At 68.6% G+C, this 56,988-nt stretch carries 49 protein-coding genes and 7 pseudogenes (1 of these 56 only partly in view); 34 read left to right on the top strand and 22 right to left on the bottom strand.

The window, feature by feature from the left end; genetic code table 11:
- From ACFVXJ_RS29275 to istB, 4 genes and pseudogenes are all read left to right on the top strand, one after another.
- On the top strand, window positions 1-241 hold the 3' portion of the coding sequence (locus tag ACFVXJ_RS29275) for an ATP-binding protein (protein WP_389666239.1). The gene continues 155 nt to the left of window position 1, outside the view; 241 of the gene's 396 nt are visible here — the last part of the coding sequence; the start codon falls outside the window, past its left edge; it ends in the stop codon at window positions 239-241.
- Between the two features lie 24 nt (window positions 242-265).
- Complete coding sequence (locus ACFVXJ_RS29270) at window positions 266-595, top strand: CPCC family cysteine-rich protein (protein ID WP_389666237.1); 330 nt, start codon at window positions 266-268, stop codon at window positions 593-595.
- 131 nt (window positions 596-726) lie between these two features.
- Window positions 727-2,131 (top strand): annotated as a pseudogene (gene istA / locus ACFVXJ_RS29265) (IS21 family transposase).
- Window positions 2,128-2,901 carry an IS21-like element helper ATPase IstB gene (istB, locus tag ACFVXJ_RS29260; RefSeq protein ID WP_389666235.1) on the top strand — a complete coding sequence of 258 codons (774 nt, stop codon included), beginning with the start codon at window positions 2,128-2,130 and terminating at the stop codon, window positions 2,899-2,901. Before istA ends, istB begins: the two are co-directional and overlap by 4 nt.
- 21 nt (window positions 2,902-2,922) lie before the next feature.
- Here istB and ACFVXJ_RS29255 read toward each other — a convergent pair whose 3' ends face one another.
- The gene (locus ACFVXJ_RS29255) at window positions 2,923-3,561 is read right to left on the bottom strand and encodes an SMI1/KNR4 family protein (protein ID WP_389666234.1); all 639 of its coding nucleotides are present in this window, start codon (window positions 3,559-3,561) and stop codon (window positions 2,923-2,925) included.
- Window positions 3,562-3,812: 251 nt separating this feature from the next.
- Window positions 3,813-4,151: a MerR family transcriptional regulator gene (locus tag ACFVXJ_RS29250; protein ID WP_361319734.1), complete on the bottom strand. Its 339-nt coding sequence runs from the start codon at window positions 4,149-4,151 to the stop codon at window positions 3,813-3,815.
- Between the two features lie 942 nt (window positions 4,152-5,093).
- On the opposite strand from ACFVXJ_RS29250, the pseudogene ACFVXJ_RS29245 reads away from it, so the two are divergent.
- From ACFVXJ_RS29245 to ACFVXJ_RS29230, 4 genes and pseudogenes are all read left to right on the top strand, one after another.
- Window positions 5,094-5,482 (top strand): annotated as a pseudogene (locus ACFVXJ_RS29245) (ATP-binding protein).
- Between the two features lie 276 nt (window positions 5,483-5,758).
- Window positions 5,759-6,367 carry a transposase family protein gene (locus ACFVXJ_RS29240; protein WP_389666232.1) on the top strand — a complete coding sequence of 203 codons (609 nt, stop codon included), beginning with the start codon at window positions 5,759-5,761 and terminating at the stop codon, window positions 6,365-6,367.
- Window positions 6,345-6,440 (top strand): annotated as a pseudogene (locus tag ACFVXJ_RS29235) (transposase); the annotation flags it as partial. The gene ACFVXJ_RS29240 and the pseudogene ACFVXJ_RS29235, both read left to right, overlap by 23 nt.
- A gap of 117 nt (window positions 6,441-6,557) precedes the next feature.
- Window positions 6,558-7,376, top strand: a complete 819-nt coding sequence (locus ACFVXJ_RS29230) for a transposase (RefSeq protein ID WP_389666230.1) — start codon at window positions 6,558-6,560, stop codon at window positions 7,374-7,376.
- Window positions 7,377-8,457: 1,081 nt separating this feature from the next.
- On the opposite strand, the gene ACFVXJ_RS29225 is transcribed toward ACFVXJ_RS29230, so the two are convergent.
- A complete protein-coding gene (locus ACFVXJ_RS29225) occupies window positions 8,458-8,661 on the bottom strand; it encodes a cold-shock protein (protein WP_389666228.1) in 204 nt (67 codons plus the stop codon).
- Between the two features lie 649 nt (window positions 8,662-9,310).
- Here ACFVXJ_RS29225 and ACFVXJ_RS29220 point away from each other — a divergent pair.
- Complete coding sequence (locus ACFVXJ_RS29220; protein ID WP_389666226.1) at window positions 9,311-9,730, top strand: hypothetical protein; 420 nt, start codon at window positions 9,311-9,313, stop codon at window positions 9,728-9,730.
- 744 nt (window positions 9,731-10,474) lie between these two features.
- Complete coding sequence (locus ACFVXJ_RS29215; RefSeq protein WP_389666224.1) at window positions 10,475-11,119, top strand: CBS domain-containing protein; 645 nt, start codon at window positions 10,475-10,477, stop codon at window positions 11,117-11,119.
- A 637-nt stretch (window positions 11,120-11,756) separates the two neighbouring features.
- Here the strand turns inward: ACFVXJ_RS29215 and ACFVXJ_RS29210 are convergent.
- Complete coding sequence (locus ACFVXJ_RS29210) at window positions 11,757-12,938, bottom strand: hypothetical protein (protein WP_389666223.1); 1,182 nt, start codon at window positions 12,936-12,938, stop codon at window positions 11,757-11,759.
- 8 nt (window positions 12,939-12,946) lie between these two features.
- Entirely contained in the window at window positions 12,947-13,075 is a 129-nt protein-coding gene (locus ACFVXJ_RS29205) for a hypothetical protein (protein ID WP_389666222.1), read from the bottom strand.
- A 395-nt stretch (window positions 13,076-13,470) separates the two neighbouring features.
- On the opposite strand from ACFVXJ_RS29205, the gene ACFVXJ_RS29200 reads away from it, so the two are divergent.
- From ACFVXJ_RS29200 to ACFVXJ_RS29190, 3 genes are all read left to right on the top strand, one after another.
- Window positions 13,471-13,794 carry an STAS domain-containing protein gene (locus tag ACFVXJ_RS29200; RefSeq protein ID WP_389666220.1) on the top strand — a complete coding sequence of 108 codons (324 nt, stop codon included), beginning with the start codon at window positions 13,471-13,473 and terminating at the stop codon, window positions 13,792-13,794.
- Between the two features lie 1,107 nt (window positions 13,795-14,901).
- A complete protein-coding gene (locus ACFVXJ_RS29195; protein ID WP_389666218.1) occupies window positions 14,902-15,282 on the top strand; it encodes a tyrosinase cofactor in 381 nt (126 codons plus the stop codon).
- On the top strand, window positions 15,282-16,127 hold the full coding sequence (locus ACFVXJ_RS29190; RefSeq protein WP_389666217.1) for a tyrosinase family protein: 846 nt from the start codon (window positions 15,282-15,284) through the stop codon (window positions 16,125-16,127). Before ACFVXJ_RS29195 ends, ACFVXJ_RS29190 begins: the two co-directional genes overlap by 1 nt.
- A gap of 1,592 nt (window positions 16,128-17,719) precedes the next feature.
- On the opposite strand, the gene ACFVXJ_RS29185 is transcribed toward ACFVXJ_RS29190, so the two are convergent.
- The 3 genes from ACFVXJ_RS29185 to ACFVXJ_RS29175 all read right to left on the bottom strand — a co-directional run bounded on the left by ACFVXJ_RS29185 (window position 17,720) and on the right by ACFVXJ_RS29175 (window position 20,253).
- Window positions 17,720-18,079 (bottom strand): subtilase-type protease inhibitor, encoded by a 360-nt coding sequence (locus tag ACFVXJ_RS29185; RefSeq protein ID WP_389666215.1) that lies wholly within the window; start codon window positions 18,077-18,079, stop codon window positions 17,720-17,722.
- A gap of 705 nt (window positions 18,080-18,784) precedes the next feature.
- Entirely contained in the window at window positions 18,785-19,534 is a 750-nt protein-coding gene (locus ACFVXJ_RS29180) for a GAF and ANTAR domain-containing protein (RefSeq protein ID WP_389666213.1), read from the bottom strand.
- Window positions 19,531-20,253 carry an ANTAR domain-containing protein gene (locus tag ACFVXJ_RS29175; protein WP_389666211.1) on the bottom strand — a complete coding sequence of 241 codons (723 nt, stop codon included), beginning with the start codon at window positions 20,251-20,253 and terminating at the stop codon, window positions 19,531-19,533. The genes ACFVXJ_RS29180 and ACFVXJ_RS29175 overlap by 4 nt, the downstream gene beginning before the upstream one ends.
- A 1,047-nt stretch (window positions 20,254-21,300) precedes the next feature.
- On the opposite strand from ACFVXJ_RS29175, the gene ACFVXJ_RS29170 reads away from it, so the two are divergent.
- Together ACFVXJ_RS29170 and ACFVXJ_RS29165 are read left to right on the top strand one after the other, a co-directional pair.
- Window positions 21,301-21,657, top strand: coding sequence for a PRC-barrel domain-containing protein (locus ACFVXJ_RS29170; RefSeq protein WP_389666210.1), 357 nt, complete (start codon window positions 21,301-21,303; stop codon window positions 21,655-21,657).
- A gap of 27 nt (window positions 21,658-21,684) precedes the next feature.
- A complete protein-coding gene (locus ACFVXJ_RS29165; RefSeq protein ID WP_361319607.1) occupies window positions 21,685-21,858 on the top strand; it encodes a hypothetical protein in 174 nt (57 codons plus the stop codon).
- A gap of 564 nt (window positions 21,859-22,422) precedes the next feature.
- Here ACFVXJ_RS29165 and ACFVXJ_RS29160 read toward each other — a convergent pair.
- From ACFVXJ_RS29160 to ACFVXJ_RS29150, 3 genes and pseudogenes are all read right to left on the bottom strand, one after another.
- A pseudogene (locus tag ACFVXJ_RS29160) lies at window positions 22,423-22,572 on the bottom strand (helix-turn-helix domain-containing protein); the annotation flags it as partial.
- Between the two features lie 613 nt (window positions 22,573-23,185).
- Window positions 23,186-24,340 carry a N(5)-(carboxyethyl)ornithine synthase gene (locus ACFVXJ_RS29155; protein WP_389666208.1) on the bottom strand — a complete coding sequence of 385 codons (1,155 nt, stop codon included), beginning with the start codon at window positions 24,338-24,340 and terminating at the stop codon, window positions 23,186-23,188.
- A gap of 174 nt (window positions 24,341-24,514) precedes the next feature.
- Window positions 24,515-24,640 carry a hypothetical protein gene (locus tag ACFVXJ_RS29150; RefSeq protein WP_389666207.1) on the bottom strand — a complete coding sequence of 42 codons (126 nt, stop codon included), beginning with the start codon at window positions 24,638-24,640 and terminating at the stop codon, window positions 24,515-24,517.
- 856 nt (window positions 24,641-25,496) lie between these two features.
- Here ACFVXJ_RS29150 and ACFVXJ_RS29145 point away from each other — a divergent pair.
- Together ACFVXJ_RS29145 and ACFVXJ_RS29140 are read left to right on the top strand one after the other, a co-directional pair.
- A complete protein-coding gene (locus ACFVXJ_RS29145) occupies window positions 25,497-25,742 on the top strand; it encodes a hypothetical protein (protein WP_389666206.1) in 246 nt (81 codons plus the stop codon).
- Between the two features lie 98 nt (window positions 25,743-25,840).
- Window positions 25,841-26,716, top strand: a complete 876-nt coding sequence (locus ACFVXJ_RS29140; RefSeq protein WP_389666204.1) for a universal stress protein — start codon at window positions 25,841-25,843, stop codon at window positions 26,714-26,716.
- A gap of 55 nt (window positions 26,717-26,771) precedes the next feature.
- On the opposite strand, the gene ACFVXJ_RS29135 is transcribed toward ACFVXJ_RS29140, so the two are convergent.
- From ACFVXJ_RS29135 to ACFVXJ_RS29125, 3 genes are all read right to left on the bottom strand, one after another.
- Window positions 26,772-29,420: a cation-translocating P-type ATPase gene (locus ACFVXJ_RS29135; RefSeq protein WP_389666202.1), complete on the bottom strand. Its 2,649-nt coding sequence runs from the start codon at window positions 29,418-29,420 to the stop codon at window positions 26,772-26,774.
- A gap of 693 nt (window positions 29,421-30,113) precedes the next feature.
- On the bottom strand, window positions 30,114-30,794 hold the full coding sequence (locus tag ACFVXJ_RS29130) for a helix-turn-helix domain-containing protein (RefSeq protein ID WP_389666201.1): 681 nt from the start codon (window positions 30,792-30,794) through the stop codon (window positions 30,114-30,116).
- Between the two features lie 163 nt (window positions 30,795-30,957).
- Entirely contained in the window at window positions 30,958-31,374 is a 417-nt protein-coding gene (locus ACFVXJ_RS29125; RefSeq protein WP_389666199.1) for a DUF1003 domain-containing protein, read from the bottom strand.
- A gap of 310 nt (window positions 31,375-31,684) precedes the next feature.
- Between ACFVXJ_RS29125 and ACFVXJ_RS29120 the strand changes: the two genes are divergently transcribed.
- The 3 genes from ACFVXJ_RS29120 to ACFVXJ_RS29110 all read left to right on the top strand — a co-directional run bounded on the left by ACFVXJ_RS29120 (window position 31,685) and on the right by ACFVXJ_RS29110 (window position 35,380).
- Window positions 31,685-34,045, top strand: a complete 2,361-nt coding sequence (locus ACFVXJ_RS29120) for a phosphoketolase (RefSeq protein ID WP_389666197.1) — start codon at window positions 31,685-31,687, stop codon at window positions 34,043-34,045.
- Between the two features lie 116 nt (window positions 34,046-34,161).
- Window positions 34,162-34,647, top strand: coding sequence for a cyclic nucleotide-binding domain-containing protein (locus ACFVXJ_RS29115; RefSeq protein ID WP_361319587.1), 486 nt, complete (start codon window positions 34,162-34,164; stop codon window positions 34,645-34,647).
- A gap of 43 nt (window positions 34,648-34,690) precedes the next feature.
- Entirely contained in the window at window positions 34,691-35,380 is a 690-nt protein-coding gene (locus tag ACFVXJ_RS29110) for a response regulator transcription factor (RefSeq protein WP_361319585.1), read from the top strand.
- A 9-nt stretch (window positions 35,381-35,389) separates the two neighbouring features.
- On the opposite strand, the gene ACFVXJ_RS29105 is transcribed toward ACFVXJ_RS29110, so the two are convergent.
- Window positions 35,390-37,111, bottom strand: a complete 1,722-nt coding sequence (locus ACFVXJ_RS29105; protein ID WP_389666195.1) for a GAF domain-containing protein — start codon at window positions 37,109-37,111, stop codon at window positions 35,390-35,392.
- A 918-nt stretch (window positions 37,112-38,029) separates the two neighbouring features.
- Between ACFVXJ_RS29105 and ACFVXJ_RS29100 the strand changes: the two genes are divergently transcribed.
- Together ACFVXJ_RS29100 and ACFVXJ_RS29095 are read left to right on the top strand one after the other, a co-directional pair.
- The gene (locus ACFVXJ_RS29100; RefSeq protein WP_389666194.1) at window positions 38,030-38,653 is read left to right on the top strand and encodes a CBS domain-containing protein; all 624 of its coding nucleotides are present in this window, start codon (window positions 38,030-38,032) and stop codon (window positions 38,651-38,653) included.
- Window positions 38,654-38,866: 213 nt separating this feature from the next.
- A complete protein-coding gene (locus tag ACFVXJ_RS29095; protein WP_389666192.1) occupies window positions 38,867-39,742 on the top strand; it encodes a slipin family protein in 876 nt (291 codons plus the stop codon).
- A 141-nt stretch (window positions 39,743-39,883) separates the two neighbouring features.
- On the opposite strand, the gene ACFVXJ_RS29090 is transcribed toward ACFVXJ_RS29095, so the two are convergent.
- Window positions 39,884-40,972, bottom strand: coding sequence for an alcohol dehydrogenase catalytic domain-containing protein (locus ACFVXJ_RS29090; protein WP_389666191.1), 1,089 nt, complete (start codon window positions 40,970-40,972; stop codon window positions 39,884-39,886).
- A 655-nt stretch (window positions 40,973-41,627) separates the two neighbouring features.
- Between ACFVXJ_RS29090 and ACFVXJ_RS29085 the strand changes: the two genes are divergently transcribed.
- The 4 genes and pseudogenes from ACFVXJ_RS29085 (at window position 41,628) to ACFVXJ_RS29070 (ending at window position 45,597) form a co-directional block, all read left to right on the top strand.
- Entirely contained in the window at window positions 41,628-42,812 is a 1,185-nt protein-coding gene (locus tag ACFVXJ_RS29085) for an IS701 family transposase (protein ID WP_389666189.1), read from the top strand.
- Between the two features lie 206 nt (window positions 42,813-43,018).
- Window positions 43,019-43,423, top strand: coding sequence for an IS5 family transposase (locus ACFVXJ_RS29080; RefSeq protein WP_389666187.1), 405 nt, complete (start codon window positions 43,019-43,021; stop codon window positions 43,421-43,423).
- Window positions 43,420-43,575: pseudogene (locus tag ACFVXJ_RS29075) on the top strand (transposase); the annotation flags it as partial. The gene ACFVXJ_RS29080 and the pseudogene ACFVXJ_RS29075, both read left to right, overlap by 4 nt.
- Before the next feature lie 165 nt (window positions 43,576-43,740).
- On the top strand, window positions 43,741-45,597 hold the full coding sequence (locus ACFVXJ_RS29070) for an esterase/lipase family protein (RefSeq protein WP_389666186.1): 1,857 nt from the start codon (window positions 43,741-43,743) through the stop codon (window positions 45,595-45,597).
- Between the two features lie 997 nt (window positions 45,598-46,594).
- Here ACFVXJ_RS29070 and ACFVXJ_RS29065 read toward each other — a convergent pair.
- Entirely contained in the window at window positions 46,595-46,993 is a 399-nt protein-coding gene (locus ACFVXJ_RS29065; RefSeq protein ID WP_389666184.1) for a lipocalin family protein, read from the bottom strand.
- Window positions 46,994-47,820: 827 nt separating this feature from the next.
- On the opposite strand from ACFVXJ_RS29065, the gene ACFVXJ_RS29060 reads away from it, so the two are divergent.
- From ACFVXJ_RS29060 to ACFVXJ_RS29045, 4 genes are all read left to right on the top strand, one after another.
- On the top strand, window positions 47,821-48,900 hold the full coding sequence (locus tag ACFVXJ_RS29060) for an MFS transporter (RefSeq protein ID WP_389666182.1): 1,080 nt from the start codon (window positions 47,821-47,823) through the stop codon (window positions 48,898-48,900).
- A gap of 353 nt (window positions 48,901-49,253) precedes the next feature.
- A complete protein-coding gene (locus tag ACFVXJ_RS29055; RefSeq protein ID WP_389666180.1) occupies window positions 49,254-49,655 on the top strand; it encodes a VOC family protein in 402 nt (133 codons plus the stop codon).
- A gap of 130 nt (window positions 49,656-49,785) precedes the next feature.
- Window positions 49,786-50,133 (top strand): VOC family protein, encoded by a 348-nt coding sequence (locus ACFVXJ_RS29050; RefSeq protein ID WP_389666178.1) that lies wholly within the window; start codon window positions 49,786-49,788, stop codon window positions 50,131-50,133.
- A gap of 1,259 nt (window positions 50,134-51,392) precedes the next feature.
- On the top strand, window positions 51,393-51,680 hold the full coding sequence (locus ACFVXJ_RS29045; protein WP_389666177.1) for a chaplin: 288 nt from the start codon (window positions 51,393-51,395) through the stop codon (window positions 51,678-51,680).
- A gap of 418 nt (window positions 51,681-52,098) precedes the next feature.
- On the opposite strand, the gene ACFVXJ_RS29040 is transcribed toward ACFVXJ_RS29045, so the two are convergent.
- Window positions 52,099-52,443: a hypothetical protein gene (locus tag ACFVXJ_RS29040; RefSeq protein ID WP_389666175.1), complete on the bottom strand. Its 345-nt coding sequence runs from the start codon at window positions 52,441-52,443 to the stop codon at window positions 52,099-52,101.
- A 5-nt stretch (window positions 52,444-52,448) separates the two neighbouring features.
- Between ACFVXJ_RS29040 and ACFVXJ_RS29035 the strand changes: the two are divergent.
- Window positions 52,449-52,676: pseudogene (locus ACFVXJ_RS29035) on the top strand (transposase); the annotation flags it as partial.
- A gap of 207 nt (window positions 52,677-52,883) precedes the next feature.
- Here ACFVXJ_RS29035 and ACFVXJ_RS29030 read toward each other — a convergent pair.
- Window positions 52,884-53,144: a hypothetical protein gene (locus ACFVXJ_RS29030; protein ID WP_389666173.1), complete on the bottom strand. Its 261-nt coding sequence runs from the start codon at window positions 53,142-53,144 to the stop codon at window positions 52,884-52,886.
- A gap of 156 nt (window positions 53,145-53,300) precedes the next feature.
- On the opposite strand from ACFVXJ_RS29030, the gene ACFVXJ_RS29025 reads away from it, so the two are divergent.
- The 3 genes and pseudogenes from ACFVXJ_RS29025 to ACFVXJ_RS29015 all read left to right on the top strand — a co-directional run.
- On the top strand, window positions 53,301-54,671 hold the full coding sequence (locus ACFVXJ_RS29025) for a PP2C family protein-serine/threonine phosphatase (RefSeq protein ID WP_389666172.1): 1,371 nt from the start codon (window positions 53,301-53,303) through the stop codon (window positions 54,669-54,671).
- On the top strand, window positions 54,668-55,039 hold the full coding sequence (locus tag ACFVXJ_RS29020; RefSeq protein ID WP_389666170.1) for an STAS domain-containing protein: 372 nt from the start codon (window positions 54,668-54,670) through the stop codon (window positions 55,037-55,039). Before ACFVXJ_RS29025 ends, ACFVXJ_RS29020 begins: the two co-directional genes overlap by 4 nt.
- A 124-nt stretch (window positions 55,040-55,163) precedes the next feature.
- A pseudogene (locus ACFVXJ_RS29015) lies at window positions 55,164-55,503 on the top strand (transposase); the annotation flags it as partial.
- Window positions 55,504-55,521: 18 nt separating this feature from the next.
- Here the strand turns inward: ACFVXJ_RS29015 and ACFVXJ_RS29010 are convergent.
- The 3 genes from ACFVXJ_RS29010 to ACFVXJ_RS29000 all read right to left on the bottom strand — a co-directional run bounded on the left by ACFVXJ_RS29010 (window position 55,522) and on the right by ACFVXJ_RS29000 (window position 56,535).
- Window positions 55,522-55,878, bottom strand: coding sequence for a transposase (locus ACFVXJ_RS29010; protein ID WP_389666168.1), 357 nt, complete (start codon window positions 55,876-55,878; stop codon window positions 55,522-55,524).
- 124 nt (window positions 55,879-56,002) lie between these two features.
- Complete coding sequence (locus ACFVXJ_RS29005) at window positions 56,003-56,281, bottom strand: winged helix-turn-helix domain-containing protein (RefSeq protein ID WP_389666166.1); 279 nt, start codon at window positions 56,279-56,281, stop codon at window positions 56,003-56,005.
- Window positions 56,269-56,535 carry a helix-turn-helix domain-containing protein gene (locus ACFVXJ_RS29000; RefSeq protein ID WP_389666164.1) on the bottom strand — a complete coding sequence of 89 codons (267 nt, stop codon included), beginning with the start codon at window positions 56,533-56,535 and terminating at the stop codon, window positions 56,269-56,271. Before ACFVXJ_RS29000 ends, ACFVXJ_RS29005 begins: the two co-directional genes overlap by 13 nt.
- Between the last annotated feature and the right edge of the window lie 453 nt (window positions 56,536-56,988).

Genomic DNA, 56,988 nt, shown 5'->3' with positions numbered 1-56,988 from the left:
ACTCGTCTCCAACGCGATCCGACACACCGTCGGCCCCTGCGCTCTGCACCTGGAACTGCTGGACCACTCCATCGACGTCTGCGTCGCCGACCGCAGCCCCCAGCCTCCCCAGCCCCGCACCCCCGGTACCGGTGGAACCGGCGGGTGGGGGTGGTTCCTGGTCAGGCGACTCGCTACCCACATCCGCATTAAGCCGGTGCCGGAAGGCGGCAAGACCATCTGCGCGGAGCTCCCCTGGTAGCAGCTTCGCCACCTGCTCATTCACGTGCCGATCCTGAAGTATCCCTGCGTGTGCTGCGGCCACCTGACGATGAACGACGGGCCCGGCTCTTATCAGATCTGCCCGGTCTGTTTCTGGGAGGACGACGACATCCAGCTGCGCTGGCCGGACTACTCAGGTGGCGCCAACAGGCCTTCCCTGATCGAGGCCCAACAGAACTTCCAGGACTACGGAGCATGCGACGAACGGTCCATGGAACACGTCAGGTATCCCGAGGACGACGAGCCGCTGGACCCGAGCTGGCGCCCCATCGACACCGACCGCGACCGCTTCGAGCCCAAGGCCGTGCAGCTCCGCCTGTCGGCGTACACGTGAACGTGCCCAGTCACGTACGGATGAACGTGCCCACTTGCTGACGTACCGAGGGTTGATCGTGGGCAGTCTGCTGCCGGCCTGTGAAGGGTAGCGGAGGGCGGCTGACCGTGGTCTTGGACCCGCAACGATGGATGGAGCTTCGACGCTTCCGCGGGCTGTTCGAGTCCGGGGCGATGAGCCTGTCGGAGATCGCGAAGGAGACGGCACTCAACCGCCGCACGGTCCGCAAGTACCTTTCCTCCCAAGGCCCGGTTGCCCCGCCTCGTCGGGCTGCGCCCGGACATGGCCGTCGACGGAAGGTGGACGAGGTCGCGCCCCTGATCGACGCGATGCTGCGGTCCGAGATTCTGATCAAAGGTGCCGTGGTTCACGAGCGGCTGGTGGCCGAGTACGGCTTCACCGGCACCTACCAGCGGGTCAAGCTCTACATGCAGGAGGCCCGGCCGCGGATCGCAGAGGAACTGGGCATCAGCCCGGGCGAGCTGGCCGGCCTGCACCGCAGGTTCGAGGTCGTGCCTGGAGCGCAGGCCCAAGTCGACTGGGGCGACGAAGGGCAGATCCTCGCCCACGTCGGGATCCCGAAGGTCTACTCGTTCCACATGACCTTGTCCTACTCGCGAGATCCGTTCTGCTGCTTCACCACCAGCCAGGACCTGGCCACCTTCTTCGACTGCCACCGACAAGCGTTCGCCCACTTCGGCGGGGTGCCGATGTCGATCGCCTACGACCGGACCAAGACCGTCGTCCGACGCCACGTCGCACCAGGTGAGGCCGTTCCACTGCACCCGGAAGCGGTCGGGTTTGCCGGGCACTACGACTTCGACATCGACGTGCTGGCGGCCTACCGGCCCACCGGGAAAGGCCGGGTCGAGCGGCAGGTCCTGATCGTCCGCGACCACGTGCTGGCCGGACGGTCCTTCTCTTCCATCGAGGAGCTGGACTCCGCCTTCAACGCCTGGGTGCCGTTGCGTCGGGCGAAGTCCCACGGCACCCACGGCGAAGTCATCGGGCACCGCGCGATCCGCGACCACACGGCCCTCAGGCCCCTGCTGGCGACACCCTACGTGGTCACCCAGCGACACCTTCGCTACGTCGGCAAGGACTGCCTGGTCGCCTTCGATGCGAACCTCTACTCGGTGCCGGCCCGCAAGGTCCGCCCGCGTCAGCTGGTGGAAGTCAGGGCAACAAAGTCCCAGATCACTCTGTATTCCACATTCCACCGTTCCCGACGCCAACGGCGAGACGCTGCTGGCCATTCACCGCAGGGCTGTCGGCCGCGGAGCCTGCGTCGTCGACGAGAAGCACTGGGACGGTCTTCCCGACGGCCGGAATCGGCGGACCACTACTGGTGAAGTTCCTCCGCGGCCCAGTCATCAGGACGCACCCGGCGCGGAGACGGCCGGCTCGCTGATGGCTCTCCTGAACCGGGCCGCGGCCGTCCGCGTCGAGGTCGGCCGCAGACCTCTGTCGGTCTATGACGAACTGACCGGGACCCGTCCCTTCACCACCCACCCCAAGCCGGAGGAGCCCAGTTGAGCGAGCTGGTCAGCACCCGAATCCGCACCGCGGCCGCCAAGCTCGGCCTGCCCCACTTGGCCGAGAGCCTGAACCAGTACGCCGGCCGGGCGGACGAGGCCAAGATGGGCTACCTCGACTTCCTCGACCTGGTCCTGGCCGAGGAACTCGCCATTCGTGACGACCGGCGCTTCCGCCAGGGCCTGCGGTTGTCCAAGCTGCCGCACCACAAAGCGCTCGACGAGTACGACTTTTCCTTTCAGCCCGAGCTCGATCCCCGCAAGATCAAGGACCTGGCGACCCTCGCCTTCGTCGAGGCCAAGGGCAACGCGGCCCTGCTGGGACCGCCGGGGGTGGGCAAGACACACATCGCGGTCGCTCTCTCGGTCGCCGCCTGCCGGGCCGGGTTCTCCGTCTACTTCACGACTCTCGACGACATGGTCCGCCAGCTCAAGGTCGCAGAGGCCGCCGGACGCCTCAACAGCAAGCTCCGCACCTACCTGCGTCCAGGCGGCGTCCTGGTCGTCGATGAAGTGGGCTACCAGCCGCTGGAACGGGCTGAGGCGAACCTGGTGTTCCAGGTGATCTCCAAGCGCTACGAAAAGGGCTCGATCATCCTGACCTCGAACAAGACCTTCAGCGAATGGGGGCAGGTGTTCGGTGATGAAGTCCTCGCCACCGCCATCCTCGACCGGCTCCTGCACCACTGCGACGTCGTGTCTATCAACGGTCCGAGCTACCGGCTGAAGAACCGGCTCGCTGCCATCGAGCGCGACACCAACGTCGCTTGATCGATTGCCCAGCCCGGGCGCTCAGGCCGCTGCCCACGGCTCAGCACGCCAGCCCGGCAGTTCCTTGTCCAGCCATTCCTCGACGGTCCGCCGCCAAGGGTCGGTGGGGTCACTGTCGACGACATCGGCCCAGGTGTCTTCAGCGACGTCCGGATCGACGACGAGGCTGTCGAGGTAGGTGTCGAAGTCGTGAGCGACTTGGGTGAAGACTCCCTTCGACAGGTATCCCGGGTGAGGGATGCCATGCACGAAGGCATGGAGCTGGCCGTGAGTGGCCGGGTCCAGATCCAGGAACAGGGTGTCGCTCCCGCCGTTGCGGGCGATCGGGAGAAGGCCGGACAGTGGGAACTCATGGGCGAGCCACCCCTCACGGCTGCGGCGGTACTCGCCCAGAAGGGTGCCCCAGCCGTATTCGCCATCGTCGTCACGGCCGAGCTGATAGAGGTCGTGGAAACTCTGGAACGGCTCCGGGTCGCAAGCCGGCAATCGGACCGAGTACGTGAGGCTCTCCCCGCCCGCCGCCTCCAGGAACGAGCGATAGGAAGGCGGCAGTGGCAGCCCGATCTCCTGTTCGAGACCTTCAACTTCACCGACCGCGAACGGCCTGAACGGCCCCACGACCAGGCGGCCTCGATACCAGCGCGACAACTCCTCAGACACGGCCAGATTCTCGCACTCCGTGGCATCCCGAAATCCTCCAGGCCCCCGCGTTACCGAACGTCGAGCTGAGCACGTTCATCCGTACCTGCCTGAGCACTCCGACGAGTACGCGCACAGCTAGCGGGGATCACTGTGCCCGCCGAGCCATTTAGCGCGCCGGTGACCCGTGGCCGGGGCGGTCACGGTGGTGGGATGGTCGTCGCCGAGGGCTTGGGCAGTCTGCGCGCGGTGCGGGCATGCGCGGCCCCCGCTCAAGCCGCGGCCGGTGGATTCGCTGATTCGGCGGCGCGGCGGTATTCGGCGTTGAGGCGCTGCGCCTCCTCGAGCTGGTCCTCGAGGATGACGATCCGGCAGGCGGACTCGATGGGGGTGCCCTGGTCGACGAGCTCGCGGGCACGGGCGGCGATGCGCAGTTGGTAGCGGGAGTAGCGGCGGTGTCCGCCGGCGGAGCGGAGCGGGGTGATGAGGCGATGTTCGCCGATGGCGCGGAGGAAGCCCTGGGTGGTGCCGAGCATCTCGGCGGCCCGGCCCATCGTGTAGGCGGGGTAATCGTCGTCATCGAGACGGCCGAACGAGTCGTCTGCTGTCATCACACCTCTCTGTGGAACACACTGGAGGGGCCCGGGTGCCGTAGTGGCACCCGGGCCCCGAAGGAACTGCTACACCATCTGCCGGCCCTGATGCTGCGCCGGCCTACTGTTTCCGCAGGCCCGACCTGGCTGCTGTCGGGAGTGCGGGGATCGCGGATGCGTGACCGGAGACCACCTCACTATCGATGTCCTGCGGTACCCGGGCTTCGTACTGCTCGTCCGGGCGATCCTGATGGCGCTCGGCTCCTCCGTTCTTCCCTCTGGATCAATCACTTACCAAACGGGAACTGCGTACTGCTGATACTGCGAACTGCTGGTAACGCGGGTACTGCCCTTTACCGCTGATACTGCGAACTGCTGGTGGCCTCTCACAGCGCCACCTTCGGCAGCCAGCCCCGTCGCCCATCCTGCGTCTGCTCTGGCTTAGAACCCCACTGCCGAACCTCCCGATGCGCGCGCCCGCAGCCGACGCCTTCACCGAGGAACCACTCACTGATTTCACTGCCGGGTACTACGAACTGCACTTACTACGGGTACTGCCACTGCGGTAACTGCGGTACTGCTCACGGCGGCCCCTGATCACTGCGGGCCACCCGGTCCGGTCACCAGTCCCGTCGCCGTCCTGCAACCGCTCTGGCTTCGAAACTCCGTCACCGCACCGTCCTGCGAACTGCAACTGCGTGTACTGCCGCCCGGCAGTTCGTCTCTGCCGGGCCCTGCGGTCCTTCCGGGTTACGAGAGAAACCATAACCACACCGATGCCTAATGTCTACTCCGGCCGACACAGGTTTCCGCGCGTTCAACGATCAGGTAATCGGCCTCGAACAACGACACGGACAGGCGCGAGGGGCGGCCGCCACCGGATGACCCGCCACAGGCCAAGGCACAAGCACCACGCGGGCACCACCGGGCATTGACCATCCAGAGACCAGGGTGAACCTCATGGACACGACGAGCGTCAACCTCGCAACCGCCCGCTCCACCGCCTCCGTCGCCGGCGCGCGTGAGAGCACCCGGGACTTCCTCGACCGTCTCGTACGCCCGCTCCCAGCCGAGACTGCCGACACGGTGGTCCTGGTCGTCTCGGAACTCGTCACCAACGCCCTGCCCCATGCAGGCGGCGCGTGCACCCTGGACCTGACCGCGCAACCGGACAGCATCGAGGTGACCGTCCACGACGCCAGCCCGCAGGCGCCGCGCATGCGCACCCCCGATCTGAACGGCGGCACGGGGGTTTCGGCCGGCCCACGGTCAACCGCCTCGCCCGCGCCGCGTCGGTCACCCGCCGGCCGTCCGGCGGCAAGACCGTCAGTGCTTTCCTCCCCCGATAGCACCAAGGTGCCCCCGCCCCGACCGGGGCCGATCCGCGCCCGATACGCCGCCTCGCCCACGGATGCGCCTTCTGCCTGAGGTCACCCGTGCCGCAACTGCTCAGGCTCCTGCACCGTACCGGCGCCTCTTCGTCCTTGACCCCACACGGGCGCCCTGACCTGACACAAGGGGAGAGTCGAAACCGGTTCAGGCCCGGATTCCGTGAAGTGGATCGTGCTGCCGTGCGCCGGTGACGCTCCGTTATCCTGGGCATCATCCTTCGGTCGTGTGAGTCCTTGTTGGAGTTGGTGTTCCCGCACCTGGTGACGGTGTTGGTGGAACGCGTGGTGGTGGAGAGCGGCGTGCTGCGCATCGCGGCGAGCACGAAGGACGGGATGGCGGCCGTCTGTCCGGGGTGCGGGGCGTTGTCGACACGGGTGCACAGCCGCTACGGACGCAAGCTCGCCGATGCTCCGGTCGGTACCCGGCCGGTACTCATCGAGTTGTCGGTGCGCCGGCTGTTCTGCGACAACAGCGGCTGCGCGAGGGTGACCTTCGCTGAGCAGGTCGAGGGGCTGACCAGCCGTTACGGTCGGCTAACGCCCGTCCTACAGCGGATCGTCGGTGCTCTTGGTGTCGTGCTGGCCGCTCGCGCCGTGGTCCGGCTGGGGCTGGTGCTGGGCATCGTGGTCAGCCGGATGACAGTGCTGCGCGTGCTGATGGCGCTGCCGGAGCCGGCCTGGGCGGTGCCGCGGGTACTGGGAGTCGACGAGTTCGCGACCAGCAAGGGCCGCCGGTACGGCACCATCCTGATCGACTGCGAGACCCACCAGCCCCTGGACCTGCTGCCCGGACCGGGAGGCCGAGACCCTGTCCGCATGACTGCGCGAGCACCCCGGCGTTGAGATCGTCTGCCGCGACCGCGCGGCGTGCTTCGCCGAAAGTGCCCGCACCGGCGCCCCGCAGGCCCAGCACTGCGCAGACAAATGGCATGTCTGGCATAACCTCGGCGAAGCCGTCGAACGCCTGGTCTCCCATCACCGCGTCCTCCTCCGCGACCTCGTCGAGCCGGAGCCCGAACCCGAACCGGGGCCTGTGCCGACCTCCGTCGGCCAGGAGCCGTCCGAGCCCTACCCGGCGGGGAAGTTCCTCGACCGGTTCCGCGACACCCACGCCGCGGTCCGGGCCCAGGTCGAGCAGGGCTTGAGCCTGCGCGAAGTCGCCCGCCGGCTCGGGCTGGGCCGCAACACGGTGCGGAAGTACGCTCGCGCCGCCAGCCCGGAGGCGATGCTGCACGGCCAGTGGCAAGACCGGACCAGCAAACTCGACTGCTACCGGCCCTACCTGGAGCAACGGATCGCCGAGGGCTGCACGAACCTGTCAAGCCTCCACCGCGAGCTGCAAGAATGCGGGCCCGCTGCGCCTACAGCACCCTGCGCGACTACGTCCATCCGCTGCGTCCCGGACGCCCACCCGCAGCCAACCGGCCGCCGATGGCCCGGCCGCCCTCGACCCGCGAAAGCCACCCGCTGGATCATGAGCCACCCCGACCACCTACGCGACGACGACCAACTGCGGCTCAAGACGCTGCTGGCCCGGTCGCCGGAGATCACAGCCGCCACCACCCACGTCCGGACGTTCGCGACCATCATGACCAACCGTGAAGGAGAACGGCTGCGCGGATGGATCACTGATGTCTGCGCCGATCAGCAGTGCGGCCTGGCCTCCTTCGCCACCGGGCTGATCACCGACCTCGACGCCGTCGTCTTCGGCATGAGCACCGAATGGTCCTCCGGCCCCGTCGAAGGCCGCGTCAACGACCTGAAAGCCCTCAAGCGCAGCATGTTCGGCAGAGCGAAACTTCCGCTACTGCGCAAGCGGCTCCTCCTGATCGCGGCCAGCCGCCGACCCTAACCTCTGGCGCCTCGGGCCTGACGGTCCAGGAACTCGATCAGCCGCGTCTCCGAACGCAGGAGCCGTTCTCGCTGCTCAGGAGGAAGAGAGTCGAGGAGGTCGACCAGGACTCGCTTCCGCGAGACGTACACCATGTCGCCGGAGTAGATCAGGCAAGTGGAACACCATGCGAGTCTGATGCACCGCTCGAACATCGAGGACTCGGGCGGATGGAAGCGGTACTGGTACGAACAGACGGGCGTTCCGCAGACGGCGCAGACGCGTCGATCGCCGTCGGGAATCGTGTCCCAGCTCCCGACCTTTCGCCAATGCTGTCGCCCGGCCGGTGCTCTTCAAGTCGTCATGCCGAGCATTCTCGCGCACAGAGATCCGCCCAGCGCAGCGGCCCGAGCAAGACTCCGGCCGACCACAGACCGTAACCGACTCTTGGTCACCTTCACGGAATCCGGGCCTGAACCCTCAATTGAGTGAGTGTCAAGAATGTTGACATCCGTCACCTCGACCGTCACTGACGGTAACCTCCGCTGCGGAGACGGTCTGCCGTCGCGCGCGATGATCCGTCGCGTGTGCGGCTACATGCTGTGGCAGATGCCACGGGTCATCGAGCCGGAACCGGCGCGTACCGCCTCCTGCGTCGGCCACGACCAGCGAGGCTGCCGGAACCCCGGCGCCCACCGCGACCGCTCTGCACACCCCGCGCCGGCCCCACGACTCCGAGCAGATCGTCTTGAAGATGACGGAGCGATTCGTGCCGTGGCCGTCGTCCGGCGGCACATGCGGCGACGGCGGGGCCGGCCCCCGCCGGTCCCTCGCCTGCTGCAACGTCTGGGACTGTAAATCCTTCCCTCGGCGTAACTCCCGATCAAGGAAGATGCATCGATGCCAGTGACAACGTGACCGAGGCCGAGTCCGTCGAGCCGGCTGAGCCGCAGCCTGTGAAGGCGGTGGACGACGCGGCTGATCGACGAGCTGGCGGGCCGGGCCCAAGCCGAGGGCCTGCGGCAGAGGGCCGCAGCCCCGGCCGTCTCGCGGCCGGGGCTGTTCAGCGGCTGATGTCACCGCCAGTGGCGCTGGTCGTCGGCTACGAAGGCACGACGTTCTCCGCCTGGGGGCCCTTGGGGCCCTGGGTGACGTCGAAGGCCACCTTCTGGCCCTCCTGCAGCTCGCGGAATCCGCTGGCGGCGATGGCGGAGTAGTGGACGAACACGTCCGGGCCACCACCGTCCTGCTCGATGAATCCGAAGCCCTTCTCCGAGTTGAACCACTTCACGGTGCCGCTTGCCATCAGTTCATATCCCTTGCCATGTTCCGCGATGCGACCACGCGCACCGGCCAGGACCATCCACTTACGACCCCAGCACCTCCACTATTTCCGCAGCAGCCACCACTCCAACCTCCGACGGCACCAGCAGGAGCACCAAGAGGTCACCCAGGTGGCCTCACCTGCGTACGCCCCACGCGTGCCGGGTGCCGGTGCGGTGGGCGGTCGGAACGAAGACGCGAAGAAGTCACGGTGCGGGTTCGTGGACGACGGTGATCGTCGGGCAGTCCTCGGCGAGGCCGAGGAGCGCTTGGCGCTCGGCCTCGTCAACGGCGAGATCCCATCGGAGCTTCGTCGCCGTCCAGTGCGCCGCGTACGCGCAGTGATAGGAGCCCCCCCGAGGGCAGCCACTCCGCCGGATCCTTGTCCGCCCTCGACCGGTTGGAGGCGGCTGAGACCGCGATCAGCGTGTCCGGAGAGCCCTGCTCGTTCGCATACGCCTCACGCCGCGCCGCACTCCACGGCGTCCGCTCCGAGTCGTAAACCTCGGCAAGCGGGACGAAGTGGTCGACGTCCAGGCGGGCGGCGTCGGTGACGAGCAGGTCGTCGTACGCGCTGCGCCAGCTCCCGCCGGTCAGCTTGCATCCGGCCGCGACCTGGCGAGGCGGACGGTATGACCGCCGATCGCTGGCGCTTCATCTCCAAGAACCACACCGCGGACGCCACGCAAGACCTCCTCGCCCTGCGCGGCATACCGGTGCTGCTGACCCTCGCGGGCCATGACATCAACGTAGACACCGCCGACACGCGGCGCATCTACCGGGTGCTGGACGCAGGCGGTGCAATGACGGTCAAGCACTACCCGGATGCGACCCCTTCGTTGCTCAAGCAGTCCATCGAGCAGTCAGACCTCAAGATCACGCTCACTGCGCTCTTCTCGCCCCGCTCGCTCTTCGCGGACGGATTCCTGGACCGGAGACCTGCAGGAACCCAGTCCCCGCCAACTACCGCAGCCTGGGCCGCGCAGAGGTACCGCCGTTCGACTCATGACCGCTTGACGTACAAGCTTTTCCTCTCCTGCACGACTGGTTGACGGCCCCAGATATGCGCCCGGTGGCGCGTCCCCGCGCCCTCCTTCCGAGAGATCGAACAAGTTCCGCGAGCGCAGCTACTTCCTCCAGCAGACCGCCGACGCAATCGAGCAAGAGGCCAACGCCGTCACCCTCGGCATCGGTCCCTACAGCGAGTTCGGCGATGTCGGGGAAGCCGCGGCGCTGCAGCTGTTCACCCAGCGTGTCGAAGAGCACCGCAACGAGCAGCGATTCAGCGTCGGGCTTGGCGTGGCACACAGGGCAGGAGATGTCCATCAGCCGGTAGTAGGGCACCATGCTCGCGGTCCCCCGCTCGGTGCGCTGGTCTTCCGGGCGCCGTGCCTTCTTGGCTGCCGTGGCCGCTTCGCGTTCCTTCAGGATCCGACCTTGGAACTGGTGAGCTCGCATGTTGAAGTGTCGCGTATGCGCGGCTGAAAGCCCGCAGCTCAATGACGCTGAGTGAGCGGTCAGGAGGCGGCCTGATCATCCTGATCGACAAGCGCAAAGGCCAGGCGCCCAGCGTCGCCAGCATCTACCGCGCACTCGGTCGCACTCCTGGCCGTGGGACCGCCGGCCCTCCCCGCCAGGCCAAACGTCACTGGCCGCCGGAGCGGCGCGGTGCTGTCATGGGTAGGGAAGACGGCGTGGACGAGCCGGCAGGGGCGGGGAGGCCGGCGCGCCGCGCGTGGTCCGCCCGGGCGGACCGATCGCGGCCGCCCCGTCGCACAGCAGAGGAGGCCGACGCCATGCTGAACCGCCGCACGGTCGGTGACGTGATGACCGAGGATGTCGTCACCCTCCGCCCCAGCACACCGTTCCAGGAGGTCGCCGCCCTACTGGACGCGAACGACATCGTCGCGGCCCCGGTCGTCGGCGACGACGGCGCTCCCGTCGGTGTCGTGTCCGCGTCCGACGTGCTGCGGCACGAGACCGGCATGCCCGATCCGCAGAGTCAGGACGGGAACGACGAGCGTGCCTGGGGCAAGGCCCGGGCCCGGACCGCAGGCGCGCTCATGAGCAGCCCCGTCTTCACCGCCCGCGCCGACTGGACGATCCCCCGGGCCGCACGGGAACTCCGCAGGCGGCACGTTAAGCAGCTGCCGGTGGTCGGCGACGACGGGCTCCTCACCGGCATCGTCACCCGCAGTGACCTTCTCGACGCCTTCATACGCTCCGACGTCGAGATCCGCGGCGAGGTCGAGCAGGACGTCCTGGGGCGCATCCTCGGCCTGGACGAGGGCACCGTCGCGGTCGAGGTCCGGGACGGGGTCGTCACCCTTCGGGGTCACGTCCCGGAACCGCGCCTCGTTCCGGTGGTCGTTGGCCTCTGCCAGGGCGTCGACGGTGTCGTCGCCGTGGACGCCCACCTCGCCGCCGCCCGGGCGGGCTAAGGCTAGTGTTCTACCCCGGATTTCGCATCAGATGCGACCCGGGGGCGTCTTCGCAGCTCAATCGCCCGATGGAGTGACGCACCCGCAAGGCTCCGCCGCGACAGCTATCGTGGTTTTTTGCGATGCCGAGGTCAACGTCCCTGGTGGGACCGCTCGCCCGCGGTTCGGAGGTGACCTCCAGGTCGGGTGTCGCCTATTCGCGTCCGATGCAATCGGCGGCGCTTGGACCAGCAGTACAGCCGTTGGCGCTAAGCGCTTGAGCGACTGGCAGAGAGCGCCCAGGGCGCACAAGCCGAGCAGGCCGCGGACAATGCCCGCCGTGCGAAGTCGGCCGCAGTCATCGAGGCTGTCCAACGTGCATACACTCAGCTACGGGTACGCCTGCGCAGCCGGTTGTCCGACGTGCTCACCGGCACCGACCTCCTGCCCCTGTGGTTCACGACGGCACTCGGGCCCATGGCTCTCCCACTCTGGGCGGAGGAATGGCTGGAGACCGCCCTCCCCGCGTATCGACGCAGTAGCCGAGTTCGAACACGCCCTGATGTCGGAACGAAAGCAGAGGCAGCCGCCGCAATGGCGCCGGTGCGCTGGCGGGCCAGGTCGGTGCAGCGGATTCCGCCTCCCGGGTGCCACTCCTTCACCGGCCCGACCTCCCTCCCATGCTCCCGACACCAGGAGACGGGCACGACTCCCCCGCAATCGTGCCGCTCGCATGCACACCCCTCCGCCGAGCCGGCGTACGCCACCGCGTGGCGTTCCGCGCTGACCGAGCCCACCGAGGCGGCGCCGCGCAGGTCGGCAGGCCAGGCGAGCGTGAGGCGCAGGCCGCCGCCCCGGACCGGAACCGCTCCGCCACCCGCACCTCGCCCATGACCGCCAACGGACCGGTACCGGGCGCGGTCAGTCGGCGCAGCGACGCCCCGAACTCTCCGGCCGCCAGCTCGGCCAGCGCGTCGGCGGCATCGTCGGTGGACCAGCCGGACAACACGTCCTCCCCGGCCGCGTCGTCGGCCAGAGTCAGCCACCGGTCATCGAGCCGGAACCGACGCGCGGCGCCCTCGGGGCCGGCCAGCACCAGCGAGGCGACCGTCGGACCCGTGGGAATCCGGATCTTGTCGTGGGCCAGCAGCCAGGCAACCACCTGGGAGCGGTCGAACTGCGGATGCACGTCCGTGCCGGCCACCGGGTCCGGAAAGTCGTCATGCCGGCGGCGCCAGTTCAGCACCGCCGCCCGGCCCACCCGGGCGATCCGCGCCACCTCCGCCAGGAACACCCGGTCCCGGCCCACGGCGATCGGGTCAAGGGCGGCGAGCGGGGAGCGGCGGCCCGCCGCCACGGTGCGCACCGCCCGCCAGTCCACGGAGGGGCGGACCACCTCCAAGAGCGCGATATCGCGGGCGTCGTACAGGGGGACCGTGGTCACGCCGCCCTGCCTCTTGTAGTCGACGTCCACCGAGCCGATCGGGGACAGCCACCCGAGCCTCACCACCTGGTCGAAGTCGGTACGGCGGACGCCGAGGCGGCGCGCGGCCTGGTCCGGGCCGAGGGGCACGTGCCGGTCGAGCAGGGCGGGCAGGTCGCGGCGGCGGCCGAGGGCGGCCACTTGGTCCGGGTGGACGTCGGGGAACTCGACATCGCCGCCGAGGTAGACCAGGAGACCGGCGTTCACGAGGCGGCCGACCGCCGAAGCGGTCACCCTCGGCCGGAGGATCGGGAGCGGCACCGCCAACGCCTCCGTCAGCCGGTCCGCCGCCCACCCCGCCCCGACCGGGCCGCGCAGCGCCGCACGCACCGCCTCGGGGTCGGCGGCCTCCACCACGCCCGCGATCACAACCGGGTACCGGCGTCCGCCGGCGGGACCAGACCGCAGCCGGTCGCCCACCGCCAGGCCGCCATCGGAACCCGCAGCCGGCCCGCCGCCGCGTACTCGTCGTACACCTCACGCCGCTTGCCCATCACGAAACACACCCCAATCGCACACCGAGGCGACCCGACCACCGGACCGCGCCCGAAACATCCCGGAATACCCGGGAACATCCCGGTTCATCTCAATAGGCGCTATTTCAGGGCAAGTTGGGAACGCACCGCCAGATCCGCGCTCGCGTACGCGAGGGGGAAATTCACCCCTGCGGGGGACTGTGGACCGCCCCGGGGCACAGCGCGGGGCCGCCACCGGAGTGGTGGCGGCCCGCGCTGGGGTTCGTCGCGGCGGCCGGCCCGCACCGATTCCGCGCTCGATCAGCTGCCCCGGTGCAGTTCAAGGTGTGTGGCGAACCGGGGAGACGTCATCCGGGTCCAGGCCGGCCCGCCGCAGGAACTCCAGAAGATCGCCGGGGCCGAGGGCACGACGAGTGAACGATTTCACCGTGATCGAGTTTCATGGTGAGATCGACCTCGTGGCCGACCTGCGGGTAAGGGCACATGTGGACGCCGCGACGGATACCGATCAACCCAGAATTGTTGTGGACCTGCGCACGGCGACCTTCATCGACTGTTCCACGCTGCGGATGCTGTGTCACGCTCGCAAGCGGGCTCTGGATAATCGTGGCGGCATGGGCCTGGTATGCACGCTCCCTCGCCATCTGGGAATCCTGAAAGCCGTCCGGCTGACGAGCGTTTTCGGTCCGGTCTCCACCCTGGAAGAGGCCTACGCGTCAGCCCTGCGCGGAGCCTGAGGGAGAGCGGTTGGCCCGCCCCAGAGACCGCAGTCGCGCCGGGCCAGTCAAGGGCCCATCCGGGCTTCAGACCACGCGCTCCCCAGCCACCGGCCTGCTCGCCGGGGATCTCTCGCCCGGCCCGTTGTGCGGCGAGCGCGGCCTGGTAAACCTCGTGCGCACGCCGCATGGTCTTGCCAGAGGAGCTTGCCTGGCCTGTGAAGACGTGCAACCCGCGACGGGCCGGATCGGTCATGTCGTGTATGGGAACGGCGACCTCGTAGATCTGGTACTTCGACATGATGACCCGTCCCCTCGCCTTTTCCTTGATGAGTGAGGACCAACGCCCCGGCCCGTGAAGGATGGGACGCCTGTTCAATGTCGCACAGGCTTCCGGCCGCAGGGAGCTGAGTGCCGATGACGCGGATACTCGCGGCCGGACGCGCGGGACCGGCCGCAGAGGTTGGGCCCATGGAGGCAGAATCGCGAGGAGTCGCTCCTCTCCGCAACCTGACGAGTCCCGGGCGGATTGATCGCCTGGGCACCGGCGGCCGCCGCGGTCAGCAGGATTTCCGCGGACACGTCTCATGCCCTTCGTCGACTATCCCTATCGCGGCAGGACCGAGGAGTGCCCCGTCGCGTCGCGAACGCGGAGAGAAGCGGGACCGAAAATAGTCTCGGGACCGCGATAGCTCTCCAGCCAGGCCTCGACGGCGTGCCGGCTCGTGGGCTGGGAGCCTGAAAAAGCGACAGGGCGCTGAAGATCAGACCGGCTGGCTCTGAATTTCGGCTCAAGCCTACGAGGGTGGCCTCGGGAAAGAAAGACCGCACAATTCGATGATCTTGACATGATGAGGTCGGCAAAATGGCAAAATAAATAAGGGCTTCTGGGGCCGCCGGGCCTTATGCGTGCGCCTTCCGGACAATTCCGTGAGGGCTTCTCTTTCTTGGTGCTTCCAATTAGCCGAAGGAACGTCTCGATCGGGGGTGATCCGCGGAGATGTTTCCCGTCTGGATCGCCCGATCCGACAGATAAAGGAAGATTATCGAACTTGTTCTCCGGTCAACCTATCCGCTCTTGTCTCGATACAGGCAGTCATGTGTCCGGGCCCTGATAGTCCTTCGGGCATGAACAAAATCACCCGCAGGCATGCCTTGGGTACCACTGCCGGCGCACTCTCCGTCATCGGCCTCGCGGGCGCCACCGCGTACGCGGCCGACACCGACTCCCGCGCCGCGATACCCGCCGGCACGGTCGACGAGGTCTACAAGGGACGCCGTATACAGATCACCGCCGCCACCGGCGGCGGTCACCACGGCGGCCACCACTCGCCCGGCCTTCCCACCGTCCGCATAGACGACAGCGAACTCCACGTGATGCAGAACGCCGACGGCACCTGGATCAGCGTCGTCAACCACTACGAGACCTTCGCCACCCCGCTCACGCTCGCCCGCGCCGCCGTGCGCGAGCTCCAGGGCGCGGCCCTCGTCCCGATGGGCGGCATGTGATGACCGTGCGCAAGAACCAGGCCTCGCTCACGTCCGAGGAGAAGCGCACCTTCACCAACGCGCTGCTCGAACTGAAGCGCACCGATCGCTACGACCGCTTCGTGACCACGCACAACGGCTTCATCATGAGCGACACCGACTCCGGTGACCGGGTCGGTCACCGGTCCCCCTCCTTCCTCCCCTGGCACCGCCGGCTTCTCCTGGAGTTCGAAGCGGCGCTCCAGGCCGTGGACAAGAGCGTTTCCCTTCCCTATTGGGACTGGACGACGGACCGCACCACCCGCTCCTCGCTCTGGGCCGCCGACTTCCTCGGCGGTACGGGTCGGGCCCGGGACGGGCAGGTCCTCGACGGGCCGTTCAGCTACGCGACGGGCAAGTGGAACATAGACGTCCGGGTGGACGGCCGCTCCTACCTGCGGCGCGCCCTCGGCACCGGTGTGGCCGAACTGCCCACCAAGGCCGAGGTGGAAGCCGTACTGGCCATGCCGGTGTACGACATGGCCCCCTGGAACAGCGTCTCGAACGGCTTCCGCAACAACCTTGAGGGCTGGCGCGGCGCCAACCTCCACAACCGGGTGCACGTCTGGGTCGGCGGTCAGATGGCCACCGGCGTCTCCCCGAACGACCCGGTCTTCTGGATGCACCACGCGTACATCGACAAGCTGTGGGCCGACTGGCAGGCCAGGCACCCGCAGTCCACGTACCTGCCGGCCGCCGGCACCACCAACGTCGTGGACCTCAACGACACGATGCGGCCGTGGAACGACGTGACCCCGGCCGACATGCTGGACCACCGGAAGTTCTACACCTTCGACACCGAGCCGGTCTCCGCGAGCCACCGGTAACGCGGTCCGAACCGGTGCGACGCCGAGGGCACACGCCGGTTCCACCGAGCACCCACCGTGCCTGCCTGGCGCGTGTTCCCGCGCGACCCGCGAGCCGCCCGCCGAGCTCCACCGAACTAGATCTGAGCCACCCGTCTTGCCGGTCCGTCCAGGGGAACCTCGAACGTGAGTGGACAGCTGGCCATCGACAGTCGAATTGATCTTCACACCCGGTTTCGTGATCGTTGGGTCCCATGCCCCGGCGGTTCCGGTCCTGGATGAGAGCGCCGTCCACCGGCCCGCACTCCGCATCGACCGCGGGTCCGACCTCCGGAACGCGGCGGTGGTCGGGGTGGAGCGTCATCAGGTCTTCGACCTGCCCGCGGAGACACGGGTGGAAGCCCACCGAGGACCGGCCTCTGTCGGTTCGCCTCGCCTGCGGGCGGAAGGCCGGGGCGATGGGCGGACCCTCGGGTGTGGTGCAGCCCGCGGCCGGATCCCGCCGGGGTGTATCCGATGCGTGGGTGGTTCCTGTCCAAAGGACCGCGCCGGCCCACGCGTCGGCCGATCTGTTCGGCGTCGAGGTCGCGGATGGCCACCCGCGCGGGCCAGGTTCGGGGCCGGACGAGGCCCATGGACCGTCCGGCAGCGGTGATCGCCGAGCGAGTGACGGCCGCCCCTTTGGCGTTCTTCGGCGGGAAGAGATTTCGTACCGCCGGCCGGCCGGTCGCAGGCCGCCTCCACCGCGATGTTCGCGCACCTGAGAGCGCACCAGCCGACGGGACCGAGGCGACCGACGCCGCGGGGGGATCCCGCCCGAGTTCAGCGGGGTGGCCACGCCCGGATCCCGTGCGACACCCACGCCAAGGTCACCCACGTCCTGGCTCAACGCGCACTCCGCGAGAGCTGCTTGCGGTCACCGAACGCGAGTCCGGACAGGCCCGCGCGCGGCTCACCGGGCCATCGCCTCGCCGCCGGACAGAGGTCGCGGCCACGCGCGGCAGGCCCTGGGAGCCCGCCATGAACCTGATCCTCGCCAGCCCGGGTTCCGGCCGGGGGCCAGGAACGCCTCGGAGCAGATGCGGCTGTCCAGTCACCCCGAGTTCCCCCGCTGTGGGTGCGCGGCCCCAGCGCTCGCCTACGTCCTGATGCTCCGCGGGGCGCTGTTGTGGGTCCGGAGCGAGGCGCGGGTGACGACCGTCCTCGCCGAGGAAATTCCTGTCGGCCACGACGGAGGTCCGGGCACGGATTCCGTGAGGCATCGTGCTCCACCGGGCCTATCAGGGTCTGTGGCTGGCGACTCACGGACAACGGCCGGGCGCTTTGTGAAGGGAAGGTGGGCTTGGCCGAACATGGTCACGCTTGAGGGCCTTGAGAGGGCGTTTGACGTGGCCTTCGACCTGGGCGGAGGAGCACTCGGTACGTGACCGCCCGCCCGCCTTTCGACCCTTTCCCAGGCGGTCTGCCGGCCGGGCGGTCATTCCTCGGTGAGGGCTTCATCGTGGGCCGCTCGCCGAGCCGGCGCCGGCGCCGACTTGGGACCTACTGCGGCGATCAGCCCCGGGGCGCCGTTCATGAGGCGTGGGCGGGTGCCGCTTGGAGGTGGCGTGGGGTCAGAACGCGAAGACGGGCGTGCCGTTCAGGGTCGCCGACATGACGCAGGTGTTGGAGAAGGTGTGCTTCCAGGTGACACGGTCGCCCTGCCACACGCCGTCCGCGGTGATGGTGACGGGGGCGTAGATCATCGGACACACGCGGTGTGTGTCGGGGGAGGCCAGCTGGTGGTCGAACGACCCGCCGGAGGCGTTCAGGGCCGCGCAAGCGGCTCCCGGAAGCGGGTGAGTGCCCCGCGGGGTCGGCGTGCAGCTGAGAGTGACGGCTCGCATGACGGGGGCCGTGACGTTGTCTCCTTGGGCGAGGGTGAAGACCAGGGCGGTAGGGGCGTACAGGCTCGTGGACTGGGCCTCTGCCATACCGGAGGCTCCGGCGAGGCAGAGCAGTGTGGCAGCCGACACATTGACGATGACGCGCATGGAGGGGACCCACTTTCGATTCCGAGTTTGAAGGATGGAAGATCCTTGCGTTTAGCGCCTTGAACGGACGACTGATGTATGGCGGGGTGCGCACGTTGGGCGCCTGGTTGCGCTGGGCGCACCGGAGGTTTGTCGTTTCTCGGTGCTCGCGTCTGGTGTGATCCCCGTCCGCACGGCCGCCGTCCCCACGCGGCGGCCGTGCGTATGAGAACGCGATGTCGCGTCTCGTGCTCTCATGGGGTGTCCCCACCGCAACGGGACCGGGGAGTTGCCCCGTCTCGAACGCGGAGAGGTCGGGGCCGGAGCGCTTGTAGGACTGCGACAGCTCTCCAGCCATGCCTCGATGGTGTGACCGGCTCGTGGGCTGGGAGCCTGGAAGGGCGTCGCGCGCAGGGTATGAACCCGCTTGTGCCGCTTCTCACCGTGAATATAGGTGGATGGCGCCGGGAGAGGAAGACAATCTGAACGTGTGATCTTGACATGGTGAGGTCAACCCGAGCGGGTCGGACCGAGCTCTCCCCGGGGGCCCTCCCCGAACAGGAGGCATGGCAGCGGGTCCTTCGACCCACCGGGCGGGCCCGCTCTGCACCGTGCAGGGCGGACCACTGCCACGTACGCCTTGCCTGAGGTTCGCGTTGAGACTGCTCAGTGCTTTGGAGGCTCGGTTCCGGGGCGGGGGATGGTGGTGGTGTCGAGTGTGCCGTCGAGGACCTCGCCCGCCAGTTTCGTGAGTTGCCGGTTGTGGGCGCGCGCGTAGGAGCGGAGTGCGAAGAACGCGTCGTCGACGGAGGTCTGCCAACGCTCCGCGAGGACGCCCTTGGCCTGTTCCAGGACGATGCGGCTGGTCAGCGCGTGTTGGAGTTGCGCTCGCTCGATCTGGCCGTGATCCACGGTCCGCTGCTGAAGGATGGCGATGGTGGCCACGTCCGCCAAGGCCTGCGCCACGGTGAGATCCGCTCCAGTGAGGCGGCCGGGACGTTCCTGGAAGATGGCGAGAGTGCCGATGACGCGGCCGCGCAGGCGCAGGGGAAACACGTCCATGGCCGTGAAGCCCGTCCGGACGGCCAGGGAGGCGAATCGCGCCCAGGGCCCGATGATCACCGGGTCGGTGAGGTCGATGCCGGTACGGGCCTGTCCGCTTTTGTAGCAGTCCAGGCAGGGGCCCTGACCGTGTTGGAGGGCGAACAACTCCAGCAGACGGGTGTGTTCGTCGGAAGCCGCGATGGTCTGCAAGCCTTCGTCCGGATCGCCCAGCAGGATGCCCGCCGCCGCCACCCGGAGCAGATCCGTGCAGCGCACCGAGAGTCGTTGGAGGAATTCGATGAGGTCGAAGTCGTCGGTGAGGGAGTCGGCGGCCTCGACGAAGGCCTCGGTCATCAGGCGTTCTCGGGTCATGGCAAGCCATCCTTGTCTGCAACGGTCGGGGGCGGGCCGTCAGGGGCCAGGCGAAGCCGGCGGTCCACGATGTCCTGGGCGGTGTCGGTGAGGGAGCGTCCGCTGCCGTAGGCGTGTGCGCGCAGGCGCAGGAGTGCCTTGGGCAGGGGGAGGGACAGCTGGACGCTGAGCATTCCCGTCGCCTGATGCACTACCGCCCGCCCCAGGGCGCCGGGGAATCCGGCGTGTTCGCAGGCGTCGTGCGGTGCGCCGTCTTCCAGGCAGTGGGCGGTGAGGGCGCCGGCCAGGGCGAGGGCGTCATCCGTCTCGCTCGATGTGAGTGATCCCGGAGTGCGGCGCAGCGCGGTCAGGACACCGACTCGGATCGCGCCCACGCCCATCGGGAAACAGAACACCGCACTGGCCTCGGCCTCCGAGGCCAGTGCGGGCCACCGGTCCGACCGGCCACCGATCAGGTCCGGTGCCCACACCATCACGCCGCGGCGCACGGCGTCGGGCCCGGGCCCCTCGCCGAGAGTGAACTGAAGGTCCTCGAACCGGCGGGTGTCCTCGTCGGTGCACCACATGAGCTCGATCGCCTCGTCCTCCGCCGACAAGGACACGGCGAGGCCGTCCACGCCGAGGATCTCGGTGGCGGCGGTGATGACGCTCTCCACCCCCCCGGGCCCGTCACGCCGACGCAACCGGCCAAGCACCCGCGCCATGTCGACACTGATCATCCCGAAACATTCGTGCGAGCCATGCCGGCGAAGACGTCCACCACGGACGGGAAGGCGGGTACTGCGGATGAGATGGGCATGAGAGCCCTCGGTTCTCTTGGCCTTCCGGAAGCGGCGGCCACACGACCAAGACACACGTCCGGCTCCCTGCCCAACGTGTAGACCTTCGCATGGTGCGGCTTTCCCCTCAGCGTACGCCCAAGATCCGCACGGACGATCCCCACCAGCGTTTTCCAGCCTCCCCACCCCTGTGACCCCTTCGTAGTGTGGCCCGACGAGAGCTCGGCGAAGTGCGACCACCCGCCTCCCGACACGGCACCCTCCCCCTCGTCCATCCGTCGTCAGCGCCGGTGACGAGGCCCTCCTCAGCGGTGGGACCGAGATCGGACCCGGCCCTCGCGTCCGCCGGTCCTGCAGACTGACGTCGTTGGCCGGGTTGTGAAGCCGTTGTCACCGCCGCCGCGGGCTCCGTAGACGCGGACGAGCCCGCCACCATGGTGGCGGGCTCGTCCGCGTTCGATGTCGGATTCGGGCTCCAGCCCTTATAAGAGCGCGACGTACTACTACTTCGCCGCCCGCATCCTCGGCGTCCTCAACGACACGACCGAACCGCTGCGGGCCCGGGACGTCTGCGAAGCCCTCGACCATGAACCGCTGCCCAAGAACATGGAGGGCACCCGCGCCAAACTGAAACGCCTGGTCAAGCTCGACATCCCCCTGGCCCAACCTCACCCAGAAACAGACACCAACTCACGAACCGCCCTCTCATCGCGCAGACACGCAGGGCACAGACCGTATGGAGGACTGGGGTCGCTGGTGCGTGCTCTGCATGCCCAGCAGTGCCCGTGATCGCGAGCCGTGCACGCGTCGGGACACTCGTTGGGATCGGGCTTCCCGATCATCGGGTTCCGGACGTCGCCGTCGTCTCGGTCCACGGCACCAGTCCCCGCCGACTCGCCACCAGAGCACGTCTGGTTCGGGTGGGCTGTGCGGGGCAGGCTGGGAAGTGCCCTCTTCGGGTACACCGCCGTGCGAAGGGAAGCCGGAATGATCCGATGCGCGGATATCCGTGAGTGGCGCACCCACGACGTCATTGACGCGGGCGGCCACAAGATCGGCACGCTGGAGGCCGTCTACGTGGACACCAGCACCGATGAGCCGGCCATGGTCACCGTCCAGGTGGGGTTGCCCACCCGCCGCCACCTGGTCTTTGTCCCCCTGAACGGCGCGATTGTGGGGCCGGGCTATGTGAAGGTCGACTACGACCGGTCGCTGGTGAAGAAGTGCCCGCCGATCGGCACGGACGACGTCCTGCCCGCCGAGGACGAGGCGGCGGTCTTCACGCACTACGGTCTGCCCTACCAGAGCGGCGTGAACGGTGAGCGGCAGCTCGCCCGCCGCTAACCGGCCCCATGGAGGAGGTACCTCATCGTGACGTTCTTCCTGCTTCTCGTCATCGCGGCGATCGTGCTGGGCATCATCGGCGTGATGGTGAAGGGGCTGTTCTACTTGCTCATCATCGCGATCGTGGTGTTCGTTGCCGCCCTGGTGTACCTGGGGCTGCACCTGCGGCGCTCCGGCCGCCACCGCCGCACGCTGCGCTGAGACGTCTTGAGGCTGCCGGCCCCAACCACAACCGGCTGGCCCCGGCAGCCCCCGGGGTGACACGGGCGGGCTTCCGGGGCTGCCCGCCGGACGGCGTGGTGCGTGCCCCGGGGAAGGCAGTTGCACCGACGCCGGTCTACCGGGTGGGCCACGGCCAGCGGCTTGCCGCCTCATCCACTCCCCGTCCGCGTGGCCGGGCACGACACGTACTGCCGCCTTCCAGTGGACTGCCCGCGCGGCGTAGATCGGCTCGTTGGAGCGGATCTCGACGGCTCCACCGGGGCGGTGGCGGGTACCGTCCGCACGGTCGTCGCGGTCATGGACGTACCAAGGCGCCCACCGCCGTCTGAGGCCGCGAAGTGCCGCGCGCCCCGGCGGCCTGGGCCGTGCGGGCCCAGTGGATACCGGCGACCTGTTCCTCCTTAAGCTCACGCATTCGGTCTTTGAGGATCCTCATGCCCCGATCCCAGCCGATCCGCTCCGCGATCACGGTGGCGGGCATCGTCGGGGTCTCCCGCAACAGCCCCGGATCGGACCCGACCGCGTCGACTGCCGAGCCCTTCACCGCAGCTCGTACTTCGGCGGCCGATCCGTGGCCAGAGCCCGCTTGACCGTGTTCTTCGAGATCCCCAGATGCCGGGCGATCGCCCGGATCGGCACTCGCTCGGCCCGATGCAGCCGGCGGTTCTCTGCCCAGTCCTCCACGAGGATCATCCTTCCCTCCAGACCTCGATCACCAAGGGCAGAGTCAGATGAAGATCACGAAGTAGGTCCTTTGATACACCGTCAGAGGGGCCCCAGTTGCAGGGCGATCGGCGCACGCCGTGTCCCTGCTGGTGGAGGGCATGCACGGCCCTGAGGAGGATGCGTTTGCGGAGCAGGGGGAGCTTGGCGCGGCCGAAGCCTCTGCCGTTTGAGCCGGGACTGGACCTGGGACGCCACCCCGTGAGCGGCTGGCCTCCTCGTGGCGTCCCCGGTCACCGGCGCCCCGGAGCGTCGCGGCCGGCACACGCCGCTCCCGGCCAGCACACCTCCCATGACGCACCTCGCCGGTCGGCCTACGCCCCCGTGCTCCGCGCTGCCGCGACATCCGGGCCCGGTCGCCCCCTGGACACGCCAGGCCAGCGGGGCCGGCGCTTCGCGACGGCGGGTCGCTCCTCCAGCGGCAGGTGCGGCGTGTCGGGGTCGGCTGGTGGCTGCTGGTCCGGGTCGGGTGCGGCTCTGGGCCGGGAAGTTGGGGACGTACGAGCCACGGCTGACGGATGGCCGGGGCTTCTGGTCGACGGTGTACCCGGCGCGGGTACGCCGTCGACCAGGTGGCGGCGGTTCAGAGCAGCGCGTGCGGGTACTGTTCGGCGCGGTGCTGGAAGGCGAGGATCGCGGGGTTCTGGACGGTGCCGCCGCGGATCTCGATCGCTCGGCGAATCGTGCGGTCACCATCCCAGCCGGCCGGCCCTTCGAGGACCGGCCGCAGGAACGGGATCAGCGCCTCGCTGTTCTCCCAAGTGGCCGCATCCCACAGGTAGGAGGGGCTGTGGTCCACGGCGTAGTAGTGGACGTGGTCGCCGACGGTGAACATCGGCGCGTTGAAGGTGGTAGGCCGAGCCCAGGCGAAACCCATGCCCTCGTCGCAGGAGACGTCGATGACGAGGGTGTTGGGCGCGAGCTTCGGCAGGTCCTCCTCTATCAGGAACATCAGCGGCGCCGCGGTGTCCTGGAGCACGCAGTTGACGATGATGTCGTGCCCGGCGAGGAACTCGGCCAGCGGCTCCGGGCCGTCCTCAGTGAGCGCGATGCTGCGCCGAGGGTCGAGAGTGTCGTCGGCCACGTCGTGGTCGAAGTGCACGATCCGTGCCGAGTGGATCGGTGAGCTGACGGCGGCGATGCCGCGGGCAGTCAGCACGTCCACGTCGTGAACGCCCAGCGCGCTGAGCGCGGTTACCGCGCCGCGGGCGGTGGCGCCGAAGCCGATCACAACCGCACGCCGCCGACGCCCGTAGTCACCGGTCGCCCCGGTCAGCTGCATGGCATGCAGCACCGACGAGTAGCCGGCCAGCTCGTTGTTCTTGTGGAAAACGTGCAGACTGAATCCACCCTCCCGGGTCCAGTGGTTCATCGCCTCGAAGGCGATCACGGTGAGCCTGCGGTCGATGGCGGCCTGCGTGACCTTCTCGTCCTGTACGCAGTGCGGCCACCCCCACAGCACCTGCCCGTCCCGCAAGTCCGCCAGATCTTCGTGCAACGGTTTGGCCAGCAGGATGACGTCACACTCTGCGATCAGCTCCTCGCGAGAGCGGAAACCGGCAACCCACGGTGCAAGCTGACGGTCCGAAACACCGAAGTGGTCTCCGTAACCAGTCTGCAGATGGATGCTGGGCTGAAGGTCGGCGTCGATGCGTTCGAAGTGCGCCGGGTGGATCGGCAGACGGTGCTCGTTCTCTTTGCGGGTCTGCGACATGATTCCGAGCTTGAGCTGCTGCAAAATACCCCTTTGATTACTACCTGTCTAGCACACCCCGGAGCGCGGGACCTATTGGTTGGCAGTGCTCCTCCGGCCGGGCGCCCTGATGGGCACCCAACCCAGGCGTCTTCAGCTGACAAGCGGGGAATGCCGGTCCGGGCTGCCATCTGCGCCACCCTCGCCGACCGGACGCTGTCACGGCACGGTCGCGTTCGGTGCGGACTTCGGCCGACGAGGACCCTGCATCTTCTGAAACTCGTGCGCGGCCTCGATCACCAGCCGGGTCTCCTCATCCCCCAGCGCCCACAGAGGGTAGATCATCGGCTGCGGCCGTAGGACGAAGTCGAGGCCGGTGGGACTCTCAACCGACGCCCCAGTGCCCCGGCCCGCCGGGCCACCTTCGGTGAGTCACCCGCGGCAAGACGGTCGGCCACGATACGTTCCGCGTACGGGTGCCGGCCTCCCTCGGCGAATAGGTTCCGCAGCTGCTCCTCGGTGACCCTCCTGCGGCCCATCCAGCGCCTGCCGGGACACCGGCCTGTTCCTGCGCCTCTTGCTCATCCCCCGATCATTCCTGACTCGGCGGCAGCCGCGGCACCAAGTCAGCCTGCCGTTATCGGCAGGCTGGCGAGTTCCTCCTCGTCAGCTTCGATCGGGCCGGTCGCAGCGACTGGCGGCGGCGCGGACCGTTTAGTTTGGGGCGGAGCGACAGCCGCGAGCAGGGGGAGCACGGGCGTGGGGGCGGGGCCTCGGCGGCCGATACTGTGCCCGGGATACCGGAGAGAGTGGGCAGGTCGCGGGCAAGGCAGTAGTCCATGACAGCTCGTAGCCACAGCCGGACGTCTGGTCCAGGCGGCCGGTCACCGTGACCACGGCGAGCCGGTCGTGATCTCGGAGACCTCGGCGGTCAGGGTGCCGTCCTCGTCGCGGGTCCGGCTTTGTAGAGCTCCGGCAGCGTCGGCGGCGCGCGCTCACGCGGCAGCCGTCTGTCAGCGAGGAGGGTGTCCGTACCGGTCGTGGTGAACAGGCTCTTCACCTGCGGTGTACGTACGCCGCACGGGCCGAAGCGGATACCGCGGTGGCGGGCGTCGGCCTGGGCGCGCGGCAGGACGGTCAGGCCGCACAGTCACAGAAAGCCACATGGTTGATACTTCAACGTCGGCGCGCTCCGATAGTCGTGGCGCGTCTCGTACTGCGCCTACGGCGCGCCGGGCACCGACCGCTACCGCCCTTCACGCTCATCGCGGTCGTCGCTCTCGCCTTCACCGGAACGTACCCGCGGGATCTGCTCAACCTGGTGGTCGGACGCAACTGCTGGGTGCTGCACGTCATCGCGTACGCGGCACTTATGACGGACGAGTACCCACCCTTGCGGCTCGATCTGGGCGGTGAAGAGCCGATCACCCCGGGCATCGCCCGGTAAGGGCCGGTCGGCTCCGCAACGGACCCCTCGGCCCCTCCCGGAAGACGTTACGAGGGCGGAGTCTGGAACTCACACGGCAACTGAGGGAGATGGGCACCATGGCCAACCTTGTCACCGCCGGCCTCGACGGCTCGCGGGAGAGTGTCGCGGCAGCCCGATGGGCCGCGCGCGAAGCCGACCTCCGACGTGTACCTCTGGCCCTGGTCCACGTGGAGGAGTGGCTGGAGCGGCCCCCTCTCCCCGTCGCGAGCACCGAGGCCCAGCGCCACCGGACGGACGAACTGCTGCGCGAGGCTTCCGAGGAGATCAAACGGCTGTATCCGGATCTGGAGATCACCTCCCGCCGGCTGCCGGGGATTCCGGCCACGGCCCTGGCCCATGCGGCCGCCTCTTCGGACATGCTGGTGCTGGGCTCCCGAGGGCTCGGCAGCATCGCCGGATTCATCCTCGGGTCCGTCGGCGCCGGTACCATCGCCGCAGCCGATCAGCCGGTCGTCCTCGTCAGGGCACCGCACGGCCCGGCAACGTCTCCCGAAGATTTCCGCATCGACGGTGCGATCGTGGCGGGAGTGGACACGGAGGGCCCCTGCGACGCGATCCTCTCCTTCGCCTTCGACGAGGCATCACGGCGTGGGTGCGTCCTGCGGGTGCTCCACAGCTGGACTCCGCCGCCGATCCTCGGCTACGGCTTCGATCTCGGCCCCTCCGTCCAGGAGGAGATCGGTCACGGGATCGCCACGGCTGTGGACGAGATGATCCGCTCCTGGTGCGAGAAGTACCCTTCGGTGGACGTGACCCCCGAGGTACGCATCGGCCAGTCCGCGATCCAGCTCGTGGACGCCTCCAAAGGTGCCGCGCTCGTCGTGGTCGGGAAACGTATCCGACGGTCCGCCTACGGCACCCACATCGGCGCGATCGCGCACGCGGTCCTGCACCACGCCGCCGCGCCCGTCGCCGTCATCGCCCACGAGTAGACGCCCACGCGGATCAATCCCTGGCCGTCCCCGTACCACCGGTTTCCATTGCGTGTCAGGTGTGCGCGGGCTTACGGGTACGCCGCCTCAGGCGGCGCAGTTCGTCGGTGCCCCAGACCAGGACGGGGAAGACCGCGATGAGGGTGACCACGTCGAGGGGCAGGGCGGCGGTGCCGAAGATGCCTTGCAGGGGCGGCACGTAGACCAGGGCCGCGGTGAAGGCGAGTTCGAAGGCGATGCCGGCCAGGAGCAGCGGGTTGGTGAAGAAGCCGATGTCGCGCAGTGCCGCGTGGTCGGTGCGGGCGGCCACCGCCGTGCCGACCTGGCAGGTGACGATGCCCGCGAAGGTGGCCGTCGTCGCGGTGACGTACGCGTGGTGCAACGGGGCTCCCGGGCCGGTGGGATCCCCGGGGTGCCAGCCGGCCCGCCACAACACGTAGAAGAACGCGGTCATGACCAGGGCGGCGGAGACGGTGCCGAGGTAGCCCCAGCTGCGGATGAGCATGTCCTTGGAGATGACGCCCTGAGACATCGGTCTGGGTGGGCGGCTCATGCTGCCCGGCTCCGCGCGTTCCCGGCCCAGGGCGAGAGCCGGGAGGGTCTCGGTTCCGAGGTCGATCGCCAGGATCTGCAGGACGGTGAGGGGAAGCGGGATCGAGCCGGCCGACAGTGCGAAGATAAGGAAGGGGACCACCTCAGGGGTGAGATGGGCGAAGATGTAGACGATGAACTTTCTTACGTTGTCATAGACTTGGCGGCCGGATTCGATCGCGGTGACGATGGTGGCGAAGTTGTCGTCGGTCAGCACCATGGTGGATGCTTCGCGGGCGACGTCGGTGCCGGAAAGCCCCATAGCCACGCCGATGTGGGCGCGGTGCAGTGCGGGGGCGTCGTTGACGCCGTCGCCGGTCATCGCGACGATCTGGCCGTGGGCCCTTAGGGCATCCGCCACCTTCAGTTTCGTCTCCGGTGAGGAGCGGGCAAAGACGACCTCGGCGTCACCATCGGCGAGGAGCAGGTCGAGGTCGTGGTCGCCGATGGACTCGGACTCCGCGACCACGACGAGGCGGGGTGCCCCGATGCCGACCTCTCGGGCCACGGCGGCGGCGGTCGCTCCGTTGTCGCCGGTCACGATGTGTACGAGGAGCCCCGCCTGGTGGCAGCGCCGTACCGCGGCGGCGACTTCGGGCCGCGGGGGATCATAGAGGCCCACGAGACCCAGCAGGGTCAGCTCCGTCTCCGCGTCCTCGCGGCGGGTCGCCGGCACGGAGCCGCCCAGTTCGCGTGTGGCGACGGCGAGCACGCGCATGCCCTGACCGGAGAGATCTTCCGCCGCGGCACGCGCCGTGCTGTTCTGAGCGGCGTCCAGGGTGCGGGCCAGGACCGATTCCGGGGCTCCCTTGACGATCAGCCGCATGCCACCGTCCGCCGGATCCCGCTGGACGACGGACATGAGGCGCAGCCGGGGGTCGAACCGGAAGACGGTGTGGCGGCCCGTGTCGCGCGCGCTGATGTCGAGCGGGGCGCCTCGATCGGCGGCGCCGGCTACCAGTGCGATCTCCGTGGGGTCACCGTGGAGGTGACCGTCGGCGTCCCTGGTGACGGTGGTGCACAGGGCAGCGGTACCGGCCAGTTGTACGGCGTCGGGGCTGGGGTCCATGCCGCCGGTGGGCGTCCACGTGCTCTGCAGCCGCATTCTGTTCTGGGTGAGGGTGCCGGTCTTGTCGGTGCAGATGACGTTGGTGGATCCCAGGGTCTCCACGGCGCTGAGTCGTTTGATGACCGCCCCTTGGCGTGCCAGGAGGCGCACGCCGACGGCGAGGGCGAGCGTGATGGTCGGCAGCAGTCCTTCGGGCACGTTGGCGACGAGCAGTCCAATGGCGAACATCAGCGCGTCGGTCAGCGGCAGTCCCACGGCGACGCCGAGGAGCAGGAACAGCGCGCCCATCGCGACGGCAACGGCGGCGATGAGCCAGGCGACCTTCTTGACCTGCTGTTCCAACGGGCTCGGGTCCCGTAGCGTGCGCTGGCTGAGGGCGGCGATGCGGCCGAGCTCGGTGTGGTCGCCGGTGGCGAAGACCATCGCCCGGGCCTGACCCGCGGTGCAGGTCGTGCCGCTGAAGACGAGGTTGGGTTCACGCAGCATCGTGGAGCCCGGAGTCCCTGGTCCGGCGATGCGCTGGGCGGGGGTGGACTCCCCCGTCAGCATGGACAGATCGACTTCGAGGCCGCCGTCGACGAGTCGGACATCGGCGGGCACTTTGTCACCCTCGTCGAGGGCGATGATGTCGCCCGGAACCAGGGTTTGGGCTTCGACCTGTCGGGACTTCCCGTCGCGGATTACCATCGCGTGCTCGGGGAGGTACTTGGCGAGGGTTTCCACCGCCTGCTCGGCCTGCCGCTCTTGGAGCAGGGCGAAGGCGGCGTTGACAAGGACGATGGCGACGATCGCGATCCCGAGCACGCGGATGTCGGCGACGAACGCCATGGCCGCCGCGACCCACAGCAGCAGGGCGAGCGGGTGCACCAGTTGCCGTACCAGCTCTCGCCCCAAGGAGGTGTGTCCCTTGCGCCGGACCTCGTTGGGTCCGTAGACGGCGAGCCGCCGTTCGGCCTCCCGGGCTGACAGCCCGTCCGTTCCGGTGTCGAGCTCTCGGCGCAGCAGCGGCAGCGGTTCGCTGGGGTCGCGCGGGGTTGGGGGCACCCCTCCCTGAGGAGGGAGATGGCCAGTGAGGGCCTCAGTCATCGTCGACTCCTGATTCGGTGGGCAGTCGGCCGGACCAGCCGGGTTCCATGCGTTCCCAGTCCCGCTCCCCCACGGACACGGGCCAGGGGGCCTTGGCAGGATTCGGCACGGTGATGCCGAACCTGCCGGGGAGCAGTCGGACGCGGACCCCGCGGTGCCCCCGGTGGCAGAGCGTGAACGAGACGGGCTCGATCCCCCGCAACGGGACGGGATCGACGTAGCACCGAGACGCTCAATTCACCTCGCCCAGAGGCGTTCCAGGCCAGTGCTGTGCCGCGAGCGGCGCCGGGTCTCCGGGTGCCCGCGAAACGGGCTCGATGCGCGCGGCAGGAGCTGTCCGGCCGGCCTGTCGAGGGAGGTGTACAGGGCTGCGGCGCGCCGCGACCGCCCAGACCGTGTCGTCGCCCGGTTCGCTGTCGCGGCTGCCGGTCGGCAGTTCGATGCCACGGGACTTCAGGAACGAGTTCACCCCGTCCAGCCGAGGCTTGCCGTCGACCCACTGGCGGTACTCACGGTCCGCTGCCGCCCCTTCCCGGAGGAAGGCCCGGGCGTCCAGGCAGCTTCCGAAGACGGGCTTTTAGGCCGCGGCGTGCAGTGGCGCCGAGTCGAGCAGTGGTCCGTCGGTGTCGAACACGACGGCACGTAGGGCGCTCACCCGGATTGCACACGGCGGCCGGTGATCCGGGTGGGGGTCATGGACATCCAGTGTGTGCGGGGGCCGCCGGCCCAGGGCAGGGAGCGCGCGACCGCGTGCAGGTGACTGATTCGCGCCTCGTCCGTGACTTCGGACAGCTCGCCGACGGCCAGGACGCTCCACCCCTCTCTCATCGCGTCGTCTATGTGGTCCACTTCGAAAGCGACCTCGGTCCCGGACGCCTCGGCGAGCCGCGAGTAGGCCGCCGTCCGGAACGCGATCTCGCTTCCGATGATGACGTAGTTGACGGGGAAGACGGCAGGTCCTTCCGGGCCGGAGAACCCGACCCGGCCGATGCCGTGCGTGGAGAGCAGGCGGCGACATTCGGCCTCGCTCAGTCCCGTCAGCTCCGCATCGCGCATCGCCGTCCCCTCCCCAGGGGGACTGTCGATCGTCCTACCGGTCAGTTCCGCCACTGTCGTGCTCAGCCCGTCCGCGAGCGCCACGAGCATGCCCATGCTGGGCGCCGACGCCCGCTCCTCCAGGTAAGCGATGTACGGCGCGGCTGCCCCGCAGCGCTCCGCGAGCTCTTCGCGCGTGATTCCCAGCTCTTCTCGGCGGGCGGTCACGCGCCGCCCGAGGTCGCCGCGGGCGGCGGGAACCTTGTTCGGGTACGAATCTGCTGCGGTCTTTCCCATGATCGTCATTCCCTTGCCGTTCGGAGCCGGTACAGGAACGTCCAGTGGGCGTCTACCTCAGGCTGTACCCGCTGCCGGCGCGTGCCCAGGGCCGGACGGTCCACTCCCAGGGCCCGTCCGACCCGTGCGGCCCGGTTCCTCGGAATGTGGACCGCGGGCACCTTCACTGTGCGAGAGGCCCATTCCTCTGGTCCGTTTCGGGAACCAGCCGTCGGTGGAGTTCTGTGGTCATCGCATGGATGGCGCGGGTCAGTTCCGTATTGGTCTTGAGTTCCAGCTCCTGCTCGACGAAGTCATGGTCGGCCTTCGCCTGCTGGAACGCCGCCTGCCGGTTCTGGCCGATCATTACGAACGTCGACAGGAAGATCGCCTCCAGGGAGACGACGAGCGTCAGCATCGGCCAGGGATTGGCCTCTACGAACAGCATCCAGAGGGTGAAGGCGGCCGCGTGGAGATAGACGAACGGCATGGAGCCGGCGAACTTCGTGATCGCATCAGCGATACGCAGCTGGACATCGGCGCCACGGCTCTTACGGTGTGCGACGACAACCGGATGATGCCGCGTCTCGGTTCCGTTCACCTGGCCTGCTTCCTAGGGATCAGCGCTCCTGAACCGGTCCAATGCCCCCGTATCGTCTCAAACCAGCCGCCGTTCTGGGCGTACCGCCGAAGCCCGCCTTCAACCGTGGCGACCGCGGTCGCCCCCCATGGCACGTGACCGGCGGACGACCGGCTGCCCACACTCCGCCCCACGCCGATGGCGCAGAAGGGGCCGACCGGCCCCATGCAGGGGTCGGTCCTGCCCTTCCCGCCTCTGGGCCCGTGGGAGCAGGGTGGCAAGCATCGGCTCAGCCGACGCGTGCCCCGGCCTGCGGTTCGAAGGAGTACTCATGACCACGTACCGGATCGCGGAGCTGGACGCGCACTGGCGCGCCGCGAACTATCTCGCGATCGGCCAGATCTACCTCCTGGACAACCCACTGCTCACGGAACCACTGCGCCCGGAGCACATCAAGCCCAGACTGCTCGGCCACTGGGGCACCTCACCCGGCCTGAACTTCGTCCACACCCACCTCAACCGGGTGATCAAGGAGCGTTCGCTGGAGGCCCTGTGCGTATGGGGGCCCGGCCACGGCGGCGCGGCCGTGCTCGCCAACTCCTGGCTGGAGGGAACGTACACCGAGGCATACCCGGACATCGGCCGAGACGCGGACGGGATGCGCAAGCTGTTCCGCCAGTTCTCCTTCCCCGGCGGCGTTCCGAGTCACGTCGCGCCGGAAACGCCGGGCTCCATTCACGAGGGGGGCGAGCTCGGCTACTCGCTGGCCCACGCGTACGGCGCCGCCTTGGACCATCCCGGCCTGCTGGTGGCCTGCGTCATCGGCGATGGCGAGGCGGAGACGGGGCCACTGGCCGCCTCCTGGCACTCCAACAAGTTCCTGGACCCGGTCCACGACGGCGCTGTGCTGCCGGTCCTGCACCTCAACGGATACAAGATCGCCAATCCGACCGTGCTGTCGCGGATCCCGGAGGCGGAGCTCGACGCGCTGCTGAGCGGCTACGGGCACGACCCGCTCTACGTCTCCGGCAGCGACCCCGCCCTCGTCCACCCGGCCATGGCCAGAGCCGTGGACCAGGCCCTCGACCGCATCCACTCCATCCAGCAGAGAGCGCGGGCCGCAGGCACGGATCCGGGCGGTGAGTGCGCGCGCTGGCCCATGATCGTCCTGCGGACCCCCAAGGGCTGGACGGGGCCCGCGACCGTCGACGGGCAACCCGTCGAGGGCACCTGGCGCGCACACCAGGTGCCGCTCTCAGGGGTCCGCGAGAACCCCGACCATCTGATGCAGTTGGAGAGCTGGATGCGTTCTTACCGGCCTGAGGAACTCTTCGGCGCCGAAGGCCGTCCGGTGTCCTCCGTGCTGGCATGCGTACCGGAGGGCGAGCGCCGCCTGGGCGCGAGCCCGTACGCCAACGGCGGCCGGCTGCTGCGCTCACTCCCGCTGCCCGCGCTCGACGCGTGGGCCGTCCCCGTGGAAAAGCCCGGAAGCACCCTGCACGAGCCGACCCGCGTCCTGGGCCGCTACCTCGCGCAGGTCATGAGGGACACGGCCGGGCGGCGGGACTTCCGGGTCGTCGGACCGGACGAGACGGCGAGCAACCACCTCGACGACCTGTACGACGTCACGGGCAAGGCATGGCAGGGCATGACGGAGGCCACCGACCAGAACCTGTCCCGGGACGGCCGGGTCATGGAGATCCTTTCCGAGCACGTGTGCCAGGGCTGGCTGGAGGGGTACCTCCTCACCGGCCGCCACGGCCTGTTCTCCACGTACGAAGCCTTCGCCCACATCGTCGACTCCATGGTCGGCCAGCACATCAAATGGCTGAAGAGCGCCCGGGAGCTGAGCTGGCGCGCGCCGATCGCCTCTCTCAACTACCTGCTCACCTCGCACGTCTGGCGCCAGGACAGCAACGGCTTCTCCCACCAGGACCCCGGCTTCGTCGACCACGTCCTCAACAAGAGCCCCGGCGTCGTACGTGTCTACCTGCCACCGGATGCCAACACCCTGCTCGCGGTGGCTGATCACGCCCTGCGCAGCCGGGACCGGGTGAACGTGATCGTCGCCGGCAAACAACCCTGCCACGACTGGCTGGCCATGGACGAAGCGCGAACGCACGTCGCACGGGGCGCCGGAATCTGGGCGTGGGCCGGAACGGACGACGGCACGCGCGAGCCCGACGTCGTGCTGGCCTGCGCCGGGGACGTGCCGACTCTGGAGGTGCTCGCCGCCACGGACCTGCTGCGCCGGCACCTCCCGGAGCTGGCCGTGCGCGTGGTCAACGTCGTCGACATCGCCCGCTTGATGCCACGGGAAGAGCATCCGCACGGGATGACCGACACGGAGTACGACGCGCTCTTCACCACCAACAAGCCGGTCGTCTTCGCCTATCACGGCTATCCGTGGCTGATCCACCGCCTCGCGTACCGCCGGACCGGCCATCCGAACCTGCACGTCCGCGGCTACAAGGAGTCGGGAACGACCACCACAGCCTTCGACATGGTCGTCCGCAACGACCTCGACCGGTACCGGCTCGTCATGGACGTCATCGACCGCGTCCCCGGACTCGCCGGCCGCGCGGCGATCCTGCGCCAGAGCATGTGCGACCAGCGGATCCGCCACCACGACTGGATCCGCCTCCACGGAACCGACCTGCCGGAGGTCGCCGGCTGGTCCTGGCCCTACTGATCGCCCGCCCAGGACGGTACGCGGGGGCCGTCCGGGTCGGGGAGGGTACCGACCGGCCCTTCCCGGGCCCGCCGCCACCGGCGGAGGGTGGAGACGGACCCGAACGGAGAACCGCCATGAGCACCTCTTCCCTCCACCGGCTCACCTCCTCCCCCGACCGCTTCACCCGCGCCCTGTCCCCGGAGCACCGCGAGAGCCTGCTGGACCTCGCCCACGAGGCGAACTTCCCCGCCGGAGCGCGTCTGTTCAACCAGGGCGGGCACGCCGGCCGGTTCTGGGTCGTCCGGTCGGGCAGCGTCGGCATGGACGTACACGTGCCCGGCAGGCAGGCAGCCGTGGTCGAGACGGTCGGTCCCGGCGAGCTCGTCGGCTGGTCCTGGCTGTTCCGTCCCTACACCTGGCACTTCGGCGCCGAGGCCATGACGCCCGTACGCACCGACGAGTTCGACGCCGCCGCTGTGCGCACGCTGATGGATGCCGACCCCGCGGTCGCCCTCGCGATGTGGCACTGGGTGGGGCAGGTGCTCGCGCACCGGCTCGTCTCAGCCCAGATCCGGCTCCTGGACCTGTACGCGCCCCACGGCAGCGGAAGCGGCATCTGAGACAATTGTCCCCAGACGTATCCGATCTGAAGGTGTGGCGTGGATGTCCGATGCACCAGCTGCCGCCCCGGCCCCCACCCGGGTATTCCTCCTCGACGACCACGAGGTCGTCCGCAGGGGGCTGCACGACCTGCTGGATGCCGAGCCCGACATCGAGGTGGTGGGCGATGCGGCGACGGCCGCGCAGGCCCTTGCCCGTGGGCCCGCCCTGAGGCCGGACGTCGCCGTGCTCGACGTGAGGCTGCCCGACAGCGACGGCATCACCGTCTGCCGGGAGTTGCGCTCGCGGATGCCGGACCTCGCCTGTCTCATGCTGACGTCCTTCGACGACGAGGAAGCGTTGCTCGACGCGATCATGGCGGGTGCCGCCGGGTACGTGTTGAAGCAGATCAAAGGATCGGACCTGGTCGCCGCCATCCGGACGGTCGCGACGGGGCAGTCGATGCTCGACCCTGCGACGACGGCACGCCTGATGCGTTCGCTACGGGACCCCACCACCGGGAAGCCGCCCGAGGACCAGCGGCTGACGGTCCTCTCCGAGCGCGAGCGCGCCGTGCTTGAGCTCGTTGGCGAGGGCCTCACCAACCGTCAGATCGGCAAACGACTCTTCCTCTCGGAGAAGACGGTCAAGAACCACATCTCACGCTTGCTCGCCAAACTGGGGGTCGAGCGCCGCGTGCAAGCGGCGGTCATCGCCGCCGAGGTGCGCGAGCACGACGAAACCGGCCGCTGACACCGTCGCTCACCGGGGAGGGTCGGGGTGGAGCGGGATCCGCCAGTCCAGTCGGGTTCCGCCACCGTCCGGGCACGGCGAGACGGACAGCACGCCCCCGCGGGCCTCGGCGCGCTCCGCGAGGTTGCGCAGACCGCTCCGGCGGCCGCCGTTCGTGACACCCACTCCGTCGTCGCTCACCGTCACGCCCAGCACGCCGTCCGCCAGGATGATGGAGACCTCCGCCCGCGCCGCTCGCGCATGCCGGGCCACGTTGGTCAGGGCCTCGCCCAGGACAGCGGCCACATCGTCGGCGACCGGGGCCGGCACGTCGGTGTCGATCAACCCCTCCATGCGCAGCGCGGGCACGAAGCCGAGCACCGCCGCCGCCTCACCCACGGCCCGTACCGCGCGGACCCGGAGTCTCGGGGCGCCGCCCGCTGCCTCATGGTCGCGGAGTCCGAAGATCGTCGAACGGATGATCTTGATCGTCTCGTCCAGGTCGTCGATCGACCGGCTCAGCCGCTCGGACGCCTCGGGGTGCTTCACGAAGCGCTGGGCACTCTGCAGGGTCATCCCCGTCGCGAAGAGGCGCTGGATCGCGAGGTCGTGCAGGTCGCGGGCGATCCTGGTGCGGTCCGCGAGGAGGCTCACCTGCTCGGTGTCCCGGCGCCGGTCGGCCAGTTCGAGCGCCAGGGCGGCATGCGCGGCAAAGCCGGGCAAGGGCGCGACCTCGGTCGCGGCGAACAACCGCCGCCCGGTCCGCCGTGCCAGCATCAGCACCCCCCGCAGCTTCGCCCTGGTGCCCACCGTGACGGCCACGGCCGGCCCGAAGCCCGTCCAGACGTCCGGCTGCGCCGCGACTCGGACATCGGTGGCCACATCCGCGAGAGTGATCAGTTCGTCACGTGCCGTGACCAGCCCGGCCAGGATCCCCTCGCTGCCCGGCAGGACGATCCCCCGGTGCGCTTCGGCACCCTCCCCCAGAGCCAGCGAACCATGCAGTTCGCCGCTGGGCCCCACCTGGTAGAAGACGCACATCTCGGCCGAGATGATGTCCCGGGCCCGCTCCAGCATGCCCTCCAACACCTCGATCTCAGAGGCGCCCGACAAAAGCGCGCTCGTGAAGTCGGAACTGGCCGCCAGCCAACGCTCCCGTAGCCGGACCTTTTCGTACAGGCGGGCGTTGTCGACGGCGACTCCCGCAGCGACCGCGAGGGTCGACAAGACTCCTTCGTCTTCCGCATTGAAGTCCGTACCGCCGCGCTTCTCCGTCAGGTAGAGGTTGCCGAACACCTCGTCCCCGATCCGGATCGGTACGCCGAGGAAGGAACGCATCGGCGGGTGGTGCTCCGGAAAACCGGCGGAGGCCACGTGCTCCGAGAGGTCTTCCAGGCGCAGCGGCCGCGGATGCCTGATCAACTCGCCCAGCAGTCCGTGACCATTGGGAAGGTCCCCGATACGTGCCCGGAGCTGGTCGCTGACGCCCACGGGAAGGAACTCGATGAGCCCCTGGTCGTCCCCCACCACACCCAGCGCACCGTACTCCGCGTCGACGAGGACCACTGCTGCCTCCACGATCCCACGCAGCGCCTGGGCCAAGTCCAGCTCCCGCCCCACCGACATGACCGCCCCGAGCAGCCCGTTCAACCGATCACGGGTACCGCGCGCGTCAGTGATCTGTGCCTGGAGCGCGTCCAACCTCCGCTGCGGAATGCGGCTCACAGCCGCGTCGGGATCGTCCGCGACCATGGACACCTCCGGCGCCGTCGAGGGGCTCTGCCAAACAGCCCAGCCTTCAGCGTAGTCCTCCGCCCGCCGGCCGGTCAGGGTCAGGAGTGACGGGCATGAGGGCCTGACCGCAGTGAATCCGGTATGACTGATGTCCCGAAACGAGGGACCAGCCCTTGCCCACCCGCCCGGGGTGATGATCACTGGGTAGTTCGCGCGATGCATCGCCCCGTGCACGACGGATCCGAGCCGGATGCCTGTGTAGCCGCGCCACCCCTGCCCCGTCGTCCCACGATCAAGGCCAGGGCCTGCTCAGCCGCCTCGGCGGGGCACTCCACCGGGTGTCCGGTCGGTGCGTGGCGTCAGCCGCCGCGAACCCAAAACGACCAAGAAGTCTCGATGTCCCGCAGAGCACGGCTGCCGGGCAGCCGCGGTGACCACAGTGGTGCCCTAATACGCCGCCACCCGCTGCAGGCCAGAGACAGGGTCCCGGCGGCTGTACTCCGTGGTGACGGGAACTGCCGGAATAGCTCCGAGACCGCAGAGGTGAGGGGTGCTGTTGCCGCGGGCTGCCGCCTCGGCGGCGGCCCAGCTGCCGCTGTCCGTGCGGTGTGCGATCCGTCGACACCGACGACGACCGAACCGAGGCTGGACGTGTTGGGTCGGCCTTTCATGGCTTCCTCCTCTGTCGACCAGCGGCGGGGGTGTGCGGTCACGCTGTCACCCGGGGCGGCCCGAGGAGTGGGCCGCAGGGGCAGTCGAGGGACCGAAGGTCCCTTGCCCCGCCACGCACCACTTCGTCGACCGCGCACCGCCGGGACCGGTCAGTCCAGGCACAGGACCGTTCGGCCCTCGCTTCGCGGGCTGCCACGGCGGATGGTGGCTGGTGAGGGCGCTCCGCAAGGCACGCCCACCGGCCGACGCCGAGGAGGGCCGGACATGAAGCATGCCAAAGTCGGCTTCCTGATGACCGACGAGGTCGTCTCGGTCGCCGGGCGGACTCCGTTCGCGGACGTGGCCGCGCTGCTCGTCGAACATGACATCAGCGGAGCTCCGGTCGTCGACGAGGAGGATCGCGTCATCGGGGTCGTCTCGCATACCGATCTCATCGCCCGCGACGACCTCACCGCCCAGGAACTCATGTCAGCGCCGGCCGTCACCGTCCACGCCGAGCAGAACGTCACGGAGGCCGCCCGGCTCATGACCCGGCGCGGCGTGGGGAGGCTCCCTGTCGTCGACGAAGAGGACCGTCTGGTCGGCATCGTGACCCGACGGGACCTGCTCCGTGTTTTCCTGCGCCCGGACCACGAGATTCGCAGGTGTGTGATCGAGGACGTACTCGCGGAGACCATGGGTCTCGGCGCCGACGCGGTGGACGTGCGCGTCGTGGACGGGATGGTCACCCTGGACGGCCGGCTGGCGAGGAGCAGCCAGATTGCCATCGTCGTGCGGCTCGCCGGACAGTTGGACGGAGTCGTCGCGGTGACCGACCGGCTCACCGCGCGGTTCGACGATTCTCGCCTCACGCCACCGGATCGCAGTACCGACAGCGCCCTCCGGTGACGAAGCGGGCTCGGTGGGATGCGTCAGGAAAACGTGGACCGTTCGGCCCCTGCCCGGCGGGCCGGGGCAGAGCGACCCTGGAGACAGGCAGGCTCGCAGCACCAAGCCGTACAGGTGCGCAGCCCGCGACGGATCCGGGTCATCCCCGTGCTCCGCCACACACTCGGGACCTCACCCCGGCGGGGTGCCGTCCTATCCGGGAGGAGCACTAGCATGGGAGTTCTGATCGTTCTCCTGGTCGTCCTCGTAGTTCTCGTCCTGCTCGCACTCGCCATGGCGGTCAAGGTCGTCAAGCAGTACGAGCAGGGCGTGCTGTTCCGCTTCGGCCGACTCGTCGGCACCCGGGCGCCGGGCCTGCGGGTCATCGTGCCCTTCGCCGACGTCCTGCACAGGGTGTCCCTGCGGATCGTCACCATGCCCATCCAGTCCCAAGGCATCATCACCCGGGACAACGTCAGCGTCGACGTATCGGCTGTCGCCTACTTCCGTGTCGTCGATGCGGTGAAGTCGGTCATCGCGATCGAGAACGTGGGCGCGGCCATCAACCAGATCGCCCAGACCACCCTGCGCAAGGTCGTCGGCCAGCACACCCTCGACGAGACACTGTCGGAGACCGACCGCATCAACCTCGGCATCCGCGAGATCCTCGATGTCACCACCGCCGAATGGGGCGTGGAGGTCACCCTGGTCGAACTGAAGGACATCCAGCTGCCCGACAGCATGAAGCGCGCGATGGCCCGCCAGGCCGAGGCCGAACGGGAGAAGAGGGCCAAGATCATCAACGCCGAGGGCGAGTCGCTGGCCGCCGCCGCACTCGGTGACGCCTCCGACACCATGATGGCCCACCCGCTCGCCCTCCAACTACGCAACCTGCAGAGCCTTGTGGAGATCGGCGTCGACAAGAACACCACCGTCGTCTTCCCCGCGCCGCTGATGAGCACCATCGGCGAACTGGGGGCCTTCCTCGCCCGCGAAGCCGCGGCCTCGGCGGTCCCGGCACCGCCCACACCGGAGAGCACCGCTTCACCGGAGAGCACCGCTTCGACCCCCGGCCGACCCCTGACGAACGGGGCGGTCAGCATTGGATGACCCAAGACCCGCCGTACGGCGGGGTTGTGCGGAACGGCGGACGGAGTACCCACGAACATCCGTGGGTGCTCCGTCCGCCGTCGGGCCGCTGCGGCCCGACGGCCACCGGAGCCCGTTCAGAACCGGTCCCGGGAATGCCCCTCACGTCCGCTGGGTTCTCGATGGGTTCGATACCGCCAGATCGTCGTGCCGCGACTCACCCAGCACGACCTTCAGCGCGCCCGTCTCCCCCGCGTGGGAAAACACCTCATAAGCTTCTTGCATCTGACGCAGCTCGAAGCGATGGGTGAGCAGCGACGATGTCGGCAGCCGGCCCGCTGCCAGCATGCGCAGCAGCATCGGTGTGGAGTAGGTGTCCACCAGCCCGGTGGTGAGGGTGATGTCCTTGGCCCACAGGTCCTCGAGGTGCAGGGTTGCCGGTTTGCCGTGGACGCCGATGTTCGCGATCCGTCCGCCCGGGCGGACCATGCGCGTGCACATCTCAAATGCCTCCGGCAAGCCGACGGCCTCCATGACGACATCCGCACCGAGGTCGTCGGTCAGGTCGTCCACCAGCCGTTCCGGCTCCTCGGCGGCGCTCACGGTCGCTTCTGCGCCGAACTCGCGGGCCTTCGCCAGCCGGGACGGCCCGAGGTCCACGGCGATGATGCGGGCCGGCGAGAAGAGCCGGGCCGTGGCGATGGCCGCGAGCCCGACGGGGCCCGCGCCGACCACGACGACGGTGTCCCCGGGCCGCACGTTGCCGTTCAATACTCCCACTTCGTAGGCGGTGGGAAAGATGTCCGCCAGCAGGACAGCGTCGGCACTGTCGACCGTGCTCGGCAACGGGTACACGGAAAGGTCGGCGAACGGTACCCGGACGTATTCGGCCTGGGTGCCGTCGATGCTGTGGCCGAGCACCCAGCCGCCGCCCCCGCGGCACTGGCCGTAGCGGCGCTCGCGGCAGAACCGGCACCGGCCGCACGACGAGATGCAAGAGATCAGCACCCGGTCGCCCGACCGCACCGAGCGGACGTCACCGCCGCTCCCCACCACTGTGCCCACGGCCTCGTGACCAAGCACCCGACCGGGAACGACTTCCGGTAGGTCACCCTTGACGATGTGCAGGTCCGTACCGCAAATGGTCGTGGCGTCCACGCGCACGATCACGTCGGCGGGATCCCTGATCGCAGGATCCGGCACGTCCCGCCACACAGTGCGCCCCGGCCCCTGGAAAACGAGTGCCTTCACGACGCCACCTCTTCTTGTTCTCCCGGGTTCCGGCAAGGGTCAGCTCATGCTGCCTCCATCGCGGGGTTCGCAGACAGGGCCGGATGGTCCCCGGCATGGGCCTGACAGACCCGTCCATGCCTGCCGCGAAAGTGTGATGGTGGATGCCGGGGCCTCTCTCGGCGACGGTTGAACTCGGTTCAGGCACGAATTCGGTGAAGTGGATCGTGCTGCCGTGCGCCGCTTGGGGACGCGGCGCAGCGCGCAGCGCGCAGCGGGGAACTGTGCGCTATCGGCCGTGCACCTCACGGACCCACCGACACCAGCCCTGATCGAAACGCCCGGCGCGGGCCCCCAAGGGGGCTCCCTTCCACCGGACCGCGGGTACCGGCAACCGGTGGAGGGCGGCCGGTGGTCACCCCGATTTGGGTGACTCACCGCTTCGGAGACGAGGGGATGCTCCCTGGGGCCGCAGCCGTTGACAACCCGCAACGCCCCTTGCCAGGACGGCAAGGGGCGTTGCCTTGTGCTGCTGCCCGGGTCCTCGAAATCAGTGACGAAGCCAAGGGATGGGAGCCCGGTCCGGCGGGGCGCGTCGAGGAGACAGGGATCCAGGGGCCTAGTACTGCAACGGTGTTTGCCGTGACGGTTGGGCAGGTCGGTCGTTGGTCAGTTCGTGGGTGGGGAACTTGCCGAGGCCCGGTTGTGGGCTGGTGAACTGAAGGCTCTGCATGAGCGGTTCGTGCACCGTTTCTCGAGGTCGGAGCCGCGGGAGTCGGCTCTTGCCTATATGCGGGGGCTGATAGCCCCGTTGGAGCGGAAGAACGGCTGGACGCTTGCCGAGGAGGCAGGGCATGCAGGTCCGGACCGGATCCACCGGCTGTTGAACCGGATCGTCTGGGACGCGGACGAGGTCTTGGACGACGTCCGCGACTACGTCATCGACCACCTCGGCGACCGGGATGCGGTGCTGATCGTGTACGACACCGGGTTCCTGAAGAAGGGTGTCCGCTCGGCCGGTGTCCAGCGGCAGTACTCCGGAACCGCCGGCCGGACGGAGAACTCCCAGATCGGAGTGTTCCTCGCCTATGCCGGCAGCCGCGGCCGCACGTTGATCGACCGCCGCCTCTATCTCCCCACGTCATGGACGGACGACCGCGACCGATGCCGGGCCGCCGGCATCGACGACACGGTCGCTTTCGAAACGAAAGTGGTGATCGCCAAGGCCATGGTCCGCCGGGCGATCGCCGAGAAGATCCCGTTCCGGTGGGTGACCGCGGACGCCGCCTACGGCTTCTCCAAGGGCTGGCGGTCCGAGCTCGAGCGGGCGGATGTCTTCCACGTCATGGCCACCACCCGCCACGACACAGTCGTCACCCGCTGGGCCATGGACCATCCCGTTCACGACCTGTTCCCCGGGTTGCCCCGGCAGAAGTGGAAGCGTCGTTCCTGCGGCTATGGTGCCCATGGCCCGAGGGTCTACGACTGGGCCAGGGTCGAGGTCCGGCCCTGGCACCGCGAGGACCGCCAGCACTGGGTGATCGCCCGCCGAAGTGTCCGCCGGCCCGAGGAAATCTCGTACTACATCGCCTACTGCCCGGCCGAGAGCACACTGGATGAGCTCATTCGCGTCACGGGAAGCAGGTGGGCGGTCGAGGAATGCTTCCAGACCGCCAAGCAGGAGTGCGGCCTGGACGACTACCAGGTCCGCCGCTATGACGGCTGGCACCGCCACATGACCCTGGCCATGGCCGCCCACGCCTGCCTCACCGTCCTGCGAGCCCGCGAACTCGACACCGGGAAAGCAGAAACGGATCCTCCCAGCTCATACCCCTCACCCTCCCCGAACTCCGACGCCTGATCAGCCGACTCGCACGGCCACGTCCCGGCATCGACCACGTCCTGCACTGGTCACACTGGCGACGGCGGCGACAGTTCCAAGCCCGCATGAGCCACTACAAACGACGTGGCCACACACCACCAGAAACCAACAAACCATCACAGCAAAGACCGTTGCAGTACTAGGGTCCGTCTTCAAATGATCGTTCGATGATGGATCATGGTGTCGTGATTCGTCGTCATGAACTGTCCGATGCCGAGTGGGAGTTGCTGGCCCCGCTGATACCGAGTGCCGGCAGAGGCCGTCCTCGCGCGGAGGACCGCAGGGTCGTCAACGGGATGGTCTACAAGATCCGGACCGGCGTTTCCTGGCGTGACCTGCCGGAACGTTACGGCTCGTGGAAGTCGGTCTACACCCGCTTCCGCCGCTATGCCATCGACGGAGTGTTCACCCGGGCCCTGCAACAGATCCAGGCCCGGGCCGACGCCACCGGTGACATCGACTGGCTGGTCCAGATCGACTCCACCATCGTCCGCGCCCACCAACACGCCGCCGCCACCGGCCGAAAAGGGGGAAACACCGGACGGACGAACCGGACGATCACGCCCTCGGTCGATCCCGCGGAGGCCTGACCACCAAAATCCATCTCGCCTGCGATGGCCGCGGCCGGCCCCTGGCCGTACTGCCGACTCCCGGCCAACGACACGACGGCATCTGCGCACGACCTCTGCTCGAACGCATCCGGGTGCCCCGCGCCGGCCTGGGCCGGCCCCGTTGCCGACCGGACCACGTCATCGCCGACAAGGCCTACAGCTCACGAGGATTCCGCGCCTACCTGCGCAAACGCGCTCCCGCCCCGGATGGTCCGGCCGCACGAGTGACGCTGCACCGGCTCCGGGAGACCCCTCCCCCCGGCGGGTATTCCTTTGGTTCCACACGAAGGAGCGCAATGGACAGGCTTCCGATCATCTACGTGCGGGGGTACGCAGGCTCGACATCCGGCATTGACGAGGCTGTGAACGATCCGTTTTACGGGTTCAACCTCGGTGCTACGCACGTCCGAGTCGGCGGAGACGGTGATCCGATGTTCCATCAGTTCGAAGGGCCGCTACTACGCCTGATGATTGATGAGGACTATGAGCTGCTCGTCGAGGGAGACCAGAGCCGGTACCTCCGCGAGGCGAAGCCTGGCGAGCTGGAGGAGAGGTCGCTATGGATCTACCGGTTCTACGACCAGGCGGCGACTACCTTCGTGAAGCCGCCGGATAAGAACGTTGCCGCGCGTGTCTACAGGAAGGTGCATCGGAAAGCCACCGCTGACGGATTTGACATCGAAACTGCTACGGAGGGCCTGTATGACCTGATCATGCTCATCCTGGAAAAGACGGGCGCGCCGAAGGTTCATCTGGTGGCTCACTCCATGGGAGGTCTCGTCGTCCGCTGCATAATGCAGAAGATCTGTTTTCTGCCCATTGGTGAAGGAGGCGGCCGCCGCCGTGGACCGGTGAGGCGACAGATGAGAAGACTGCGCGAGAAGCTTCGGATGAAGCGCCGGCCGATACCACCTGTTCAGGGTGCCCCGCGAGTCGCCGCGAGAAAACTGGTCGCGAGATTCTTCACCTACGGCACGCCGCATGGTGGAATCGCGCTTCGGCCATGGGGGGTCGACTGGTTCCAGAGGACGTTCGGGCCCTCGGGCTCGGACGTCTTCGACCCAGGGAGGATGTACGGCTACCTCACCCCTCACGCAACCTATGGGGACACGCCTCCGTCCTCCGTCAAGTGGGATCCGCAGGTGATTCCGGAGAAGGTTTTCGCCGCTGCCGACATCTTCTGCCTGGTTGGCACAAACTCGAAGGACTACGAAGCCGCGCGCGGGGCATCCCGGCACGCGGTCGGGCCGATGAGCGATGGCCTGGTGCTCATCGAGAATGCGTATGTCCGCGGCGCGCATCGGGCGTACGTCCACAGATCACACTCCGGCCGCTACGGGCTGGTCAACTCAGAGGAGGGGTACCAGAATCTGCGGCGATTCCTCTTCGGTCGGTGGCAGATCGGCATGGAGTTGGTCGGCCTACCTGCGGCTCCCGGCGATTCCGGGTGGCAGGCCGACACTCGCCTCGCGATCCGTGGCCTGCCTATCGTGATGAGCGAGCAACGGGCCGACCACTGGTGCCCGGTCCTACTCAGCGAGGAGATCAAGCGTCACCGCGGCGCATCTCGCTGCTCTGTCCCGCTGGTCAGCACATTCCTCCTAAATCCCGGCCGAGCTGCGATCAAGCAGCCGCCATCGAAAGCCCGGGCCGGGTCGCCGCATCAACGTCGGATGCGCTACACGCTCACCCTCCAGGTGTCCAAGCTCAGCGAACGCAATGGCACCTTCATCCCCGACGACCACCTTGAGCAAGTTCCCGATTGGGGGGACTGGCTCATCATCGACATGGAATCCCCTCGGGACGGGACCATCCCGAAGTCTTGGGCGGCGTGGAAGTCCACTGTGGAAGGCGAGAACGACCGCTTCGACCCGATTGCTAAGCAGACGATGCATTTCCTACCGAAGCCACACCACCACGTCTCCGAGATCACACTGCCCCCAGGCGCGCGGGGTCTTCCCGTCCTCGGCCCCGACGCGAAACTGAGAATCACCGTGCACAAGCGCAGCAGTGTCAGAGCGGACGCGGCCAGGGACCCCTGGACCGCCAAACACAGGGCGGATGTCCCCTCCGTCATGCGACGTCTCGCCGACTGGGTTAGAGGACGCTTCCGGCGCGCCCGAAGGACGGAGCACGTTGAGACGCGCAGTTGACAGTGGACAGGATGCCGCAGCGCCCGCTGGAGCCTCGAGACGCACATCCGGGCCATCGCTGGTGGGTGCCGCGTTATCGGAGCATCGGGCGGGGCGATACGAGCCGGTCCACGGATGGCCGGGGTCGACGGTGATCAGATGCTCGCCGATTTGGATGCTTCCCCAACCGAACCCCCAGCCCGCGCAGGGCGGGGCCCGGCCCTCAGGCGCTGCGGGGTTGCGGCCGGTCGTCTTCTTCGCCGGAGTCTGCTTCGTGGCCATCTTCTTCGTGGTCTTTTTCGTGGTCTTCTTCGCGACGGGCAGATCATGGATGGTGGCGTCACCGCCAGTGCGGGAGGCTCTGGCCTCGCTGACGGACTTCTCCAGCATCGCCATCAGGTCCACCACCTCCGCGGAGGCCGGTGCGAGAGCTTCCACGGGCCGGAAGTCCCGGCGGCAATGAACATCAAGCACCCGATGAGGAGATCACCCCGGAATACGTAGCGCCACCTCACCGCCGTATTGATGTGATTCTCAATGGCTCCGGTATCGGCCAGGCATTTGGCAGCATGTATCCGACCGACGCCAGATGAGCGTGGCTGTTGCCGTTGGCGGGAGGTGTGCCCCGGGGCGTACGAGGTGGCGACGTCCTCCCTTCGGCAGCACCGCGAACCCTCTGGTGTCGTCACTGCGTTTGACCACCCTCAGCGCGATCTGCCAGACCTTCGCGGCGAGGTCGACGACACGATTACCGCATGGTGGGTGATGTCGTTTTCTAATAGCTTACGCCTACCTCGGTGCCCGGCCTCGACCTCGCTGCCGTGGGCCTGCTGGCCGTATCTGCGCGCTGGGTTATGACGTTCGGCGGCGGTCGAAGGCACTTGGTATTCCTGTTGGGTCTCCAGGGCAACTTCCCCCAAGGCTCCGGCGGTTCCTCAAGTGGTCACACCAGGTCGGCCTGCTCCGCACGTCGAGTTCCAGCAGTGGCTGGCAGCCGGATCCCCGGCCGGAGGCGGAATCACCTGAATCGCACGTAACTCTCGCCATCGAGGTATAGGTAGCCATCTTGTCCGATACCCCACCGGAACGTGAGCGGCGCTCCCCCTGCCGGGTACATCGTCAACTGGTTTCCGCTGACCGCGAAGCGGCCGGTGATGCGCTGGCCGAGGATGTCCTGGCTGAACGAACCGTCCTCACGGAAGCTGTAGACGGAAGACTCGAAGCCATCGGAACTGCCGCCGCTCCAGTCGCCGATCAGCGCAGCCGGGATGGCCGGACGCTGATCGTCAAAGCCTCCACCGCCCGACGCAGCGATCCCGCCCGAACTCCCGCCTGCCCCGCCTCCACTGCAGCCCCCAACAGCGAGCAGGAAGCAAAGCACTGCGGCCGGTACCGCCATGCATCGCGCTACGTTCACCAGGCCTCCAAGTGCCGCGAGATATTGTTCGCCTCAGCCTCCCCAAGCAGGGATGAATCAAAGCCAGGTGGTCATTAATGCACATAATCTGATCACATCTTATTAAACCCTGGCTATGGCCTGTTGCGAAGGTGGATCTCTTTCGGTCATCCCCACGTCTCGTGGGACGTTGGGATCTGACGAACGGCCAGTGGCCCCGGCTTGAGCCGCTGCCGCCGCGGGGCATCCTGGCCGAGGTCAAGAACCCGGCGGGCAACAGGCGCTTGGGCGTTGCACTGCCTGGCCGCCGGAGGGAGGTGAGTCACCCCAATGTGGGTGCCTCACTCTTTGTGTGTTGCAGACGAGGGTTCACCTGGGCGGCAGCCGTTGGTGCGACAGCGTGTATTGCGCAGGTTGGTCCACCAGGTGAGTCGAAAACGGCTACTGGTTGATCACCCATGGAGGAGGGGGACGGCCGGTTGCGCAGTCAGGCCGTGGTGATCGGGATTTCCTGTCGTAGCTGCTGCACCCGCCGTCGGCCAGCTCGCCCGCCCACAGCGGCCGGGTCAGCTCTTGCAGCTGCGGGGACGGTTCGGTTGGTCATGCGCTCTACACCTCCCCAACCGCGTACGGATGCATCCAGACGCAAAGGCCGGACTCTCACCGGGTCCGGCCTCGCGAAAGGGGCGCCGCTTGAGCACAGCCGTCGATGTGCGTGTCAGACAGTGCCCAAGCGGCTCAGTTCGCACTGGGCGTGACGTTTATGCCCAACGGTGAAGGCCACCTCGCGCGCCGATGCCTGGGGAAGGGTCGTGGAATAGGTTCCGTCAACGTGTGGAGGTAGCCCCGTGCACCCCAACCTGAGCCGTGTGATGCGCTCTTCGCCGTACTGGCCGGTGATCGGTCACACGACGCTGCGGCGGGTCCTCCCGGGATTCGCCGTCTCGTCACTGGGTGACGGCATGGCCGTGGTGGCGGTGAGCTGGCTGGCGATCGAGCTGGCGCCAGGCGTGGACCGCGGGTTCTGGGTGGCGCTGGCAGCGGCCGCCTACACCCTGTCGGGGGCGGTGGGCGCGCTGCTGCTCGGTCGCTTCCTGTTCCACCGGCCGCCCAGCCAACTGGCTGGCTGCGACGCGGTGTTGCGGGCGGGAGCGCTGGGGGTCATCCCGGTGCTGCACGCCTTTGGTGCACTCGGCATTGAGGGGTACGTCGCGCTGCTGGCGGTCTCCTCCGTGCTGCATTCCTGGGGTCAGGCGGGTGTCTACACGCTGATCGCCAGGGCGCTGCCAAGGCGCGACCACCTGGCGGGCAACGCCGTGCTGTCGGGTGTGGGGTCGATCGCCACGGTGGTGGGGCCGCCGCTGGCCACGCTGCTGATCGCATTCGGGGGCCCGGCGACAGTACTGGCCGTGGACGCGACGACGTTCCTCGTCCTGACAGTGACCTTCCTGGTAGCCGTCCCCAAAGACGCGGTCCCGGAGCCCGAGAACTACACGGCCTCGCGGTCGGCCGGTTTCGCGGTGATCCGACGCAGCCCGGCGCTCTCCGGCCTCCTCGCCCTGAGCTTCGCGTTCTTCTTCCGCTTCGGCCCCGTGTACGTGGCGCTCCCATTGCACGTGTCGGACGATCTGGGCGCCTCGGCCGGTGTGCTGGCGGCGTTCTACACGGCCTTCGGCATCGGCGCGGTGCTGGGTTCGGTGATCACCGGCTTCCTCAGCCGATGGCGGTTGTGGCCCACCATGGTCGGCATCGTCATCGGCTTCGGTGCGCTGATGCTCCCCTTGGGCCTGAACGCCCCGACGGCCGTGTCGGTCGTCTGCTTCGGGGTAGCCGGGCTGCTCTGGCCGCCGTACTCATCGCGGTCGGCGCGCTGCGCCTGTCCGGTGCGGGCATCGCGGTGGTGGGCCTGGTCGCCGCCTCCGCGCTGACTCTGCGGGCCGCGCGGACGTGTCACGAGCCGGCTGCGGGGACCGCGGAGCCGGCCCGCGCGGAGTCGCAGGCGCGGACGGACGCAGAGCAAGAAGCAGAGGCGCGGCCGTAACCCCAGCGGGTAGGGAGCAGGAGACGCCGCTGATCGGGACTTGACCCGCGCCCTGCACTAACGCGGGTAACCCGCGACCGACCTGCGCCGCGGGGGCTGGAACGTCCGTGAACGTGGCGGCCACCTCAGCAGTAAGCCTCGTAGCCGTCGATCGGCAGATTCCCTCCGTCCATCCGTCACATTCTCCTGCCGGGGGCCGTCAGGGAGATGACAGAGAGCGACAGGTGGAAGGACCACTCCATGCTGACCAACGTCATGTACGTGACGCTGTACGTCACCGACCAGGACCGCGCGCTGCGGTTCTACACCGAGCAGCTGGGCCTGGAGAAGCGCGTCGACTTCCCGAATCCGGGCGGGCGTTTCCTCACCGTGGGCGTCCCCGGCAGTCCCGTCGAGATCCTCCTGTGGGCGCACGCCCCGGCCGCCGGCCAGCCGGCCGAGCCGGGCGCAACGCCCGGCCCGGTCATTCTCGAGTCGGACGACCTGCGCGCGGACTTCAAGGTGTTCCGCGACCGGGGTGTGACCTTCGACGAGCCGGAGCCAGTGGACTACGGCTTCGGCGTCCGCATCGAGACGGTGGACCCGGACGGCAACCGCATCTCGCTGCGCGAGCGCAGTCGCGCAGGTCGTGACGACGGCTGACCGTTCACAGACCCGGACCGGTGTGGCAGGCGCGGCCCTGGGCCGGGCCTGCCACACCGGGTCGAAACGATGACGGTGACAAGCCTGACATTGTTGAACGAAGCCCCCAACGCAGACGAGGAGTTCCGGCATGCCGATGAAGATCGACTCGGTGATCGCACGACAGCGCGTTGACGACCTGGACGCGGCCATCCCCTTTTACGAGCGACTGACGGGCCGCACGGCCGACCGCTTCGCCTTAGCCGGTGTGCACCTGGCGAGTGTCGGGTCCTTCCTGCTGTTCTGCGGTCCGGACGAGGCAGTGCAGAAGGTCGCCGGGGTGAGCGCCACCCTGACGGTCGCAGATCTGACCGCAGCCGTCGACGAAGCGGTCACCGCCGGCGCCACGGTGGTAATGCCTGCGCAGCCCACCCCCAACGGTCACCGAGCGGTGCTGCGACACCCTCACGGGGGCGTGTACGAGTACGTCGGTCCCTGAGCCAGGACTTGTCCGAGCGGTCACTGAGGTTTTCCTGCCGCCATCCGGCCGGGGCGCAGCCGCCTTCGAAACGGGCATCCGGGCCCCTCGCGCAGTACCGGGAACGGGAAGGCGGCGGGATGCCGGGGCACGGCACGTCGAGCTGCCCCCGGACGGCGTAGAGCACCCCACCTGGAGTCGACCCGGCGGACGCCGAGGCGTACCGCGGCCTGGTCCGGGCCCAGGGGCACGTGCCGGTCAAGGAGCGCGGGCAGGTCAGACGGCGGCCGAGCGCGGCCACCTTCGTCGGCCCCTGCGGTCAGGACGGCTTCCAGGAGCAGGTCCGCCAGGGAGCGGAAACCCCATTCGCCTCACATTCTCCAGCACCGAAGCCAACGCACGCCTCACCCTGCTCCCGGCCGCAGGCGGCACCACGACGTCGATGACGGCGAATCCCAAGCACTCCGACTCGCCGGAATCCCGACTCTGCGAGCAGCGCCTCCACCGTCCTCCGGGCGCCACATGGGACCCGCGACAGCGGGCGTTCGAGTAACCGAAGGCGCGCCGCCGGCGTGGTGCGCCCGCGAGGCGGGAGTGGATGCGGTTGGCTGGTGGGGACTCCGGTCGCCCCCGGAGGGGTGGCTGTGCGTCACCACTTCCTGCTCCGAGGCTCGCCGTCACGTCGCCGCCTCGGAGCAGGGAGGATCTTCTCGGGCGAGACCTCCCCGACCCACAGACGTCGCCGCCCGTTGGGCACGCTCCTCGCTGCGGCTCAATAGCCTTCGGGGAAGATCTCCCGACCGTCTCAGGCGTGGTCGGCGGCTTCGCCGACTCGGCGTACGCGGCGTTGATCCGCCGGGCTTCCTCGACTGGTGTTGGGGCGGCCCGGTACTACCACCCCAGAGCGCTCTGGTCACCGGGCCTCGCCCGCGCACGCCCTATCGGCGCGGACTGCGCCCGACCGTAACCGCAGCCGGCCGGCGCCCCGCACCACAAGCACAACGTTCGGCATCCTGCGTGACATCGAACCGGGCACGTTGACACCCGAAGCTGACACCGCCACTCCCGGCCCTCGTATCCCGCCACGATCCGGGACAGGCGGCCCGGGTGTCGTGACGGGGTGACCGGCGCAGGCGTGCGAGATCGGACGGTTCACCGGCCGCATTAATCCGGTCACCGGTTCGGCCCAGTGCCCGTAACGGGCGGACGGTTCGGACGGTTGGGGGGTGCGTCGCCCGAGCTGCATCCCCCGACAAACAGTGAGTTCAAGGAGAATGTTGATGTTCCGAATCGCCAAGGCCGTAGCCGCCACCGCCGCCGCCGGCGCCGTCCTGGCAGGCGGCGCCGGCATCGCCGCCGCCGACGCCACCGCCGAAGGCGCAGCCATCGGCTCCCCCGGCGTCCTGTCCGGCAACGTCGTCCAGGTCCCCATCCACATCCCCGTCAACCTCTGCGGCAACACCGTCAACGTCGTCGGCCTCCTCAACCCCGCCTTCGGCAACACCTGCATCAACGCCAGCGGACACAAGGACGACCACTACAAGGGCCAGCAGCACGGCGAATACTGACAACACCCGGCCCCCGGACCCGGCGCACTTCACGCCGTCACCCCGGACCGCCATGTGAACCAGCCGCAGCACACAGCCCGACACCGAAATCGGCCACCCCTCCACCGTCCGAGGGGAAGGCCGAATCGTGCCGGGCTGTGCGCTGCAGTCTTCGGGTATACGAAACGGCTCCGCCGTCGGAGAGGGGAGCCGTTTGCGTATGCCCTTCACTCAGCGGCGGTACATCACGTACAGCTTGTCGTTTGTCCCACTGACGTGGTGGGTCGGACTCCAGGTGTCGTCAGCGTGCGGCCGCTGTCAGGGGGCCGGCGCCCGGCGTCGCGACCGCCGTCGGCGTACCCGCCTACGCCGGTGTGCCGCTGCGCGGCATCATTTGGTGGCCGTGCCGGTCTCCCGAGCAGCAGGTCAGCAGCGGGGCTCAGCGAGGCTCTTCGGGGCGTTCGTAGAACCGTTCAGCCCATTTGCGGTATTTGCCGATATGCTGATCGGCTGCTACCAGGCGCGGCTGGGCCTGGTATTCCTGGTAGTGGAGTGTCGCCAGGTCGGCGTTGAAGTCGTTGACGTTCACCATCAGGGCCAGCCGCTGGATCAGCCGCGCAGTCCATGGTTCCACCGCCTGGAGCAGGCGAGGGAGAGCGGGTTGGGTCACGGTTGTCGCGATCCGCACGTGGATGCGCCACGGACCGACTGGGGTGGGTATCACCATGACTCGGAACCTCATGCGCGGCCGGGCTAGGTCGAACTCCAGCACCATCACGCTCATGCCATAGATGGTGGCGATCCAAGCGGATCGGCGTACGCATCGCCCGCAAGGGCATCGAGTCCAGCGAACGGCTCGGGCGACGCCGGTGGGTGATTGAGCGGACCATGTCGTGGCTGACCGGCTACCGCCGACTCAACCACCGCTACGAACGAAACCCCCGCAACTACCTGGCCTTTCTCGGCCTCGCCGCCGCCCTCTGCTGCTACAAACGACTCGTCCGCCTCACCACATAGGACACGGTCTTAGCGCGTTTGTCGCACGGCGTTCAGCAGGGCTTGAACGAGGTCCGCCGCGCGACCATGGGTACGCCCCCGTTGTCCGCCCGGTGGCACCCGTGCTGCCGGCTCACCGGGCGCTGACGGGGGCGGCCGTCGTCGTGACGCCGGTACGGCGGCGGGTCAGCTCGGTGCAGCGGATTCCGCCGCCGGGGTGCCACTCCATCACCGGGCCGACAGCTCGGTGCGCCAGGACACCGGGACCAGGCCGCCGCAGTCGTACCGGGCCGTTGCGGGGATCGTCACCTCGACGCCGTCCTGCCTGCCCGAGCCCATCCCGGTCATCGCCCGGACCTGCTCGGCGGCGGTGAGCGTGCTAAGCGCGCTCGCCTCCTCGGGCACCAGTAGCGCCAGGTCCGGGATGCCCTCGGGAGTTCGAAGTGCGGCGGGTAGTTCTCGGACAGGGCGGTCCGCTGTCTGTGCCATCCTGTCCGGCTCAGGTTTCTTGACGACCGGGGGCCGGTCTAGGCTGCGACAGTCGTTGGCCACCAAGGCCGGCGCGGCAAGGAAAGGCAAACGATGCCGCAAGCGGGACACGCGACCGGCCCGGAAGACACACCGGGCCGGCTAACGCTCAGTGCCGTGGAAGAAGCGGCCCGGATGGACGCGGTGCGCCGCTACGACATCCTCGACACCCCTCCGGACGGTGCGTTCGACCGTGTCGCGGCGATGGCGGCCCGGCTGTTCAAGGTGCCGGTGGCGAGCGTGACGATCGTGGATGAGGACCGGATTTGGTTCAAGGCTGCCTACGGTCTGGAGGGCGTGAGCGAGATCGGCCGGGAGCCGGGCCTGTGCGGTTCGGCGATCCTCGCCGATGAAACCCTGGTGATCCCGGACACACTCACCGACCCCGTCGCCTTCAACAACGGCCTGGTCACCGGGCCGATGGGCGTCCGTTTCTATGCCGCGGCTCCGATCGTCACGCACGACGGGCACCGGCTGGGCACCGTGAACATTCTTGACACCAAGCCCCGCCTGATCACCGAGGACGACACCGCTACCCTCGCGGACCTGGCCGCGATCGTGCTGGACGAGATGGAGATGCGCCTGGCGGCCTTGAACGCCCTGCGCGTCGAGCAGGAGCGGCGCGTCGAGCAGGAGGAGGCCCGCGAGCGCGCGGAGCGCGACACCGCCGCCATTCAGGCGTTCGCCTCGACCCTTCAGCGCACTCTGCTGCCGCCGGCGCTTCCGGCGGTGCCGGGGCTGGAGCTGGCCTGCCACTACGCCACGGCGTCCCCGCAGAACGTGGGCGGTGACTTCTACGACGTCTTCCCCCTCGACGGCAAGAGATGGGCGTTCTTCCTCGGGGACGTGTGCGGCAAGGGCCCCGAAGCCGCCACCGTCACCTCCCTGACCCGCTACACCCTGCGCGCCGCCGCTCTGATCGACCCGGACCCCCACAAGGTCCTCACCTCGCTGAACACGGCGCTGCTGCTCGACCCGGCCGTCGGCACCCGGTTTTGCACCGCCGTCTTCGGTGTCCTTGAGCCGCACGAGAGGGAAGGGTTCACCGTCACGGTGGCCACCGGCGGGCACCCCCCGGCCTACCACCTGCGCGGTCACGGGACAGTCGAAGCGGTGCACCCCCAGGGCGGCATGCTCATCGGCGCGCTCGATGGCGCACGCTTCGCCTCCCACAGCATCCACCTCGCCCCGGGCGAAGGACTGCTCCTCTACACCGACGGGCTGACCGAGGCCCGCACCCTTGGCGGTGAAATGATCGGAGAGGAGGGCCTGACCCGTTTCCTCGCCGCGCGCACCGGGCCCGTCAGCGCGGCGGCGGTCATAGGGGACACCGTCGACCTCATCAATGCCATGCCCCACGGGGCCGGTGACGACGTCGCCCTGCTGGCCCTGTCCGTCCCCCTCGCCGACATCGCGGACGGCCTCACCGCGACCGCCACCGCCCACACCATCGCCCCCGCCGGCGAGATGCCGGAGAGCAGATCGTGACCGACTTCCGCCTCACCGCACAGCACACCGAAGGCGACCTCGCCGTGGCCCACGTCGCCGGGGAACTCGACATGGCCACCGCCCCCCACCTGCGCGCACAAGCACTGGCCCTGATCGAACAAGGCCACCGGCACCTGATCCTGGACCTCGCCGCCGTCACCTTCTGCGACTCCTCCGGCTTCAACGCCCTGGTCGGCATCTTCCGCTGCGCCAAGACCGCCGACGGCACCCTGGTCCTCGCCGCCGTCCCCGACCGCCTCGAGCGAATGCTCGACCTCACCGGGTTGAACACCCTGCTGCCCGCCCACCCCACCGCCGCCCACGCCCTCGTCGCGCACACCGGCAGCCAGGACACAACCACCGCGTAACCCCTGCGGTGGCCGCGCCGCGCGTTGCCTCGGCCCAGGCGATCAGCAGCCTCCGGTACTCCTCCGCGCATGCCTCGTCTTTGAGCTCATCCATCAGCCGGCGAATCCGGACATTGATCGGTCCCGGGTACGGACCGGGGTGCAGTGGCGTGACCTGCCCGAACGGTTCGGGCCGTGGAAAACAGTCCACGGCCCGAACCGCCATGGGAGCGTCTGTTTCAGCAGGTCCAGGCGGCGGCGGACGCGGCGGGTGAGATCGACTGGGGCGTCTCGGTCGACTCCACCATCGTGCGGGCGCACCAGCATGCGGCGGGTGCCCGCACCGACCCGCCGCCGGCGCCCGCCTCAAAGGGGGCCGAAGGGTCAGAACATCAGGACGAAACGCCGTGGCAGAGTCTGCACGCCCGCCTGGTGGAGGTGGTGCGGGAGGTGAGGGCCTGGGCCGCTCGCGCGGCGGGTTCACGACTACTGACCTCGGCTCTTCAAGGTGACGTTGAGTCGTCGAGGGTGAGGCCGGTGCCGGCTATGAAGCCGTCGAGGGTATGGGGTCGGTATTGAAGGCGTTTAAGGCGGTTTCGGACCAGGGTTTCGAGTCGGTCCAGGGCCATGACGGCGAGGTTGGCGAGGCTTCGTTTGACGTGTGCCCACACCCACTCGACGGGGTTGAGGTCGGGTGAGTAGGCGGGCAGCAGGAACACGGTCAGCCACTTGCGCTCGGCGACGAGTTCTCGCATCTTGCGGGAGACATGGGTGTTCAGGCGGTCCCAGACCAGCACGATCGGTGCTCTGACCAGCTGGTGGGCGCCGTCGACGAGGGCGATGAAATCCCGCTCGCTCATGCTGCGGCGTGTTCCTTTGCCCGCGGGGTGGGTCCGCAGGCGGTGACACGGCCAGGTCCGGGAACCCGGCCGCATCGCGATCAGCCCGGCCACCGACAGCCGCCCGAACGCCTGCCGCTGACGGTCACGACCGGCGTGATGCCCCGTCGGCCCCAGGTCCGTCCCCGGGGCGGCCTGCGGGTGAACCCGGCCTCGTCCTCGAAGCAGACGTAGCCCCCGCAGGCCGCCCGAGCCCTTTTACCTCCGCCCAGGTCGCCTCCCGCCACACCCTCACGGCCTGCTCGTCGCGCTCGGCGACCCGCCGCGCGGGCACCTGTGGGGAGAAGCCGAGCCGGTGCATCAACCGGGTGGCACCCGAGACGCTGTAGGGGACATGGAACTTCCGGCCGATCAGCGTGGCCACCCTTGACGCGGTCCACACCTGGTCCTCCACCCACCCGTGAGCGGCAGGCCCCTCCTCCAAAACCCTGCCAGTTTCTCCAGGCAGTACGGGGACAGCCGGCACCGAGACCCATTCGGACCGCGCGAGGTCAGAGCTTGAACACCGCCGTCTCGCCACAACTGCTGCCACAGGTAAGCCGATTTCACGCTCACCCGAAGCTGGCGGGCCACCTCCGACGGCTTGATCTGCCGCTCGAACAGTTCAGCCGCCTGCATCCGTACCGTCTCGCGCCGCTGACGTCCCGCCGGAGTCAGCCCGCCCCCATCCGCATATCTCACACATCACGGATACAGCCACCCACCCGCACCCAGCAGGGACTTCGCAACAGTTCACCCCAACGAGCTGAAGTCAATAAGGTCCACCTGAGCGCGGACGGCATGTGGGGGTCGGGAACTGCCGCAGCCACCAGGACGGCGTCATGTGCCTTTCCTATCGGGCCACCGGCGAAGAGGAGCACTCCACGCGCGGCCGCACCCGCCTGTTCGTGCTGCTGACCTCGGCTACCCGATATGGAGGAAGTCCTGGGTGCAGCTGAATCTGTACTTGCCCGCTACGGAGAAGTTGGCCTGGACATAGACCGTGTCCTATGTGGTGGGGCATCGTTGGCCTTGCTATGGGGCGGGGTACGTGGAGTTGGATTGTTCCGGACGGGTTGTGGGAGATCGCGG

Origin of the sequence: Streptomyces sp. NPDC058279, assembly GCF_042881255.1 — a bacterium.
Lineage (GTDB): Bacteria > Actinomycetota > Actinomycetes > Streptomycetales > Streptomycetaceae > Streptomyces.
The sequence above is the reverse complement of the archived record's forward strand: the minus strand, read 5'-3'. Positions and strand labels throughout refer to the sequence as shown.

Coding starts and splice junctions, on each gene's coding strand:
- ACFVXJ_RS29250 (WP_361319734.1), bottom strand. CDS start 4,151: ATGACAGCAGACGACTCGTTCGGCCGTCTCGATGACGACGATTACCCC.
- ACFVXJ_RS29225 (WP_389666228.1), bottom strand. CDS start 8,661: ATGGCAAGCGGCACCGTGAAGTGGTTCAACTCGGAGAAGGGCTTCGGA.
- ACFVXJ_RS29220 (WP_389666226.1), top strand. CDS start 9,311: ATGACCGCCGATCGCTGGCGCTTCATCTCCAAGAACCACACCGCGGAC.
- ACFVXJ_RS29215 (WP_389666224.1), top strand. CDS start 10,475: ATGCTGAACCGCCGCACGGTCGGTGACGTGATGACCGAGGATGTCGTC.
- ACFVXJ_RS29205 (WP_389666222.1), bottom strand. CDS start 13,075: ATGGGCAAGCGGCGTGAGGTGTACGACGAGTACGCGGCGGCGGGCCGG.
- ACFVXJ_RS29195 (WP_389666218.1), top strand. CDS start 14,902: ATGAACAAAATCACCCGCAGGCATGCCTTGGGTACCACTGCCGGCGCA.
- ACFVXJ_RS29190 (WP_389666217.1), top strand. CDS start 15,282: ATGACCGTGCGCAAGAACCAGGCCTCGCTCACGTCCGAGGAGAAGCGC.
- ACFVXJ_RS29185 (WP_389666215.1), bottom strand. CDS start 18,079: ATGGCAGAGGCCCAGTCCACGAGCCTGTACGCCCCTACCGCCCTGGTC.
- ACFVXJ_RS29180 (WP_389666213.1), bottom strand. CDS start 19,534: ATGACCCGAGAACGCCTGATGACCGAGGCCTTCGTCGAGGCCGCCGAC.
- ACFVXJ_RS29175 (WP_389666211.1), bottom strand. CDS start 20,253: ATGATCAGTGTCGACATGGCGCGGGTGCTTGGCCGGTTGCGTCGGCGT.
- ACFVXJ_RS29170 (WP_389666210.1), top strand. CDS start 21,301: ATGATCCGATGCGCGGATATCCGTGAGTGGCGCACCCACGACGTCATT.
- ACFVXJ_RS29150 (WP_389666207.1), bottom strand. CDS start 24,640: ATGATCTACCCTCTGTGGGCGCTGGGGGATGAGGAGACCCGGCTGGTG.
- ACFVXJ_RS29140 (WP_389666204.1), top strand. CDS start 25,841: ATGGCCAACCTTGTCACCGCCGGCCTCGACGGCTCGCGGGAGAGTGTC.
- ACFVXJ_RS29130 (WP_389666201.1), bottom strand. CDS start 30,794: ATGGGAAAGACCGCAGCAGATTCGTACCCGAACAAGGTTCCCGCCGCC.
- ACFVXJ_RS29120 (WP_389666197.1), top strand. CDS start 31,685: ATGACCACGTACCGGATCGCGGAGCTGGACGCGCACTGGCGCGCCGCG.
- ACFVXJ_RS29115 (WP_361319587.1), top strand. CDS start 34,162: ATGAGCACCTCTTCCCTCCACCGGCTCACCTCCTCCCCCGACCGCTTC.
- ACFVXJ_RS29110 (WP_361319585.1), top strand. CDS start 34,691: ATGTCCGATGCACCAGCTGCCGCCCCGGCCCCCACCCGGGTATTCCTC.
- ACFVXJ_RS29105 (WP_389666195.1), bottom strand. CDS start 37,111: ATGGTCGCGGACGATCCCGACGCGGCTGTGAGCCGCATTCCGCAGCGG.
- ACFVXJ_RS29100 (WP_389666194.1), top strand. CDS start 38,030: ATGAAGCATGCCAAAGTCGGCTTCCTGATGACCGACGAGGTCGTCTCG.
- ACFVXJ_RS29095 (WP_389666192.1), top strand. CDS start 38,867: ATGGGAGTTCTGATCGTTCTCCTGGTCGTCCTCGTAGTTCTCGTCCTG.
- ACFVXJ_RS29070 (WP_389666186.1), top strand. CDS start 43,741: ATGGACAGGCTTCCGATCATCTACGTGCGGGGGTACGCAGGCTCGACA.
- ACFVXJ_RS29055 (WP_389666180.1), top strand. CDS start 49,254: ATGCTGACCAACGTCATGTACGTGACGCTGTACGTCACCGACCAGGAC.
- ACFVXJ_RS29050 (WP_389666178.1), top strand. CDS start 49,786: ATGCCGATGAAGATCGACTCGGTGATCGCACGACAGCGCGTTGACGAC.
- ACFVXJ_RS29045 (WP_389666177.1), top strand. CDS start 51,393: ATGTTCCGAATCGCCAAGGCCGTAGCCGCCACCGCCGCCGCCGGCGCC.
- ACFVXJ_RS29040 (WP_389666175.1), bottom strand. CDS start 52,443: ATGAGCGTGATGGTGCTGGAGTTCGACCTAGCCCGGCCGCGCATGAGG.
- ACFVXJ_RS29030 (WP_389666173.1), bottom strand. CDS start 53,144: ATGGCACAGACAGCGGACCGCCCTGTCCGAGAACTACCCGCCGCACTT.
- ACFVXJ_RS29010 (WP_389666168.1), bottom strand. CDS start 55,878: ATGAGCGAGCGGGATTTCATCGCCCTCGTCGACGGCGCCCACCAGCTG.
- ACFVXJ_RS29000 (WP_389666164.1), bottom strand. CDS start 56,535: ATGCAGGCGGCTGAACTGTTCGAGCGGCAGATCAAGCCGTCGGAGGTG.